Consider the following 57,671-nt stretch of genomic DNA (forward strand, 5'->3'; position numbering starts at 1 on the left):
GCTTCGTTCGACTTGGCGTCTCACGTCAGCGGGAGGCGAATTCTACAGCGTTACAACCTGCTGTCAACTGCCTTTTTCACCGCTGTCGATTCAAGCATCTGAACCGAAGCATTCCTCGCTGCTTACTTCGTCCAACCCTTTGATTATCAAGGAGTTTTCCGTTTCGTCTGCGCCGGAAGTGGGGCGAATTATAGACAGATCCAGAGGGGCGTCAAGCACTTATTTGAACTTTATTCCGAACGAAGTGTAATCCGGCCGAACGCCTTCTTGCCGGCCTGACATACATGGGTCGCGCCCAGCCTGAATACAAACCCGCGATCCACAACTTCACCATCTATACGCACGCCGCCAGATGCCAACAGGTCGCGAGCGACCGCAGCGTTCTTAACCAGCCCCGCCTTATTAAGGACGGCAGCAATCGGCATGTCTTCGACTGCAGCGACATCAATCTCCGGGAGATCCTCCGGAAGCTCTCCATCCTTCATACGGTTTCCAGCAGAACGATGGGCAGAAGCCGCAGCTTCCTCACCGTGGAAGCGCGCAACAATCTCTTCGGCCAGCTTGATCTTGATGTCACGTGGATTGGCGCCCGCTTCGCAATCCGCTTTAAAAGCAGCGATCTCTTCCATGGAGCGGAAGCTCAGCAGCTCAAAGTAACGCCACATCAGCGCATCAGGGATGGAGACGAGCTTGCTGTACATAATGCCGGGCGCTTCTTGGATACCTACGTAGTTACCCAACGACTTGGACATCTTCTTGACGCCGTCCAATCCTTCCAGCAATGGCATCGTGAGAACACACTGAGCCTCCTGACCATATGCACGCTGCAGCTCGCGCCCCATCAGCAAGTTGAATTTCTGATCGGTCCCGCCCAGCTCAACGTCGGCGCGCAAAGCAACCGAGTCGTAACCCTGGACCAGCGGATAAAGGAATTCGTGGATGGCGATGGACTGGTTCGACTTGTAACGCTTGTCGAAGTCATCACGCTCCAGCATGCGCGCTACGGTGTACTGGGAAGAGAGTCGGATGAAGTCTGCAGGACTGAGTTGATCCATCCAGGTGGAATTGAACGCCACCTCGGTTTTGGCCGGATCAAGAATCTTGAACACCTGAGCCTTGTAGGTCTCGGCGTAGTCGAGCACTTGCTCGCGGGTAAGCGGGGGACGGGTGGCACTCTTGCCACTCGGATCACCAATCATGCCGGTGAAGTCGCCGATCAGGAAAATCACCTGATGACCAAGATCCTGGAATTGACGCAGCTTATTAATAAGCACCGTGTGCCCGAGGTGAAGGTCGGGCGCGGTCGGATCAAAACCGGCCTTGATGCGAAGTGGCTGCCCACGCTTGAGCTTTGTGACCAGCTCGGCCTCGACCAGGAGTTCATCTGCACCACGCTTGATCAGCGCTAGCTGCTCTTCAACCGACTTCATAACCGCCCCGTAATGCCGTATTTCAAAGGGAAACAACCATACAAGATCAGCGCCCAAATACAAGTTCTGACAATAGGAGCGCGACGAATCGCGGAGCGAGCCGATCGCAAGCTTGCCTCAGGCGAGATTTGGTTATATTTTATACAGTTATTTCATCTTCATCATGTCATTCATCTTTTCCATTTCATCTTTTTCAAAGTCAAAATTACCTATGACCGACACTCCGCCTAAAGCGCCACCGCTTTATCCGAAGAGCCACCTGCTCGCAGCCAGCGGCATCGCCGCACTGCTTAGCCTGGCTCTCCTCGTATTCCCATCCAGCGACGTCGAAGCCAAACGAACCAACCTTGCTCTGGAACTGGACACACCTGCCGACCAGATCAACCAAGAACAAGACGCTCAAGAACAGACTCAAGCCACAGAGGCACCCGTAGATTCTCCCTTCGCCCAGATCGAAGGTGATGCGGCTGAACCGGCTGATGCCGCGAAGACAGCAAGTGACACCAAGGCCGCTCCGAAAGAGGTTGCTACTGCCAAAGGCCCGACCCACCGGGAAGTGGTGGTCTCAAAGGGCGATACGCTGTCGACGTTGTTCAGCAAAGTCGGCCTGCCTGCGACGGCGGTGCACGACGTTATTGCCAGCGACAAACAAGCCAAGCAGTTCAGTCAGCTGAAAAATGGCCAGGTGCTACAATTCGAGCTCTCGCCTGAGGGCAATCTCAAGCAGTTGCACAGCAAGCTGAGCGAGACAGAAAGCATCAGTTTGTCTCGCACGGACAAGGGCTATACGTTTACCCGTGACGTGAGCAAACCTAATGTACGCACGGCCTATGTGCATGGCACGATCAACAACTCACTGTCGCAATCCGCCCAGCGCGCAGGCCTCAGCCATACGATGACAATGGAGATGGCAAACATCTTCGGGTACGACGTCGACTTCACCCAGGATATCCGCAAGGGCGACGAATTCGATGTGATTTACGAGCAGAAGGTTGTCAACGGCAAGACGGTCAGTACAGGGAATATCCTTTCGGCTCGCTTCGTAAACCGTGGCAAAACCTACACCGCTGTGCGGTATACGAACAAACAGGGCAACACCAACTATTACACTGCGGACGGCAACAGCATGCGTAAGGCGTTCATCCGTACGCCGGTCGAATTCGCCCGCATCAGCTCACTGTTCTCATCCGGTCGCAAACACCCGATCCTGAACAAGATTCGCGCCCACCAAGGCATCGACTACGCTGCACCTCGTGGCACCCCAATCAAGGCCACTGGCGATGGTAAAGTCATCCTTGCCGGTCGGCGCGGCGGTTACGGCAACACTGTGATCATTCAGCACGGTGAAACCTACCGGACGCTGTACGGCCACATGCAGGGTTTTGCCAAGGGCATTCAGTCCGGATCCAGCGTCAAGCAGGGCCAGGTCATTGGCTATATTGGAACCACCGGCCTGTCCACGGGTCCTCATGTTCATTACGAGTTCCAGGTAAATGGCGTTCATGTCGACCCGCTGGGGCAGAAGCTGCCGATGGCTGATCCGATCGCCAAGTCCGAAAAACAGCGGTTCATGCAGGAGAGCCAACCTTTGATGGCTCGCATGGACCAGGAAAAGGCCACCATGCTGGCCTCGAGTAAGCGCTGACCCATGACTTTATATGTAGGTGTAATGTCCGGAAGCAGTCTGGACGGACTCGACTTCGCGCTGGTAGAACAGGATGACCGACCACGTTTGCTCGGCACCTACTACATTCCCATGCCGGACGACCTTCGCGCCGAACTGCTGGGGCTCTGCGCCAGCGGCCCGGACGAGTTGGCCCGTGCCGGCATCGCCGAGCAGAAATGGGTTCGTCTCGCTGCTCAAGGCGTGCTGGCCCTGCTGGACCAGCAGAGCGTGTCAGCCGGTGAAATCCGCGCGATCGGCAGCCACGGCCAGACGATTCGTCATGAACCGGCCCGCGGCTTCACCATCCAGATTGGCAACCCTGCCCTGCTCGCCGAGCTAACGGGCATTACCGTGGTCAGCGACTTCCGCAAGCGCGATATCGCTGCGGGTGGCCAGGGGGCGCCGCTGGTTCCCGCCTTCCATGAAGCGTTGTTCGACGATAACAAAGACTACCGCGCCGTGCTCAATGTCGGTGGTTTCAGCAACCTCAGCCTGATCGAAATCGACAAACCGGTTTCCGGCTTCGACTCAGGGCCAGGCAATGTGCTGCTGGACGCCTGGATTCAGGCACAGCGGGGCGTGAGCTATGACCGCGATGGCGCGTGGGGCGCGAGCGGGACAGTCAATGATGCGCTGCTGAAGTCCATGCTCAGTGATCAGTTCTTTCAAACGAAGGGGCCTAAGAGCACGGGTCGTGAAGTATTCAACCTTGGCTGGGTTCACCACCATCTGTTCCAGATGCCAACGCTGAGACCCGAAGATGTGCAAGCAACACTGCTCGAAGTCACCGCATTGAGCATTACCGAGTCCCTGCAATCGGCACAGGCGCAGACCAAAGAACTGCTGGTCTGCGGCGGCGGCGCTCACAACAAGGCGTTGATGGATCGGCTGGCGGCGCTACTGCCGGCAACAAAGGTTTCTAGCACTGCAGAGTTCGGCGTTGATCCTGATTGGGTCGAAGCGATGGCGTTTGCCTGGCTTGCCCATTGCGCGCTGGAGAGCGTACCCGCCAACCGTCCAAGCGTGACGGGGGCCAAAGGCCTGCGAGTGCTGGGCGCGATCTACCCGGCCTGACCCAACGCCCACCATGCAAAACGCCGCGCAAATGCGCGGCGTTTTTGTGTGTATCGCCTGGATCAGATCGAGAACGAAGAGCCACAGCCACAGGTAGTCGCGGCATTGGGGTTCTTGATCACGAAGCGAGAGCCTTCCAGCCCCTCCTGATAATCCACCTCCGCACCTGCCAGGTACTGGAAGCTCATAGGGTCGACCACCAGACTGACGCCCTCGCGCTCGACAATGGTGTCATCATCGGCGACGTCTTCGTCAAAGGTGAAGCCGTACTGGAAACCGGAACAACCGCCACCGGTCACGAAGACACGGAGCTTCAGGCGATCATTACCCTCTTCATCGACCAGAGTTTTCACCTTGTGCGCGGCACCGTGGGTGAATTCCAAAGCCACTGGGGTAAAGGATTCAACGCTCATGTTCAAAATCTCCCGGCGCTAAGCCGTCATAATGCGTAATGACGCGCATTATCCGCTTCTCCTAGAAAATTGGTCAACTATTGTGACGGCAGCCACAGGTCGCAAGCGACAAGCCGCAAAAAACAGCCGCTATCACCAGCGAGTTGAGACTTGCCGCTTGAGGCCTGAAGCCGCTATTACGGCAACATCCCCGCATGGGACAGGCCTAGGCGTTCATCAAGGCCAAACATGATGTTCATGTTCTGCACGGCCTGGCCCGAAGCGCCTTTGACCAGATTGTCGATGACCGACAGCACCACCACCAAATCCCCGTCCTGAGGCCGATGCACGGCCATGCGGCACACATTGGCGCCACGTACGCTCCGGGTTTCCGGATGGCTTCCGGCGGGCATCACGTCGACGAAAGGCTCATTGGCATAGCGCTTTTCGAACAACGCCTGCAGATCGACCGACTTGTCCACGACGGTTGCGTACAACGTGGCGTGAATCCCACGGATCATCGGCGTCAGGTGCGGCACGAACGTCAGCCCGATATCGCCACCTGCAGCACGGCGTAGCCCTTGAGTGATTTCGGGGAGATGGCGATGGCCTTTAACGGCATAGGCCTTGAAGCTCTCGCTGGTTTCGGAATACAGCGAGCCCACACTGGCGCCGCGACCTGCACCACTGACACCCGATTTGCAGTCCGCGATCAGGCGCAATGGATCAGCGAGGCCCGCTTCGAGCAGTGGCAGAAAACCCAACTGAGTGGCGGTCGGATAGCAGCCAGGCACTGCAATCAGGCGCGCGCCCTTGATTTGCTCGCGATTGACTTCCGGCAGGCCGTAAACCGCTTCGTCGAGCAATTCGGGCGCGCCGTGGGGCTGGTTGTACCACTTGGCCCACTCGACCGGGTCTTGCAGACGGAAGTCAGCGGAGAGGTCGATGACCTTGGTGCCCGCGGCGAGCAACTCGCCCGCCAGCGCATGTGCGACACCGTGGGGCGTTGCGAAGAACACCACATCGCACGCGCCCAGCACTTTGACGTCCGGCACGCTGAACGCCAGGCCGTCATAGTGACCACGCAGGTTGGGATACATGTCAGCGACAGGCAAACCTGCTTCGGAGCGCGAGGTGATCGCAACCACTTCAGCCTCTGGGTGTTGCGCCAGAAGACGCAGCAACTCGACGCCGGTGTAACCCGTACCGCCGACGATACCGACCTTGACCATAACCTGCCCCTCAACCAAACCAGTGGAAAGCCGCTGATCATATGGGTCGATTGCCGATGGGACAACCGCGAACGTGACGTACGGGCGCGGAAGCCACTACTATTTGGCACCGTGTCCCTGGAAACAAACCAAAATGCTCTATCTCTGGATTAAAGCGCTGCACATCATTGCAATGGTGTGCTGGTTCGCCGCCCTGTTCTATCTGCCGCGATTGTTCGTCTATCACGCCATGAGCGAAGACTCCGTAAGCCGCGAGCGTTTCTGCACCATGGAACGCAAGTTGTACCGCGGGATCATGATGCCCTCGATGATCGCTACCCTGGTATTCGGTATCTGGCTGATCGTTCTCGCACCGGGTTTCCTGCAGCAAGGCTGGTTGCATGCCAAGCTCACCCTCGTTGTCCTGTTGATTGGTTACCACCACGTGTGCGGCGCGCAGGTCAAACGCTTCGCGCGCGGCGAACCTGGTCGCAGCCATGTGTTCTATCGCTGGTTCAACGAGGTACCCGTGTTGATCTTGCTGGCGGTGGTCATTCTGGTCGTCGTCAAACCGTTCTGACGCGCATTGCTCATATCGTATGAACTCAAGACAAGGAAGCCAGCATGGCGGAGCACTTCAAGATCGTTTTCGAGGGACAGCTGCGAACAGGCGTTGAGCTGGAGACAGCGCGCCAGAACCTGGCGCAGCTGTTCAAGACTGAGGTGTCCGGCGTTGATCGTCTCTTCACCGGCAAACCCGTGACCATCAAGCGAAGCCTGACGCGGGACGACGCGCAGCGTTATCTCGCGGCGTTGAACGATGCAGGTGTCGAGGGCCGTATCGAGCCCGAGGAGCCCGTGTCATTGAGGCTTGAGGACGTGGTCGAAGACACTCCACAGCGTCCGGCTTTCGAACCTGCGGCCTCGCCCTACGCACCGCCGCGCACGCCGGCCAGACAAGACTGGCCCGCCGTGGGCGAATTGAAGGTGTTCTCCATTCAGGGGCGAATCGGCCGTTTGCGCTACCTGGCGTGGAGTCTGGCGCTGGTGGCCGTCGGCCTCCTGGTCGCTGCCGTGTGCGTCGGCGTTCTCAGCGTTTCGCTGGTGGCGGGCGGACTGCTCGGCACCGTTGCCCTCGTCGCGTTCGTGGTTGTCAGCATCCAGATCGGCGCCCAGCGGTTGCACGACGCCGGTTGGTCAGCCTGGTTGCTGTTGCTGAATCTGGTGCCGGTGGTGGGCAGCTTCTTTCCGATCCTGATGATGGCAGTCCCTGGCAACACGGGCCCGAATCGGTATGGTCCGCCGCCGCCCGGCAACACACCGCGCGTCAAGGTCCTCGCCATTCTGTGGCTCGCGGTGCTGGCGCTGGCCTTAGTGGCCGGGATGATGGGTGGTCTGAACACTGTTCAGGAGCAGGTCGAAGCCACCACCAGCGAATACGAGCAAGCGCTGCCTTACGACGATGACGCGGAACAACCGGTCGTTCCCGTTGATCCTGTCGATAGTGGTGACTCGTCCGACAGCAACGACGACCAATAACTATCTGGCAGCAAGGACGCTGTCTCAATACAAGCTGCAAACACTGGAGAATTGCATGACCCGTTATGCCATGGTCACAGGTGCATCCAGCGGTATTGGCCTGGCGATGGCCGAAGCCCTCGCACGCCGGGGTCGCAACCTTATTCTGGTGGCCAGGCACCGGGAGATGCTCGAGAGCATCGCCATCGAGTTCACCCAACGCTTTGGTGTCGAGGTGCTGTTCCGCGCCTGCGATCTGGGTGAGCCGCTGCGCCTCTCGGGCTTTCTGCTTGAACTCGAGGAAGGCTCGCGAAGCATCGACTTGCTGGTTAACTGCGCTGGCATCGGCAACAGCGGGCCCTTTCTCGCTCAAGAGTGGGCGCAAGAGCAAGATCTGCTCGACCTTAATGTGCTCGCGTTGACGCGTCTCTGTCACACGGTTGGCAACCTGATGGCGGTGCAAGGCGGCGGCCAGATCCTCAACGTTGCGTCGATCATGGGCTTTCAGCCGGGACCATGGATGAGCACCTATGCGGCGAGCAAAGCGTACGTCCTGCATTTTTCCGAAGGGCTTCGCGAGGAGCTGCACAAGACCGGCGTGAAGATTTCGGTGTTGTGCCCCGGGCCGACGCGCACAGCGTTTTTCCGCACCGCACAACTGGATGCCGGCAAGTTTACGCACGACGACCACATGACCGCCGAGGAGGTCGCGCTGTACACGGTTCGCGCGCTCGACAAGAACCGTGCGGTGATCATCCCGGGTTGGCGAAACAGGCTACTGACACGCCTGCCGCGCTTTGCCAGTCGCTGGATGACGCGAAAGCTCTGGGGCTCGATGCTCAAATCTCGTACGTCAGTCTGACGGGGCACATCGCAACAAACGTCTGGGCGTGAACCGGGACGCTCAGTACACTGCCTTCATCCCCCTCGAAACGGAGCAAGAAGGCTGTGGATACTTTGTTTACCAAGATCATCAATCGGGAAATCCCGGCGAAGATCATCTACGAAGATGATCAAGTGCTGGCCTTTCACGACATCGCCCCCCAGGCGCCTGTGCATTTTCTGGTTATCCCGAAGAAGCCGATTGCCACCCTCAACGACGTGACTGAAGACGATAAGGGCCTGCTGGGCCACATTCTGTTCACAGCCCAGCGCCTGGCAAAAGAACTGGGTTGCGAGGACGGCTTCCGCGTGGTCATGAACACCAACGAAAAAGGCGGACAGACCGTCTATCACATCCACATGCACGTGCTGGGTCAGCGCCAGATGAACTGGCCGCCGGGCTGAGTCATCCTCTCCGGTCTTCGTAGACCTGCCGGATGCGCGCCAACGCCCCGGCGGGCTGACACCGGACAAGCCCGGTTACACCGTTTGAGGTAGACTGACCGCCGTGGATTTACCCGGAGGCGCCCATGGCTACCGAACGTCACTACTCCCCTATCGACCGTTTCCTGCTTCAAGCCGACGCAGCGATGAAGACGCTGCTGCCCGTCAGCGCGCACGCACATCGTCCTTCGCCTGCCATCGTTCAACCCGACGTCAAGATGAATGAGTCCGACACCCGGCATGTCGCAGGGCTCATGCGCATCAATCACACTGGCGAAGTCTGTGCTCAGGCGTTGTATCAGGGGCAGGCACTCACCGCGAAACTGCCTCAGGTGCGCAAAGCCATGGAGCACGCCGCCGAGGAAGAAATCGACCATCTGGTGTGGTGCGAGCAACGCATTCATCAGTTGGGCAGTCATACCAGTGTGCTCAACCCATTGTTCTACGGTGCTTCGTTTGGCATCGGCGCAGTGGCTGGCTTGATCAGCGATCGAATCAGCCTGGGCTTCGTTGCCGCGACGGAAGATCAGGTGTGCAAACACTTGAATGAGCATTTGGAGCAATTGCCAGTCGAGGATGAGAAGTCGCGGGCGATTCTCAAACAGATGCGCGCCGACGAAGAGCATCACGCAGAAAGCGCGATCGAGGCAGGCGGTTTCCGCTTCCCGGCGCCGGTGAAGTTCGGCATGAGCCTGTTGGCAAAAATCATGACCAAAACCACCTACAGGATCTGATCGAATCTGCGGTCGGCCGGCCTTTATCAGCGAACAAAGCTGCCACGAAAGACCGGAAACAAAGAAGGCGCCTGAACAGGCGCCTTTTTTGTATCACTGAGACCTTAGACCGGCATGTTGCGGCCGTAGAAGATTTCGAGCATCTCGTGCTTCACGCGGCCGGTCACCTGCTCGCGCTGTTCAGCGGAGAGATTGCTGGTGGCGTCGCCGAACAGGTAGTTGTCCAGCTCGAACTGCTTGAGCAGCATTTTGGTGTGGAACAGGTTTTCCTGATACACGTTCACGTCAGTCATCTGGTAGCTGTCGCGCGTGTCGTCGGAAAGGTAATTCTGGATCGAGTTGATCTCGTGGTCGATGAAATGCTTCTTGCCTTCAACGTCACGGGTGAAGCCGCGCACGCGATAGTCGACGGTCACGATGTCGGACTCAAACTTGTGGATCAGGTAATTCAGCGCTTTCAACGGGGAAATCACGCCGCAGGTCGACACATCGATGTCCACACGGAACGTGGCGATGCCGTCAACGGGGTGGATTTCAGGGTAGGTATGAACCGTGATGTGGCTCTTGTCCAGGTGCGCGAGAATGGTTTCCGGCAGCGGACCCGGCGATTCTTCGATCTGGCTGTCAGTCGGCGTGACCGGCTGCTCGGAGATCAGAATGGTCACACTGGCGCCTTGTGGATCGTAGTCCTGACGCGCGATGTTCAGGATGTTCGCGCCAATGATATCGACGACATCGGTGAGAATCCGCGTCAGGCGTTCGGCATCGTACACACTGTTGATGTACTCGACGTAGGCCTGCTGGTCCTGCGGGGTTTCCGCATAGCAGATGTCATAGATGTTGAAGCTCAAGGTCTTGGTCAGGTTATTGAACCCGTGGAGCTTGAGTTTGCTTTTCACCGTTAAAAACTCTCTATATGGGTGCGGCGCTGGCCGCGTGATCAAGCATGCCCGTCAACTGAGCCCGGCTCAGCTGCGTAGGACGGTTAACACCTCTTCGCGTTGGCGATTTTGGTTGTCTGGTCGGAGGCGAGCCGGCTACCCGGCGGTCGCGCCCTGAAAAAGGGGCGCATTATGCAGACGTCAGAAGTCGCATGCCATAGCCTGCACCGCTTTTGTGAAAATTGAGCGTTGCTCAACCCAGTTCGATGATCTCGTAGTCGTGGGTGATTTCGACGCCGGCATTACCCAGCATGATCGACGCCGAGCAGTATTTCTCGGCGGACAGCTCGATCGCACGTTTGACCTGCGTCTCTTTGAGGCCGCGCCCTTTAACCACGAAGTGCAAATGGATCTTGGTGAACACCTTGGGATCTTCGTTGGCGCGCTCGGCTTCCAGGAACGCCTCACAACTCTCGATGGGCTGACGGGCTTTCTTGAGAATGCTGACCACGTCGTAATTGCTGCAGCCACCCAGGCCAATCAGCACCATTTCCATCGGGCGAACACCCAGATTGCGACCGCCGCTTTCTGGCGGGCCATCCATCACAACCACATGGCCGCTGCCGGACTCACCGAGGAACATCGCCTCACCCGCCCATTGAATACGCGCTTTCATCACCGGACTCCAATGCTTGAAAAATGGCGGCCAGCTTAGCACAGGGCCCTGCCGTCGCTGAGTGGACGGGACATGCCCGGCAACGACCGAAATGTAGGAAGTGTCTGAAAAATTGGCTAATTGCCGCTGTTGAACTGCGTCAAATGGCAACTACTGCCGATACCTCTAAGAATGCCTAAGGGCGCAGTTTTTTACGGGATACAGCCATGCTCGCCGTGCAGCCTCCGAACAAGATGAAAATCGCCGACAAACTGCTGCCGCACGCCCAGCGGCGACGATGCCTGGCGAAGACCAATATCCTCTGCGCAGGCGAAGAATCGGATTCGCTGTACCTGCTCATCAAGGGCTCGGTGACGATCCTGATCGAAGACAACGAAGGTCGCGAGATGATCGTGGCCTATCTCAATACAGGGGACTTTTTTGGCGAACTGGGACTTTTCGAGCAGACGGCCGCCGGTGCCCACCGCAGCGCCTGGGTGCGCGCCAAAACCGAATGTGAAGTGGCCGAGATCAGCTACGCCAAGTTCCGCGAACTCAGTCAGCAGGATCCCGAATTGATGTACGCCATCGGTGCGCAAATCGCCGAGCGTCTGCGCAACACCACCCGCAAGGTCGGCGATCTGGCCTTTCTGGACGTCACTGGCCGCGTTGCCCGCAGCCTGCTCGATCTGTGCAAGCAGCCTGACGCGATGACCCACCCCGATGGCATGCAGATCAAAATCACCCGCCAGGAGATTGGCCGTATCGTGGGGTGTTCGCGGGAGATGGTTGGTCGTGTGCTCAAATCGCTCGAAGAGCAAAACCTGGTGCATGTCCGGGGCAAAACCATGGTGGTTTTCGGCACCCGTTAACACACGCACCGGGTATTGGCAGGTGAGTCAGATTCCGGCCAAAAGGCGTATATAGCGCTCACTCAAACGGCCAAGAAAATCCGGCGCGTCGAACAGCTCATGCAGAGCGATATGGCTTTGCGCTTCGCACCGCGCATCGAGTTCACAGGTTTCATTGAAGCGATTGACTGCGTTGACCATCTCAACGCGCTCGTCATCCAGCAGCATCGCGGCATGGGCCAACACCACCGGCCGCTTGCCACCCTGACTCTGCCGCCAGCGCTGCGCAGTACCCACCATCTTGCGAGCGTTGAGGTTGACGTTGAAACGGCCATCGCAGAAGGCCCCTTCGACTTCGCCCAAGGATGCAGCGCCACCCAGCTCACTCAGCGTATCGAGGATCGGCTGACACAGGCGCATGTAGGCGTTCTCGATGCGGTCGCGATCCAGATCGGTGTCCGGCTGCACATACACAAGCGCCACGTTGACCGTCGAGGGCGATTGCGGCACGGGCTCGCCGCCACTTTCACGCAACAGCACAGGCCAGCCACTGTCGGCGAGCGTTTCGCTGGCTTCAGTGAAGCCAGGAAGACGGCTCAACCGCCTTGGCATGACCAGCGCGCGGTCGGTAGGCCGCCAGAACAGCAACCCGCTCTCGGCGTGCCCATCACACACTGACGCCAGCAGATCCTGCTCGGCCTTGAGGCCGGCTTCAACGCACGTTGCCAAGAGCTGAAGGGTCATGCTGCCTCCTGACGTGAGTGGCGACGGCTTTCTGGCCTACACCGGTGGATCAGTCCAAACCGCCGGACTTGATCGCGGTGCCTTTCTCCGGGAAGAACAGTCGCTGCAATTCCACACCCGGCTTCTCGGCGCGCATGAATGCCTCACCCACCAAGAAGGAATAAACGTCGTTGATCTCCATCAGCTCGACATCCGCGCGGTTGAGAATCCCGCTTTCCGTGATGACCAGGCGATCACGAGGGATGCGCGGCAGCAGATCGAGCGTGGTTTCCAGACTGACGTCGAACGTGTGCAGATTGCGGTTGTTGACGCCCACCAGCGGAGTGTCGAGGGTTTTCAATGCCCGCTCCAGCTCGTCGCCATCGTGGACTTCTACCAGCACATCCAGGCCGACACCTTTGGCGACTGAGGCCAGCTCGGCCATCTTCACATCATCCAGCGCCGAAACGATCAGCAGGATGCAGTCGGCCCCCAATGCCCGCGCTTCGACGATCTGATACGGGTCGATCATGAAGTCCTTGCGGATAACCGGCAGCGAACACGTCGCCCGGGCCTGCTTCAAATACTCATCAGCGCCCTGGAAGAAATCGACGTCGGTCAGCACAGAAAGACAGGTGGCCCCGCCTGCTTCGTAGCTAGTGGCAATCTCCGCAGGATGAAAGTTTTCGCGGATCACGCCCTTGCTCGGCGACGCCTTCTTGATCTCTGCAATGACGGCCGGCTGCTTGCGCTTGGCCTGGGCAATCATCGCGGCAGCAAACCCACGCGGTGCATCGGCTGCTTTCGCCAGAGTTTCCAATTCGGCGAGGCTGACACTGGCACGGCGCGCAGCGACTTCCTCGACCTTTCGGGCCAGAATCTTTTCCAAAACCGTCGGCACACTCATTCTTCATTCTCCTGCTTGAATACCGCGGTAAAGGCACCCAGTTCTTCCAGCTTTTCGCGGGCCAGGCCCGTGTGTAATGCGTCGTGGGCCAACGCCACGCCTTCTTTCAATGACGAAGCATGATCAGCCGCGTAAAGCGCGGCGCCGGCGTTCAGCACGATCATTTCGGCGGCTTTCTGGCCGTGCTCGGACTTGCGCCGACCCAGCGCGTCACGAATCAATTCCAGCGACTGCGCCGGGCTGTCGACCACCAGACCGAACAGGCTCTGGCTTTTCATGCCCAGATCTTCCGGCTGTACCCAGTATTCGGTCACTTCGCCGTTCTTCAGTTCCGCGACAAAGGTCGGCGCGGCGATGCTGAATTCGTCCAGGCCGTCCTGGGAATGCACCACCAGCACGTGTTTGCTGCCCATGCGCAGCAGCACCTCGGCCAATGGCCGGCACAGCGCCTGACTGAATACGCCGACCACCTGGTGCTTGACGCCGGCCGGGTTAGTCAGTGGACCGAGCATGTTGAACAGTGTACGCAGGCCCAGTTCCTTGCGTGGCCCTGCGGCGTGTTTCATCGCGCCGTGGTGGGTTTGCGCGAACATAAAACCGATGCCGACGCTGTCAATGCAGCGCGCCACTTGCACCGGGGTCAGGTTCAGGTAGACGCCTGCGGCTTCCAGCAGATCGGCGCTGCCACTCTTGCCGGAGACCGCGCGATTGCCGTGCTTGGCGACTGTGCAACCGGCCGCCGCGATCACGAACGAGGCAGCGGTCGAGACATTGAATATGTTGGCACCATCGCCACCGGTACCGACGATGTCGACCACGCCGTCGAGGGTTTTGAGTTGAACCTGATCCGCCAGCTCACGCATGACCGACACTGCACCAACGATCTCGTCAATGCTTTCGCTTTTCATGCGCATGCCCATCAGAAATGCGCCGATCTGCGCCTGGGTGCACTGGCCTGTCATGATTTCGCGCATGACCTCGCGCATTTCATCGGTGCTCAGGTCCAGTTGATTCACAACCCGGCCCAGCGCCGTTTTGATATCCATTGCCATGTCGATGTGTCCTTAACCCTGACGGGTGCCGCCGGTCTGCTTGAGGAAGTTGGCGAACAGCTCGTGGCCCTGCTCGGAAAGAATCGACTCAGGGTGAAACTGTACGCCCTCGACGTTAAGGGTTTTGTGACGCAGGCCCATGATTTCATCAACGGAGCCATCTTCGCGCTGGGTCCAGGCGGTCAACTCCAGGCACTCCGGGAGTGTTTCGCGCTTGACCACCAGCGAGTGATAGCGGGTCACGGTCAGCGGATGCTTGAGGCCTTCGAACACGCCTTTGTCTTCGTGGATCAGCTCGCTGGTCTTGCCGTGCATGACCTGGCGCGCACGCACCACGTCGCCGCCAAACGCCTGGCCAATCGACTGATGACCCAGGCAGACGCCGAGCACGGGCAGCTTGCCAGCGAAGTGTTTGATCACGTCGATGGACACACCTGCTTCGTTCGGCGTGCACGGGCCGGGGGAAACGACGATACGTTCGGGGTTCAGGGCTTCGATTTCGGCGATGGTCATTTCGTCGTTGCGAATCACTTTGACGTCGGCACCCAGCTCGCCCAGGTACTGCACGACGTTGTAGGTGAAGGAGTCGTAGTTATCGATCATCAGCAGCATGGTGCTCAACCTTTTGAATGACTGACTTTTAACGTGGCCTTCCGTTTTCTGACCGCAGTTGCGCGCAGAGGGTCGCGGGAGGGATTCCGGCGAGTCACTGCAAAACCGAGGCATCAGAAGGCATATCAATGCAGATCCGGCGGAGCCGGCGGGGGAAATAGTCAGGCGCGCCAACGCCAACGGGCGTGGCCCTTGATAACGCGCATCAAGAAGCTGCTGACAATCGACACAGGAAAGGTCTCGTTCATACGTTGCCGCACAGTAGCGTACCGCCGCAGGGCGCGCAATATCGCAGTGCCCGGATGGCGCGGGGCAGCGGCCGATTGGCAGGATTTGAATGCCCGCAAGGTGCAGATCGCAGCCTGAAGGCCGGTACAGAATATTTGCCGTGAATGCCACGGCATCGTGGGCGATTTGTGTCGCGGCTGCTACCTTCTCGTACAGCACTAAAACAATAAGGGATGCCCCCATGATCAAAGCCACACTGCGCTGGCCGTTCGCGGCTTGCCTGCTCTCGCTCGCCTGTTCCTCGGCCCTGGCCGCCTCCTCCCCCTATTCAACGATGATCGTGTTTGGCGACAGCCTCGCCGACGCCGGGCAGTTTCCCGATGCCGGCGGACCACCCGGCGCCACCTTGCGTTTCACTAACCGCACCGGCCCGACATACCTGAACGGCAGCGGCGAGGCATTCGGTCTGAACTCATCGACGCTGCTGGGCGAAATGCTTGGCGTGGCGCCCGGGGATTTGCAGGCATCGACCTCCCCCGTCCGCGCGGCGCAAGGGTTGCCGGATGGCAACAACTGGGCTGTGGGTGGCGACCGGACCGATCAGATTCTCGCGGCGATCACCACCCAATCTCAGATTGCCAATACTGACGCCTCGACCGGCGTGACAACGGTGTTCCGGACGCGACCCGGTTATCTGGTTGAAAACAGCTCGCGGGCTGACCCCAACGCCCTTTACTACCTGACCGGGGGCGGCAATGACTTCCTTCAGGGCCGGGTGCTGAGTGCGGGACAGGCCGTCAATGCGGCGAACAACCTGGCGAACGGCGCACAAATCCTGTCCCAGAGCGGCGCGCGTTACATCATGGTCTGGCTGCTGCCTGACATCGGCCGCACACCCGCTGTATTCGGCACGCCATTGCAGGGGCCATCGTCGTTGCTGAGCGGGGTGTTCAACCAGCAGTTGGTCAATCGGCTGGGGCAAATCGATGCCGAGGTCATTCCGCTCAATGTGCCGGGGCTCATACGTGATGTCCTGACCGACCCGGCGCGCTACGGGCTGGCGGCCGATCAGAACCTGGTCGGCACCTGTTTCAACGGCAACAACTGCACCGCCAACAGCGTTTACGGGATTGGCGGCCTGACGCCTGATCCGACCAAACTGCTGTTCAACGACGGCGTGCACCCGACCGTCGCGGGTCAGCGTCTGATCGCTGACTACGGGTATTCGATTCTGTCCGCACCGTGGGAAATCACGCTGCTGCCGGAAATGGCCAACGGAACGTTGCGCGCGCAGCAGGATGAACTGCGCAGTCAGTGGCTGGCGGATTGGGGCAATTGGCAGAACGTCGGTGAATGGCGCGCCATCGTCGCCGGTGGCGGTCAGAAACTGGATTTCGACGCGCAAGGCAATTCCGCCAGCGGGGACGGTCACGGCTACAACCTCACGGTGGGCGGCAGCTATCGCTTCGCTGAAGACTGGAGAGCCGGGCTGGTTGCAGGTGCTTACCGGCAAACACTCGAAGCCGGCGCCAAGGATTCGGACTACAAACTCAACAGCTATATCGCGACCGCATTCGTGCAGTATCAGGCGCAGCACTGGTGGGCAGACCTGGCGGCCTCAGGCGGAAAACTCGACTACGACAACCTCAAGCGCAAGTTCGCGCTGGGCATCAGCGAAGGCGCGGAGAAAGGCGACACCGACGGCGACCTGTGGGCGGTCAGTGGGCGCGTGGGCTTCGACCTGGCCGAACAGAGCAGTCGCTGGCATTTCTCGCCGTTCATCAGCGCCGACTATTCCCACGTCAACGTCGATGGCTACTCGGAGGACAGTGCTCGCGCGACCGCACTCAATTACGACGACCAGACGCGCAAGTCAAAGCGGCTAGGCGCGGGGCTTCAAGGGAAGTTGGACGTCACGCCGCAGACCCAGGTGTTTGGCGAAGTGGCCCATGAGCGGGAGTTCGAGACTGACCAGCAGGACGTGACCATCGCGCTGAACAGCGTGCCCGGCCTGGATTTTGATCTGAAAGGCTATGACCCCCAGCGCAGTTTGAATCGCGCAAGCGTGGGCCTGAGCCAGAAGCTGGCGCCCGACCTCACACTTCGTGCCGGCTATAACTGGCGCAAGAATGATGACGTGACCCAGCAAGGGGTGAATCTGGCGGTGAGTCTGGATTTCTGAAGCTACCAGGCATGTGGGAGCGACCGGGGTGGCGCTCCCACAGGGACGTCTAAATCTTCAAGCCTCTGGCGTCTGCTGCGCCAGCGCCACGGCGCGGAACATCGCGCGGCGCTTGTTGAGGGTTTCTTCCCACTCCAGCGCCGGCACAGAATCCGCGACAATGCCGCCACCAGCCTGCACGTGCAGCTCGCCGTTCTTGATCACCGCGGTACGAATAGCGATCGCGGTGTCCATGTTGCCGTTCCAGGCAAAGTAGCCCACTGCGCCGCCGTACACACCGCGCTTGACCGGCTCCAGTTCGTCGATGATTTCCATCGCACGAATCTTCGGCGCGCCCGACAAAGTGCCCGCCGGCAGGATGGCCCGCAGCGCATCCATCGCCGTCAGACCACTCTTCAGTTGACCGGTGACGTTCGACACGATGTGCATGACGTTTGAATAACGCTCGATGACCATCTTCTCGGTGAGCTTCACCGAACCGACCTCCGAAACCCGCCCGGTGTCGTTGCGTCCCAGATCGATGAGCATCAGGTGCTCGGCGATCTCTTTGTCGTCAGACAGCAAATCGACTTCCAGCGCGTAGTCTTCTTCCTCGGTGGCGCCGCGAGGACGCGTCCCGGCAATCGGGCGTACGGTGATCAAGTTATCTTCGACCCGTACCAGCACTTCCGGCGAACTGCCGACGACGTGGAAGTCGCCGAAGTTGAAGAAGTACATATAAGGCGTCGGATTGAAACACCGCAACGCGCGGTACAGGTCGATCGGTGCGGCCTTGAAGTCGATGGACATGCGCTGCGACGGCACGACCTGCATGCAGTCGCCCGCGAGGATGTATTCCTTGATCGTGTCGACGGCTTTTTCATAATCCGACTGGGTGAAGCTTGAACGGAACACCGGGTCCGCCGCCTGCGGACGGGTCAGGTCCAGACCACGGCGGGGCGTGATCGGCTGACGCAGTTTCTCCATCAACGCTTCGAGTCGCGCCAGGCCATCTTCATAGGCTTCAGGCTGAGCCGGATCGACCAGCACGATCGCGTGCATCTTGCCGGCCAGGTTATCGAACACCACGACGGCATCCGACACCATCAACAGAATATCCGGCACGCCCAGTGGATCAGGATTCGGGCATGCGCCCAGACGCGGCTCTACATAACGCACGCAGTCATAACCGAAATACCCCACCAGACCGCCGTTGAAGCGTGGCAGACCGGCGATGGTCGGGACGTTGTAGCGGGCCTTGAAGCTCTCGACGAAGTCCAGCGGGTCTTCAGCTTCCAGGCGCTCGATCTCGACACCGTCGTGGGTCACGCTGACGGTGTGGTCATGCACACGCATGACCGTGCGGCACGGCAGTCCGATGATCGAGTAACGCCCCCACTTCTCCCCGCCCTGCACCGACTCAAGCAGGTAGGAATTGGGCTCGTCAGCAAGCTTCAGATAGATCGACAGCGGCGTGTCGAAGTCAGCCAGGGTTTCGTAGGCAAGGGGAATGCGGTTGTAGCCTTCAGCGGCCAAACGCAAGAATTCTTCGCGGGTCATATCAGCCTCGTGGTCTGAGGTAAAACGGTCAGGGATGCAAACGCGCCGGGGCTCCGGCCAGGTTCAAGTCAGGCGCGCCAACGCCAGCGGGCCAGGGCCTTGATGACTTTCATCCAGAGTTTGCGAGTGACCACCACGATGGATTCTCTAAAGGAGGGAGACTTGATGTCGGGCAACGTTATCTCAGCGCCCTGCGCTAAGCAACCGGCAGAACTGCCCGGAATCAGCATGCGCAAATCATCGATCACCAGCGCCGGTGACTCTTCTGCGATAGGACGGCCGTGGTTGTAGCCGTAACTCAATGCCACACAGGCGACACCCGCCGCTTTGGCCGCCAGCACGTCGTTGCGCGAGTCACCCACGAACAGCGACTGAGACCCCGGTATACCGGCCATTTTCATGACAAAAAACAGCGCGGCCGGGTCGGGCTTCTGCTGCGGCAGCGTGTCGCCGCCGACGATCCAGCGAAAGAATCGCCCGAGCTTGAGGTCATCCAGCAAGGGGGCAACGAAGCGTTCCGGCTTGTTGGTGATCAGCGCCATCTCGACGCCCATCTTCTGCAGCCATTTCAGGGTTTCGCGCACGCCGGGGTAGACCTTGGTCAGGGCATGGCTGCCGCTGTAGGCCTCCATGAAAATCGCCAGCGCAGCCTCGGTGGACTCTTCGTCCACGGCGGTGTGATCCATGCCGTTCGCCAAGGCGCGGCGAACCAGCACGCGTACGCCGTTGCCGATCCAGTCACGTACCCGTTCGATGCCCGCCGGCGGCCGGCCGAGCTGGATCAGGGTCTTGTCCACCGCTGCGGCCAGATCCGGCACCGAGTCGATCAGTGTGCCGTCGAGGTCGAACATGATCAGCCTGGGCAGACGTCCCGGAAACAGCTGTTCGAAGCCGCTGGTCAACGGGCCAACGCCAGTTCTGCGTGCATCTTCGCAATGACTTCGCGGTAATCAGGCGCATTGAAAATGGCCGAGCCCGCGACGAAGGTGTCAGCACCGGCTGCGGCGATCTCACGGATGTTGTTGACGTTGACGCCGCCGTCGATCTCCAGACGGATGTCGCGACCGGACGCATCGATCAGCGCACGAGCCTCGCGCAGCTTGTTGAGCGTGCCGGGGATGAATTTCTGGCCACCGAAGCCTGGGTTGACGCTCATGAGCAGGATCATGTCGACCTTGTCCATGACGTATTCGAGCAGGTTCAGCGGGGTCGCCGGGTTGAACACCAGACCTGCCTTGCAGCCGCCTTCGCGGATCAGTTGCAGGGAGCGGTCGATGTGCTGGGTCGCTTCCGGGTGGAAGGTGATGTAAGTGGCGCCGGCTTCGATGAAGTCGCCGATGATGCGATCCACCGGGCTGACCATCAGGTGAACGTCGATAGGCGCGGTGATGCCGTATTTGCGCAACGCCGCGCAGACCATCGGTCCGATCGTCAGGTTGGGGACGTAGTGGTTGTCCATGACGTCGAAGTGGACGATGTCGGCGCCAGCGGCCAGGACGTTGTCGACTTCCTCTCCCAGGCGGGCGAAATCGGCGGACAGAATGGAAGGAGCAATAGCGAAGGGCTGCATGACGCACCTTTTATGAGCGAAATCACGGTGGCGCGCATTGTACTCCAAGAGTTTGAAACGTGCGTTGGGTCGCAAGCGTGTTGGTCGAGAGGCTCGATTCCGGTGGCGTGAACGGCGCCGTTAAAGGCACAACGCCCGGTGCCACAGAATTGCGCACCGGGCCTTGGCTTGGTTCAGCGGTTGAGAATCGGCAACGCCAGCCGATTGCTGCCCCCTTAAACGGTCTCGAGCAGCAGACGAGGACGTGAGCTCAGGGCGTACCGAGCCAGACCAAAGCTCAACGCAGCACCGATGATCAGCATGAAGAACGTGCCCCACGCCGCTTTGGAGACCTGTTTGGCCGCGACATCCGCCGCTTCACGGGCTTGTTGCTCAGCCTGCGCCTTCAGCTCTGCGACTTTCGCAGCTGCTTGCTGATAGGCCTGGGCATAGTTGTCGACGATCTGCTGCGCCTCAGCTTTGCTCTTACCGGTGCGGGCCGCCACAATGTTGACCAGCGCGTCTTTGTCGGCGGCATTCAAGGCCGGTTCGCCCGCTTTCTGGACGCGATCAAACCATTGCTTCAACTGATCGCCGGCCTGGGTTGGATCGGTGGAGGCCTGCTCTGCCGTTTGCCTGGCATCGGCGCCCGCCACGTCAGCTTTCTGATCCAGCTTCGAGGGATCCAGCTCTGGCTTGCCGGACTGCTTCAGGGTGGTGTCCAGCTGTGATTTCAGGCTGTCCCAATCCAGGCTGATGCCGTTCTTATCCAGCTGTTGCTTGATGCTCTGACCCACACCCGGTGCGGCAGCGGCCACGCCATCGGCCGCCAGGGAAAGGCCCTTGCCTGCGATGTTGCCGGCAGTGCCGACCAGCGATCCCGCCAGCGACGCGATGAGCCAGGTGGTCAGCAACGTGCTGACCGTCCAGCTGAGCAAACCATGCAGACCGCCGCGGTCCGGCGCGGTGCGCCCCGACACCCAGGCACCGGCGGCAATGGCCACCAGGGTACTGATGAACAACCAGGCGCCGGCGCCCCTGCCGAAGCCGCTCAGCGGGTTGCCCTGGGCCATCGGATCCAGCGCGCCCGCGCCGATCGCCGTGCCAAGCACGCTCAGCACCAGGTAGGTCACCAACGTGATTGCCGCACCGGCAAACACCGATCCCCACGACACACGGAATGGCGAAGCGTTGCCCAATGCGGCAGATGTTGCGTAGGTCGAAGCCATGAAAATTTCCTCTGGTGCAGGGGATGCAGATCAAGCGTGCAATCGAGGTGTCAGTGCAAATGCACCACCTGCGTTGATAAGGGCGAGCCTGCGAGGGCTGACTCGCCGCGTCTCATGCGACGTGGCATCAGTTTGATCAGCGCGCGAAGGGCTGTGATGGCGCATTTGCACCGCTTCATCTGGTGCATTCGCACCGACCCTCGCCGACACGGCTGCACTAAGCTGCAGCACTAAGCTTTTGCCAGCCGGTCGGATAGCGTGGAGCGCCCGGCTGACCGAAGCCCGACCGCATTGAGACGTCAGGAGAGCAAGCATGTCAGAGGCCATCCTCGCCAGAGAAACCAACCGCCGCCAGTTGCAGCAGATCATCTCGGGTCTGTCGGATGGGGTGATGCTGGTGGAGGTCGATCAGACCATCATCTGGGCCAACGAAGCGGCGCTGCTGATGCACGGCGTCGAAGAGATCAGCGATCTGGGCGCCAACGGCGAGGCCTATCGCGAAAAGTTTTCCCTGCGTTATCGCAACAATCATCCGCTGGACGTTGACCAATATCCGATCAGCCGCGTGGCGGCAGGCGAGGTGTTCAGCGACGTGCTCATCGAGGTCAGCAAGATCGGTGAAGAAGAGGAGCGCAGCTGGGTCCATCGCGTCCGCAGCATGGTGCTCGAAGACAGCACCGGCACGCCCGAATCGCTGGTGCTGATCCTCGCTGACGCAACGGAGTGGGCCGGCGCCGAGCAGCGTTTCGAGAAGACCTTCAATGCCAATCCCGCTCCCGCCGTCATCTGCCGCCTGAGCGACCTGCGCTTCATCAAGGTCAATCAGGGCTTTCTGGAAATGACCGGGCACTCGCGGGAGGACGTCATTGGCCGCTCGGTCTACGAGGTGGACGTGCTGGAAAACGCCGAGCGCAAGGACCTCGCCATCGAGCGACTGAATCAGGGCGCGACCATCCCGCAGATGCAGGCCGAGCTGAAGCTGCCGGAGGGCGGTACCAAACTGGTCATCGTCGCCGGGCAGCCACTGGACATGAACGAAGAAGATTGCATGCTGTTCTCGTTCACTGACCTTGAGCCCAGACGCAAAGCCGAAACCGCACTGCGCCAGAGCGAAGAGCGGTTTGCCAAGGCATTCAGGCTGACACCGGTGCCCACGCTGGTGTGCACGGCGGATCGGCAACAGATCGTCGAAGCCAACGAGGCTTTCTTCAGCACCTTGGGCTACACACCCCAGGAGCTGATCGGCCGGACAGTCGCCGAGCTGGGCTTCATCGAAGATGGCGCTGTGATGGACGGGCTGTTCAACGTTCTGGAAACCAACGGTCGCGTCGACGGGCTCGATCTGAAGGTCCGCAAGAAAGGCAGCGAGTCGATGGATTGCGTGCTGGCCGCTGACACCGTGACGATTCAAGACAATGCCTGCTACCTCTTCGTGCTGATGGACATCACCGAGCGCAAGCGATCCGAGCTTGAGCTGGTCGAGGCCATTGAGACGGTGATGCAGGACGCCTCGTGGTTCAGTCAGACGCTGATCGAAAAGCTGGCCAATGCCAAGCGCGTCAATACCCGGCATCTGCCCAGCGCCTCGTTCACCGACCTCACCGCTCGCGAGCGGGATGTACTGGGGCTGATCTGTGAAGGGCTGGCGGACAAGGAAATCGCGGCGCGATTGAACCTGGCGCTCAACACCATTCGTAACCACGTCGCGACGGTGTATTCAAAGCTCGACGTGCACAGCCGGGCGGAAGCCATCGTCTGGGCGAGGGAGCGAAACCTGTTCGCCAGTCAGGGCAACAGCAAACGCTGAGTGGTGCAAATGCGCCAGTGGGGCGGGTGCGTAGTCACCTTCATGGGTGACGGCCGGGTTTTACGCTAGGGGTGTGGCTGACCCATACGGCTCAGCGAGAATCACTGAAACTCATCCCTAGGGGCAAGAGAGGTTCATGGCCTGACCAGCCTGATCAATACGCCGCGCGATAGATTTTCTCGATGTCGGCGGCGGTCAGCTTCCGTGGATTGTTGCGCATCAGGCGTTCGATCCTGCTGGCCTCCTCGGCCATCGCGGGAATGGCGTCTTCGGGCACGTTGAAGCTGCGCAGCCCGGACGGGATTTCCACCGCGGCGCACAAGTCGGCCATTGCTTTGACTGCCAGGTCTGCGGCGTCCCTGTCGCTCAAGTGCGCGACGCGGACGCCCATCGCATCGGCGATGTCGCGCATCCGTTCGACGCAGGCCAGCTTGTTCCACTCCATCACATAAGGCAGCAACAGCGCGTTGCTCACGCCATGAGCGATGTTGAACCGCCCTCCCAATGGATACGCCAACGCATGCACTGCGCCAACCCCGGCATTGCCGAACGCCATGCCGGCCATGAGGCTGGCGGTGGCCATGTCTTCTCGCGCTTGCAGGCTTGAAGGATTGGCGTAGGCCTTGGGCAACGCCTTGACGATCAGTTTGATGGCGCCCAACGCGATGGCGTCGGTGATCGGCGAGGCATTGACTGAAAGGTAGGCTTCGATGGCATGAACCAGGGCGTCCACCCCACTGGCAGCCGTGACGCTGCGCGGACAGGTCAGGGTCATCAATGGGCTGACCAGCGCAACGTCGGGTAACAGGTAATCGCTGACGATGCCTTTTTTCAGCTGTGCCTGCTTGTCTGAAAAGATCGCCACGTTGGTGACTTCCGAACCGGTGCCTGCGGTGGTCGGGATGGCAATCAGCGGGGGGCCTTTGCGCTTAACCAGATCAACGCCGAACAACTCGGCCAGAGGCCCTTCGTGACTCGCGAACGCCGCGACGCCTTTGGCGATGTCGATGGCACTGCCGCCGCCCACGCCGATCAGGCCATCGTGACCGCCCTCTCGGTAGGCCCGGGTGCAGTCCTCGACGATAGAGATTTCGGGCTCGGGTTTGACCTGATCAAACAGGCCATACCGACGGCCGCCCAATTGCGCCAGTGCGAGGTCGACCGTTCCGGACTTAACCAGTATCGCGTCGGTGACGATGAGCGGGTTTTGGACGTTGAGCCGGGTCAGCTCGGCGGACAACTGCTCAATCGCGGCGGGGCCGGTGATCAGTTTGTTGGCGATCTTGAAAGCAGAAACACTCATCGGGCTCGTCCTTTATGTTGCTGTTGGAGCCGTGGCTCTTTTACAAGGCAGGATTGGCATGCGCTGAGTCAAACATAGACCGGATCGTGCGGGGCGTCAGTATTGTGGTGCGGGAAGAGCCCTTGTGTGCGCTATCAATTTTGCGGTGTGCCACCTGACGCCTTCCCGGCTAAAGCCGGTCCTACCATTCTCGTTTCAGCCAGTTCATCCGGTGGGCTTCGATCACTCCACCGCCGTGCGCAGTTTCTCGCTCCGGCCGCGCAGCCATTCGAGCACCAGCAGGAGCACCACGGAGAATCCGATGAGCAGGGTTGCCGCGGCGGCGATGGTCGGGCTGAGGTTTTCACGGATGCCGCTGAACATCTGCCGGGGCAAGGTCGCCTGGCCTGGGCCGGCGAGAAACAGCGTGACGACCACTTCATCGAACGAGGTCGCGAAAGCAAACAGAGCCCCGGAGATCACCCCCGGCGCAATCAGCGGCAGGGTCACACGCCGAAACGCCGTCGTCGGCGAAGCACCCAGGCTGGCCGCTGCGCGCACCAGGTTGTAATTGAAGCCCTGCAACGTGGCAGACACGGTGATGATCACAAACGGCACACCCAATACGGCGTGCACCAGGATCAGCGAGATATAGCTATTGCCCAGACCCAGCGGGGCAAAAAACAGGTAACTCGCCACCCCGACAATCACCACCGGGACCACCATCGGCGAAATCACCAGCGCCATCACCAGCGCCTTGCCAGGGAAGTTACTGCGCGTCAGCCCGATGGCCGCCAACGTCCCGAAACCCATCGCCAGCACCGTGGCAGCCGGAGCGACAATCAGGCTGTTTTTCAGCGCGCGCATCCACTCGGCCGAGCCAAAAAAGTCCTGATACCAGTGCAGCGAAAAGCCCTGCAGCGGGTAGACCAGAAAACTCCCGGAGTTGAACGACAGCGGCACGATCACCAGCACCGGCAGCACCAGAAACAACAAAATCAACCCGCATAACGTGCGCAGCGTGTAATGCCAGACCCGCTCGATCGGCGAGGAATAAGGGCTCAACATGGTCGTTCTCCTCAGCTCAGACGCAGGCGGCTGGCGCCGACCAGCCAGTTGTAGATCAGGTACAGCACAACGGTCGCCAGCAGCAGCAACCCGCCCAGCGCCGTCGCCATGCCCCAGTTGATGCTGGTATTGGTGTAGAACGCCACGAAATAACTGACCATCTGATCGTTCGGGCTGCCGAGCAGCGCCGGGGTGATGTAGTAGCCGATGGCAAGGATGAACACCAACAGACAGCCCGCGCCCACACCGGCGTAGGTCTGCGGGAAGTACACGCGCCAGAAACTGGCGAACGGGTTGCAGCCCAGGGAGATCGCCGCGCGCATGTAGGTCGGCGAGATGCCTTTCATCACGCTGTAGATAGGCAGGATCATGAACGGCAGCATGATGTGCACCATCGAGATGTAAACACCGACCCGGTTGAACACCAGTTCCAGCGGTTTATCGATGATGCCCATGGCCATCAGCGCGCCATTGATCAGGCCGCTCGATTGCAGCAACACGATCCAGGCGGCGACGCGCACCAGGATCGACGTCCAGAACGGCAGCAGGACCAGAATCATCAACAGGTTGCTCTGGCGTGCGGGCAGGTTGGCCAACAGGTACGCCAGCGGATAGGCCAGCAGCAGACAGATCACGGTGATCACTAGGCCCATCCAGAAGGTGCGGGCAAAGATGTCGATGTAAATCGCCTGATCGGGTGTGGCCGGAGCCAGTTCACCGAGGTCATCGATGCGGTGGTCGACAGCGGCCAGCAGGTAATAGGGGGTGAAACTTGAGGTGTTGCGACGGATCGCCTGCCAATACGCGGGATCGCCCCAGCGTTCATCGATGGCTTCCAGGGCCTCTTTATAAGAAGCCGGCTCTTCCTTGAATGGCATTGCGCGAGCCGTTTTCGCCAACAGGCTGCGGTAGCCCGCCAACTCCTGGTTCAAGCGTTTGGACAGATCGCCCAGTGTCTGATTCTTGCGTGCTTCGGACAGGTCCTGGCTCGCGGCTTTGTACACCGCTTCAGGCGGCAGCCCCTTACCGTCCCATTTCGCCACTTCCACCACAGTGAGCGGCATGCCACCCACCACTTCCGGGTTGCTGACGCTTTTGTAGAGCAGCGCCGCAATCGGCACGAGAAACACCAGCAGCAGGAAGATCACCAATGGCGCGATCAACGCCTGAGCCTTCCAGCGATTGACGCGCTCGGCACGGGCCAGGCGTTGCTTCAGGGTCGGGCTGGCGCCTTCAGTCAGGGGCACGGCGGTGGCCATAGTGAACTCCGAAATCTCTCAACAAAGAGCGCGTCCCCTGCTCTGCTTTCAGACAGTTCAGACGACGCACCCGGATCTAACTCACAACCAAGTGCTTACTGGGCAGTGCGCTTATTTGGCGGCCCAAGAGTTGAAGCGCTGTTCCAGCGACTCACCGAAGTCGGCCCAGAATTTCACGTCGATCTGCACCTGATCCTTGATGTTCTCAGGGGTGGTCGGCATATTTTTCAGGGTTTCAGCGCTCAGCAACGGGACCGCGCCGGTGTTGGCCGGGCCGTAAGCGATGTTTTCGGAATAGGTTTTTTGCTGCTCTGGCTTGAGGGAGTAAGCGATGAACTTCTTCGCTTCTTCAGCGTTTTTCGCGCCCTTCGGAATGGCCCATGCGTCGAAGTCATACACGCCGCCGGTCCAGACCACTTTCAGGTTGCTCTCTTTCTGCACGGCAGCGATGCGACCGTTGTAGGCCGAGCTCATCACGACGTCGCCCGACTGCAGATACTGAGGCGGCTGTGCGCCTGCTTCCCACCACTGAATGCTTGGCTTGAGCTTGTCGAGCATCTTGAAGGCGCGATCCTGGCCTTCCTTGGTCCCTAGCACCTTGTAGACGTCTTTCGGCGCAACGCCGTCAGCCATGAGCGCGAATTCCAGCGTGTATTTGGCGCCCTTGCGCAGGCCGCGTTTGCCCGGGAATTTCTCGGTGTCCCAGAAATCAGCCCAGCCGGTCGGCGCGGATTTCAGCTTGTCGGCGTTGTAGGCCAGCACGGTGGACCAGACGAAAAAGCCCACGCCGCACTCAGAGATTGCGCCCTTGACGTAGCTGTCCTTGTTGCCGAGATCAACCGAGGCCAGCGACTCGAACATGTCTTCGTCACAGCCGCGGGACAGCTCGGGCGATTCCACTTCCACCAGATCCCAGGTCACGCTCTTGGTGTCGACCATGGCTTTGACCTTGGCCATCTCACCGTTGTACTCGCCCGCGATGATCTTGCCGTTGCCGGCCTTTTCCCACGGCGCGTAGAAGGCCTTTTCCTGGGCCGCCTTGTTCGCGCCACCGAAGGAAATGACCGTCAGGTCCGCTGCCATGGCTTGCGCGGCGCACATCATGCCGACCGATAAGGCGGTGAGCTTCAATGTCTTGAGCATCAGTTTTTCTCTCCACGAACAATGTTGGTTAAGCGATGGGGGCGATTGGCTCGCCTCTGGGTTCTTCGGTTGACGCGTACCGCAGGTGTATCAATGTGCATCCAGCAACGGGTCCAGCGCTCGGGCGTGCTCGACCTGCCATCCAATGGGCACGACATCGCCAACGCTCAACGCCGGATCAAGCTCGGCGATGGGCTGCTTGACGAAGAAATCGGTTTTCCCGGCCACTTCCAGACGCACCCGCACGTGGTCGCCCAGGTAGATGAATTCGGCAACGCGGCCGGAGAAGCGGTTGACGCAACTCTCGCTGCGGCCGTTGAGGTTCACGCGCTCGGGACGAATGGAAAGCGTGACCGGGTTCCCGGTGGCACCGACATTGATCGCCAGCGCTTCGACTTTCTCGCCGCGCGCCAGGCCCACCACACAGCGGTCGCCGCTCTGGCTGAGCAAGGTGCCGCTGATGCGGTTGTTCTCGCCGATGAAGTTGGCGACGAAGGTGTTTTTCGGCTCTTCGTAGAGGGTGCGCGGTGGAGCAATCTGCTGGATTTCGCCCTGATGGAACACCGCGACGCGGTCCGACATCGTCAGCGCTTCGCCCTGGTCGTGGGTGACGTAAACGACGGTCACGCCCAGACGCTGGTGCAGGTGCTTGATTTCCATCTGCATGTGTTCGCGCAGCTGTTTGTCGAGTGCCCCGAGGGGTTCGTCCATCAGCACCAGCTGCGGTTCGAAGACCAACGCCCGGGCCAGCGCGACACGTTGCTGCTGACCACCCGACAGCTGCGCGGGGTAACGATGGGCGAAGGTGCCGAGCTGCACCATGTCGAGGGCGCGTTTGACCTTTTCGGCCATGTCGGTCTTGCTCATGCCGCGCACCGACAGCGGAAACGCCAGGTTTTCAGCGACGGTCATGTGCGGGAACAGCGCGTAATTCTGGAACACCATGCCGATGTCGCGCTTGTGCGGCGGCACGTTGTTGATCGAACGGCCGGCCAGCAGGATCTCGCCAGCAGTCGGTGTCTCGAAGCCGGCGAGCATCATCAGGCTGGTGGTTTTGCCGGAACCGGACGGCCCGAGCAGGGTGAGGAATTCGCCTTTGCAAATATCCAGGTTGAGGTCTTTGACGATCAGGGCTTCGCCGTCGTAGCTCTTTTGCACACCGCGAAAGCTGACCAGAACATCACTCGCCCCAGCGCTTGAATCGACGTTGCTCATTGCCCACACCTTTGTTTGATCCACCGTAGGGATCAAGCCTAGATGAGGCTGAAGGCCGCGCAAATCGGGGCGTGAGAGAGAATGGCCTAGGTGGGGTGGAAGGTTTCGGGTAGGGATTGCCCTACAGGGATGGCGGGGATAGGTACGCTGCCTGAAAGTAATTCGGCGCTTGAAATAGCGTCTTCGCGAGCAAGCTCGCTCCTACAAGGGATTGCGGTCATTTTGCCGGAGCGCACCTGGCCACGAGGGCGTTAATAAAGGTCTTCTGACAGGTCGTTTTCAGACCGGTGATCTCAGACCAGCTTGTGCTCCATCGCATACTTCACCAGCTCGGCCAGCGAGTTGATTTTCAGCTTTTGCATCAGGCGCGCCTTGTGGGTACTGATGGTCTTGCTGCTCAGCGCCAGTTGCTGGGCGATGTCGTTGACGTTGGCGCCCTGGGCCAGGCGTTCGAACACTGAAAACTCGCGTTCGGACAACAATGAGTGCAACGGCCGGCTGTCCGTGAGCCCGACTTCAAACACCATGCGATCAGCCAGGTCCGGGTCGATATAGCGCCCGCCTGCGGCCACTCGCCGGATCGCTGTCAGCAGCAACGCGGGGTCGCTGTCTTTGGTGGCGTACCCGGCGGCGCCGACCTTCAGGGCCCGCGCGGCCATTTGCGCCTCATCGTGCATCGACAGCACCAGAATCGCAGGGGGATTGCTCAGCGCGCGGATTCGCGGGATCGCCTCCAGGCCGTTGACCCCTGGCATGGAGATATCCAGCAGCACGACTTCGCACGGGATGTGACGCAACGCCTCCAGCAACTGCTCGCCATTGCCGGCCTCCCCGACCACTTGCAGATCCTTTGCCAGGCCGATCAGCTGTTTGATGCCCTCTCGGACAATCGTGTGATCTTCGGCAACCAATACGCGAATCAATGCACGTGCTCCTCAGCGACCGGGTCCAGCGGAATGTGGATGCGCAAGGTTGTGCCTTCTCCGGGCAAGGTGTCCAGATGCAATTGCCCGCCCATGATCAGAACCCGCTCGCGCATGCCCACCAGTCCGAACGAGGCCGGACGCTCGGCGCCCAGATCGAAGCCCTTGCCGTCATCGGCGATGCGCAGGCACAGCACGCTGTCGCTCAGCGTCAGGCTCAGCTCGACCGTGTGCGCTTCGGCGTGGCGCATGACGTTGGTCAGCGACTCCTGAAGGATGCGGAACAGCCCGATGGCCGTTGCATCCGGAAGGCTCGGCAGATTGTCCGGCACCTGCACCAGGCAGGGGATCTGGGTGCGCGCTTCAAAGCGTCGGGCCTGCCACTCAATGGCCGAGGCAATGCCTGCATCGAGAATCGGTGGTCGCAGCGCGGTCGCCACGTCCCTCACCAACTGGAACAACTGAGCAATCAGGCGCTTCATGCTGTTCAAGCGATCCCGCAGGCCAGGGTCGAGATCAGCGTAGGCCAGTTCACACATGGACGTTTCGAGCTTGAGCACGGTCAGCATCTGACCCAGCTCGTCGTGAACCTCCCTGGCGATGCGCGCCTTTTCTTCTTCGCGCACGGTTTCAAGGTGCGCCGACAGCTCGCGCAACTGCTCGGCCAGCACCTGCAAGCGCGCTTCACTTTCTTGCAGCGCGGCCAGGGAACGGCGCCGTTCGGTCACATCGGTGATGAACACCACCAGATACTCGGAATCGCGAAAGCGCAGAAAGCTCAGCGACACATCGGCAGGCAGGATGCTGCCATCGGCGCGCACGCAATTGCTTTCATAGTTCTGCGGCCCTTCCTCGCTGGAGCGAGCGGTTTTCCACAGATTGAGCCAGCGATCGATGTTCAGCCCCGGCTCGAAATCAATCAGCGGCCGGTCCACCACCCCACCCGGCGCATAACCCAGCATGGTTTCGGCGGCCTGATTGGCGTAGCGCACATGGCTGTCCCAGTTGACCCAGAGAATGCCGACGGTGCTCTGATCGATGGAGAACTGCGCCAGCCGCAATGCCTCCTCCCCTGCCAGTCGCTTGGCAATGTCATCCCGCGCAGTGAGCAGCTGCTTCTCCAGTTGCTGCTGTTGTTTGCGCTGCCAGTAAACAATCGCCGCGCTGGCCAGGAGCAGGACCAACAGCAGCAGCGCGATGTTCTTCCACAGCCCCGGCGATTCACTGATCTGCGGGTATTTGGGCTGCAGCCACTGTGTGTGCAACTGCTCGAGATCCCGGGCCGGAATGGCGCTCAATGCCTGGCTGATGATTTCGGCGAGCTGCGGCGTGTCCCTTCGGGAGGCCACGCGCAGCAACTGCGGAAAGCCGATGTCACCGACCACGGCAAGCCCGGCAAACTCGGCCTCGCGGGACAAACGGCTGAGCTGCGCCTCATCGATGACGGCGTATCGCGCCTGTTGACTGAGCAAGAGCTGCAAAGCCTGACGTTCCAGCGGCACGCCTTGCAGATTGAGGTGAGTGTAATTGCTGCGCAGGTAGTCAGCCGTGGTGCTAGGCATGCGCACGGCAACGCGCACCTGGCTGTCGAGCTTTTCCAGATCCACCGCGCCCGCGCCGTCACGTTCGCCGACGATCAGTTGCGGCACGCGCATGTACGGATCGGAATACAGCCACAGGCGCAAGCCGGCAGGCGTCTGGGTCAGGCCCGGGGCGAAGTCGATCTGCCCATCGGCGAGGGCTTTTTCAAGCTCGGCCTGATCGGCATAGCTGCGCCACAGCAGCTCCACCCGGAGGGTCTTTGCCATGAGATTGATGAGGTCGACGTTGGCGCCGGATAACTGCTGGGCGCGACGATCGAGCTGGGCGTAGGGTGTTTGCAGGACGAGCCCGACGCGCAATGGCCCGCGCTGGGTCAGCCATTCCCGCTGCTCGCGGCTCAAGGGGTCGGCCTGGGTGGGTGAGGCGACGGCATGGTGCGACATCGGCAGCACGATCAGCATCAGGCCGATCAAGAGCGCGCGGGTATCGCCGATAACCCGAAGGCACAGCGCACGGATTCTCAAACTGTCGTCTCCATTTCTCTGAATTCCATGCCGATCATGCGCTGTGCCTGTCGCTCGCTGAAGCGCGGCGATTGCCTGGCCTGACAAACAGCCGTCAACCCATTAGTCTGCCGGAATTGTTTCCGGCCTTTGGAATACTCGATGCCCTACACCCTCCGCGCACTATTTCCTGCGCTGTGCCTGACGCTGATACTACCTTGCTCGCCGCTCGTCATGGCCGCGGACCCGGCGCCGGATAAAGACGCCAAGTCGGCTGAAGCGCCGGTCGAGCGGGCCGCATTGCCGTCGCGCAGCGAAGAAGACACCCTGGCGCTTGAGCGTCAGGTGCCGCAGGTCGAGCAACAGCAATTGCAGGCGGGCGACGAGACCTTTCTGGCGTTGTGGAAACCGGCGAACGTCGATGAGCCCAAAGGCGCAGTGATCATCGTGCCGGGCGCCGATGAGTCAGCGGATTGGCCGATTGCGGTCGCACCGCTGCGTCGCAAGCTGCCGGACGTCGGGTGGTCCAGCCTCAGTCTGAGCATACCGGACGCTCACAACGACGGTATTTTTGCCCGTGCGGCGGATGCCCCGGCAGCGGCGAGTGGCGGCGATAAAGCCAAAGACGCTGCGGTGAAAGCCCCCGACCCTGCGGCCACAGCCGAAGCGGAAGCTGCAGCGGCTGCCGAGCAGGCATCTGCCCAGGCGGAAGTGGCCAAGGCCAACGCCGAGAAAATCTTCGCCAGGATCGACAGCGCCGTGGCGTTCGCCCAGCAGAACAAGGCCCGCAGCATCGTCCTCCTCGGCCATGGCAGCGGCGCTTACTGGGCAGCGCGATACATGAGCGAGCGCCCCTCGCCGGCTATTCAACGCTTGGTCATGGTCACGGCCGTGGACACCGGCAAGGAAACACCAGGGCTGATGGAGCTGCTGCCGACGCTGAAAGTCCCGACAGCAGACTTCGTCAACAAGGATCGTCCGGTGCCACGTCAGCAGGCACAAGACCGACTGGACGTTAGCAAACGAACTAAAAACGCTCGATTTACCCAAGTGGCGTTGAGTGCGATTCCCGGGAATCCGGCGATGGAGCAGGATCAACTGTTTCGCCGCGTCCGGGGTTGGCTGGAAGGGGACGCAGCAAAGTAGCGATTACCGCCTTCGACGCTGCCCGTGGGCGGGGCAGCCTTCAAAAGGAAGCGTCAGCGGAACCCGCGCCGATCGCGAATCACTGCATAGGCATGATGCAGCTCGCGGGTTTTCTCGGTGGCATCACGGACCTGTAGTTGATTGGCGCCACTGCCGGCGATCTTGTCCGGGTGGTGACGACTCAGCAATCGACGGTAGGCGCGCTTGATCTGCGCAGGTTCGGCATCCGCTTTCACCCCCAACAGACGCAACGCGTCCTGAAACTCGCCGCCACTGCTGGCGGGAGCGCCCCTCGAGCGTTGTTCGTCTTCGGTCGATGACAACCCTTCGACTTTGCCCGCAGCCCAGCCCAGCCATTTGCCCCACAGCACGATCAACTCGCGTTCGGTGCGCGACGCCCTGCCATCCGCCCACGCCATGCGCCAACAGGCGCGCAACAAACCTTCTGCCGCGTGGGGCTGGCTTTTCAGGCGCGTGAGGTGGACGCGCAAATTGTCGCGCCCGTCCTTGCCCCGATTGAACGCCTGAATCGCCCGCCGTTGCGCCGCCTCGCTGAGGTCCAGTCGGCGCATTTCAACGCGCGCCTGCTGTATATGCCCGTCGACCACCCGACCTTCGCTCTTCGCCAGACGACCCAGCAGAATGAAAATGAGCTCGTCATCGCGCGGTACGTTGCGGCCGCTGGCACGCTCGCGCATCTCCGCCCAGCTCCGGAAATGCAGCCGCCGATCAAGCGCCTGTCCCAGAAGTGCACCGAGCATGGCACCGGGAATGCTGGCAATCAGATACCCGACGCCACCGCCGACCACCGTGAATGGCCACAGCATCTAGGGCTTCACCGCGAGCATCTGCTCGACTTCGGCCAGTCGTTCATGGGTACCGACATCCACCCAGCGGCCGGCAAAACGTTCGCCGGTCACCAGGCTTTTCTCCATGGCGTCACGCAATAAGGGCGCCAGCTTGAATGCGCCCCCGCTGCAGCCCGCGAAGAGTTGCGGGTGCAGGACCGCGATGCCGCTGTAGGTCAGGCGCGGCCGAGCTGCGTCGTCGTGCACCTGCCCGTCGACCAGCGCGAAATCGCCCGCGGGGTGATGCGGCGGATTGTCCACCAGCACCAGATGGGCAAGCCCCTTGAGCGGTTTCGTCAACGAACTGAAATCGAAGTCGACCCAGATGTCACCGTTGACGAGGATAAAAGGCTCGTCGCCCAGCAGCGGCAGCGCACGGAAGATCCCGCCGCCCGTCTCAAGGGGCTCGCCCTCAGGGGAGTAGCGGATATTCAAACCCCACAGGCGACCGTCGCCGAGATGATCTTCGATCTGCTGGCCCAACCACGCATGGTTGATCACAACGTCTTCAACGCCGGCCGCTTTGATCGCGCGCAAGTGGTATTCAATCAGTGGAACGCCGCCGGCTCGCACCAGCGGTTTGGGCGTGTGCAGGGTCAACGGGCGCAGGCGCTCGCCTTTGCCCGCCGCCAGAATCATCGCTTTCATGCGGCCCTCATCAAGACAATCTTCACGTGCAGTCCCTCTTCAATGGCAGTCCATCCCATTACCCGACAGATGCTGGTTTTGCCTGTGTCGGTTTTGTATGGCCAAGGCTGGTCAACAGATTACTCAACTCAACCAACTCCGGGCGTCGCGCCAACACCGCTTCTATATAGGAGAAGAAGCGCGGCACATCGGCTAGGTAGCGTGGTTTGCCGTCACGGTGGCAGATCCGGGCGAAAATACCGATCACTTTCAAATGCCGCTGCACGCCCATCAAATCACTGGCACGACGGAATTCATCGAATTCGTCCTGCACCGGGATGCCCGCCGCGACGGCCTTGTTCCAATACAGCTCAAGCCAGCCGGCTACGCGCGCCTCCGGCCAGCTCAGGAATGCATCCTTGAACAGGCAGGTGATGTCGTAGGTAACCGGGCCGTACACCGCGTCCTGAAAATCCAGCACGCCAGGGTTCGGTTCGCTGAGCATCAAGTTGCGCGGCATGTAATCGCGGTGCACCAGCACCTTCGGCTGGGCCAGCGCGCTCTCGATCAGCAGATCGCTGACGGCCTGCCAACTGGCCTGCTGCGCCTGATCGAACTCCACGCCCAGATGACGCTTCACGTACCACTCGGGGAACAGTTCCAGCTCGCGGCGCAGAAGTGCCACGTCGTAACTCGGCAACGGCGCGTCCATCGGCAGTTGCTGGTAGGCGAGCAGTGCGTCGATTGCGTCAATGAACAGCTGATCGGCGTTTCGCTCGTCGATGACATCCAGGTAGGTCTGACGACCCAGGTCATTCAACAAAAGGAAGCCCTGACTCAGGTCTTCGGCATAAATTTTCGGAACATTAATGCCCGACCCGCTCAATAAATGAGCGATATCCACGAAGGGTTTGCAGTTTTCCTGGGGGGGCGGCGCGTCCATGACAATAAAAGTGCGGCCCTCCCCCTCCCAGCGGAAGTAGCGCCGGAAACTGGCATCGCTACTGGCGGCAGTCAACGTGGCCGGGGGTATTGGCCCCCAGCCCTGGGCCTCAAATAAACGCGGGAGCTGCTCATCGAGCCAAACTTTCAGGTGTTGCAGGCGTACATCTTGATCTGGCATTGCAAGGGTCTCCGACGGCGCTAGCCGTCAAGCGGGTCATGCTTTATTATCCGACATCTTTTTCAGCCCATCGAGAGGCGTGCGGCCCCCCCGCGGGCAGATGGCGCGCAGGAAGCCCGGACTAATAAGATGGCATTGAAATCCCCCGCGTTTCGTAAAAAATTTCCGTTGCTCGTAACCGGCAGTTTGCTGGCGATGCAACCCCTGGCCGTCCCGTACGTGGTTGCCGCCGAACAGTATGACTGCTCGGTGTCTGCAACAGGTGCATGGGATTGCTCTCCGAAAACCAACGCAGCCCAGTTGCCTCCGCGCCCCGTGCACGACGCCAACAGTGTTTCGTCCAACAGCAGCACGGCAGATGGCGCTCAGACGACCACCACTTCCGACGGCGAAGTCGTGCCCAAAACGATGCTGGTCACCGAGGCCAAGGGCCGTGGCCTGAAATCGCGCAGCGCCGATTACAGCCACCTGGACTGGGTTCCGCGCGAGAAACTGACCGCAGCCCAACTGGCTGAGACCGGTCCGTACTGCTCGGGCGCCTACATCGAACCGATCCGTCCGGGCATGGACGACAAGACGCCGAAGAGCGACGCACCGACGTTCATCGGCGCCAAGGCTTCGCGTTATCAGCAGGAAGAGCAAGTTGCGACCCTGGCCGGTGACGTCGTCATGCGCCAGGGCAGCATGCAGGTCGAGGCTGACGAAGCCAGCCTTCACCAGGCCGAGAACCGTGGCGAGCTGAACGGCGATGTCCGTCTGCGCGACAACGGCGCCCTGATCGTTGGCGATCACGCTGAAGTCCAGCTCGACACCGGCGAAGCCAAAGTCGACAACGCCGAGTACGTGCTGCACAAAAACAACGTTCGCGGTAACGCCCTGTACGCTCGTCGTGCCGAGAACGCGATCATCCGCTTGAAGGACGGCACGTACACCACGTGCGAACCGAACAGCAACGCGTGGACCGTGAAGGGCAACAACATCACCCTGAACCCGGCCACCGGTTTCGGTACTGCCACCAACGCCACACTGCGCGTTCATGACATTCCGATCCTGTACACGCCTTACATCTATTTCCCGATCGACGACCGTCGCCAGTCCGGCTTCCTGCCACCGACCATCGGTACCGGCACCGACACCGGCTTCTCGTTGCTCACCCCGTACTATTTCAACCTGGCGCCGAACTATGACGCCACGTTGTACCCGACCTACATGGCCAAGCGTGGCATGTTGCTGGAAGGCGAGTTCCGTTACCTGACCAAGACCAGCGAAGGTCAGTTCGGTGCGGCTTACCTGAACGACGACAACGACGATCGCAAGCTGCAGTCGGATTACAAGGACACCCGCTGGTTGGTCAACTGGCAGGATCGCAGTGGTCTGGATTCGCGCCTGACCAGCAAGATCGATTACACGAAGGTGAGTGATCCGTACTACTTCAAGGACCTGAAAAGCGGTCAGGAAGGCGTAAGCACTCACGACTATCTGAACCAGCAGGGTGCGGTCTACTACCGTGGTGACAACTACACCGCGACGTTGAATGCCCAGCAGTATCAGCTGACCACCGTGACTCAGATCACGCCTTATGGCCGCTTGCCTCAGCTCACGCTGAACGGCTCGCTGCCGTATCGCCCTGAAGGCTTCAAGTTCGATTACGAGACTGAGCTGGTTCGCTTTGATCGTGATCTGCGCACTGGCCAGTACAGCGACGAAGACGGCATTTTCAGCAATCGACTGGATACGAACGTCACGGGTCTGGCTCGCGCGAACGGCGACCGCTTGAACCTCGCGCCGTCGATCAGCCTGCCGCTGACTGCCAGCTACGGTTTTGTGACCCCGAAACTGAAGTACGTTTACACCAAGTACGATCTGGATCTGGACGGGCAAGGCAAGGCCTACCTGGATTCGGCTGCCAATCTGAACTCGACTACTCGTGAGAACTTCGACAGCGGTGTTGACCGCGCGGTGCCGATCTTCAGCGTCGACAGCGGCTTGTACTTTGATCGCAACACCAACTGGTTCGGTAAAAACTACCGCCAGACTCTGGAACCTCGTGCGTACTACCTCTACGTTCCAGAGAAAGATCAGAGCGACATTCCGATCTTCGACAGTGGCGAAACCACGTTCAACTACGCCTCGCTGTTTCGCGACAACCGCTTCGTCGGTTCCGACCGCATTGGCGACGAAAACAAACTGTCGCTGGGCGTGACCAACCGCTGGATCGAAGACAACGGCTTCGAACGTCAGCGCGTCAGTGTCGGTCAGGCGGTGTACTTCGCCGACCGCAAGGTACAACTGCCAGGTATTGCCTTCGAAGACCGCAAAGATGCTCAGTCCGACGTGTCGCCGTATGCGCTCGAATACGAATACCGCTTCAACCGCGACTGGCGTGCCACGTCGGACTTCAACTGGGACCCGGACAGCCGCAGCACACGCTCCGGCAGCGCAATGTTCCACTACCAGCCTGAAGACGAGCCGGGCAAGGTCATCAACGCCGGGTATCGCTATCGCAACGACCAGGTCCGTTACGACCAGACTACAGGTCGCTGGAGCGTAGGCGGGGGTGATTACACCTACCCGGATGGCAGGGTCATCAAGGACTACTACAAGATTCAGCAACATGACTTCTCGGTCATCTGGCCTGTGGTTCCGCAGTGGAGCGCAATCGCCCGCTGGCAGTACGACTACAACCGTGACCGTACCCTCGAAGCCTTTGGTGGTTTTGAATATGACAACTGCTGCTGGAAGCTGCGTCTGATCAACCGGTACTGGGTCGACTATGACGAGTCCACCCAAGAGATACCGCAGAACGAGAAAGGCGACCGCGGCGTCTTCCTACAAATCGTGTTGAAGGGACTTGGCGGCGTCGTTGGCCAAAAAGTTGAAAGCTTCCTCGACAAAGGCATCCAAGGTTATCGTGAACGTGAAGACCAAGCTTTCTGATTGTCTGCGCCCGCTGATGCTGGGCGCGCTGCTTATCGGTACTGTTGCGCACGCTGAAGTGCGCACCATCGACAAGGTAGTTGCCATCGTCGACAACGACGTGGTCATGCAAAGCCAGCTCGACCAGCGCACCCGTGAGGTTCAGCAAACCATCGCCAAGCGCGGGCAAGGTGTTCCGCCTGCCAGCGCACTGGAGTCTCAGGTCCTGGATCGTCTGATCCTGGAAAACCTGCAGATCCAGATCGGCGAACGCTCCGGCATTCGCATCAGCGATGAAGAGCTGAACCAGGCAGTTGCCACCATCGCTCAACGCAACAACATGAGTGTTGACCAGTTCAAGGCTGCACTGACCCACGACGGGCTGTCCTATACCAGCGCACGTGAGCAGATCCGCCGGGAAATGATCATCAGCCGTGTGCGTCAGCGCCGGGTTGCCGAACGCATCCAGGTCTCGGAGCAGGAAGTGAAGAACTTTCTGGCCTCCGATCTGGGCAAAGCTCAGTTTTCCGAAGAGTTCCACCTGGCCAACATCTTGATCCCGACGCCGGACAGCGCGACGTCGGATCAGATTCAGGCCGCTGCAGCCAAAGCCAAGGACCTCTACGGCAAGCTGCAACAAGGCGCGAACTTCGAGCAGATGGCGATCGCGTCTTCGGCCAGTGAAAGTGCTCTGGACGGTGGTGACATGGGCTGGCGTAAAGCCGCTCAGCTGCCGCCTCCGTTCGGCGACATGCTGTCGTCGATGCGTCCGGGCGAGGTTACCCCTCCTGCGCGTACACCGGGCGGCTTCATCATTCTCAAACTGGTGGAAAAACGCGGCGGCGAGACTCAGACCCAGATGCGCGACGAGGTTCACGTTCGTCACATCCTGATCAAGCCAAGCGAAATCCGCAGCCCGGCTGAAACCAAGTTGCTGGCTCAACGTATCTACGACCGCATCCAGAATGGCGAAGACTTCGGCGAACTGGCGAAGGCCTTCTCCGAAGACCCGGGTTCGGCGCTTAACGGCGGCGACATGAACTGGGTTGACCCGCGCTCGCTGGTTCCGGAGTTCCGCGACGTCATGGACGAGACCGCTCAGGGTGTCGTGTCCAAGCCGTTCGAGACCCAATTCGGCTGGCACGTTCTGGAAGTCCTCGGCCGTCGCTCGACTGACAGTACCAGTCAGGCGCGTGAGCAACAGGCGATGACCGTGCTGCGTAACCGCAAGTACGACGAAGAACTGCAAACCTGGTTGCGTCAGATCCGTGATGAAGCCTACGTCGAGATCAAGCTCCCCGGAGCTGATCAGGCGGCCAAGTGAAACCACAGCGTTTCGCCCTGACACCCGGCGAGCCGGCCGGCATAGGCCCTGACCTTTGCCTGCTCCTCGCCGCGCAGTCCCAGCCCCATCCCCTGATTGCCATTACCAGCTGCGACCTGCTCACCGAGCGGGCCGCCCAGCTGGGCGTGGCTGTCAGCCTGATCCCCGTCACACCCGCCGCATGGCCTGATGCCCCCGCCCCCGCTGGCAGTCTGTATGTCTGGGACACGCCGATTCAGGCGCCAGTCGTGGCCGGCCAGCTCGACAAGGCCAACGGTGGTTTCGTGCTCGAAACCCTGATCCGAGCAGGCCAGGGCTGCATCGATGGCCACTTCGCGGGCATGATCACAGCGCCGGTGCACAAGGGCGTGATCAACGACAGTGGCATCCCGTTCTCCGGCCACACTGAATTCCTTGCCGAGCTGACCCACACCGAACAGGTGGTGATGATGCTGGCGACCGGAGATCTGCGCGTGGCGCTGGTGACCACTCACCTGCCCCTGCGTGACGTTGCCGATGCGATCACTGCTGAACGGCTTGAGCGTGTGACGCGCATCCTGCACGCGGATCTGGTCAACAAGTTCGGCATCGCCCACCCGCGGATTCTGGTCTGTGGCCTCAACCCCCATGCCGGCGAAAGCGGGCATCTGGGCCGCGAAGAAATCGACATCATCGAACCTACTCTGGCGCTTCTGCGCAGCGAGGGCCTGGATCTATATGGCCCGCTGCCCGCCGACACGCTCTTTACCCCCAAATATCTGGAGCACTGCGACGCAGTGCTGGCGATGTACCACGACCAGGGCCTGCCCGTGCTGAAGTACAAAGGCTTCGGCGCCGCCGTCAACATCACGCTGGGCCTGCCGATCATTCGCACCTCCGTGGATCACGGCACGGCGCTGGATCTGGCGGGCACCGGCAAGATTGACACCGGCAGCCTCAGGGTCGCTCTGGAAACCGCCTATCAGATGGCCGAGACCCATTCATGAACGAGCAATACCAACACAAGGCGCGCAAGCGTTTTGGCCAGAACTTCCTGCATGACGCTGGCGTGATCGACAAGATCCTGCGCTCCATCCGGGCCAAGGCTGAAGACCGCATGCTGGAAATCGGCCCGGGGCAAGGCGCTCTGACCCAAGGCCTGCTGAACAGCGGCGCGCAACTGGACGTCGTCGAGCTCGACAAAGACCTCGTGCCGATCCTCATGCATCAGTTCGGCAGCAAGCCAAATTTCAGCCTGCATCAGGGTGACGCGCTGAAATTCGACTTCACCAGCCTGAATGCCGCACCCAACAGCCTGCGCGTCGTCGGCAACCTGCCATACAACATCTCGACGCCGCTGATTTTCCATCTGCTGCAGAACGCCCACCTGATCCGCGACATGCATTTTATGCTGCAGAAAGAAGTGGTCGAGCGTCTCGCGGCAGGTCCTGGCGGCGGGGATTGGGGTCGCCTGTCGATCATGGTTCAGTACCACTGCCGCGTGGAGCATCTGTTCAACGTCGGCCCGGGCGCGTTCAATCCGCCGCCGAAAGTGGATTCGGCCATCGTTCGTCTTGTGCCGCACGAAACCCTGCCGCACCCGGCCAAGGATCACCGCGTCCTTGAGCGGGTCGTCCGCGAAGCGTTCAACCAGCGCCGCAAGACCCTGCGCAACACGTTGAAGGCCCTGCTGACCAGCGAGGAAATCACTGAAGCCGGCGTCGATGGCAGCTTGCGTCCAGAACAGCTGGACCTGGCGGCGTTTGTTCGCCTGGCCGACACGCTCAGCGAAAAGCCTGTCGTCGCCTGACCTTCTGGGGACATGTCCGGTCAAAGCCTGAGTACTTGCTTATCCGCGACATGTCCTAGACTGATTTCCAACCTGGCCACTTCCGGCTTTCTCCGCTTTCGCTTTTAAGGCCTCTTGCATGTCTGATTCTCGTTACCAGGTCGACGTCAGCGTCGAGACCCGTTTCCTGGCGGAACAATCGCAGCCTGAGCACAACCGCTTCGCCTTCGCCTACACCATCACCGTGCACAACAACGGCGAACTGCCAGCCAAGCTGCTGTCACGCCATTGGGTGATCACCGACGGTGACGGTCAGGTTGAAGAGGTTCGCGGCGACGGCGTCGTGGGCCAGCAACCGCTGATCCAGCCAGGACAAAGCCACACCTACACCAGCGGCACCGTGATGACCACCAAGGTGGGCAACATGCAGGGCACTTATCAAATGCTCGGAGAAGACGGCAAGCGCTTCGACGCTGTCATCGCTCCCTTCCGTCTGGCCGTACCGGGGGCGCTTCACTGATGGCGGTTTACGCAGTCGGTGACCTGCAAGGCTGCCTTGAACCGCTGAAGTGCCTGCTCGAGCGCGTTGCATTCGAGCCCGGCAAAGACACGCTCTGGCTGGTCGGCGACCTCGTCAACCGAGGCCCGCAGTCACTGGAAACCCTGCGTTATCTCTATGCCATGCGCGACTCGGTCGTCTGCGTGCTGGGTAATCATGACCTGCACCTGCTGGCTGCCGGCCGCAATATAGAGCGCCTGAAGAAAGGCGACACGCTGCGGGAGATTCTGGAAGCGCCGGACGCCGTCGTGCTGCTCGACTGGCTGCGCCAACAGAAGCTGATGCATTACGACGCCGAACGCGATATCGCACTGGTGCATGCCGGAATCCCGCCGCAATGGACGCTGAAAAAAGCGCTGCGCTGCGCCGAAGAAGTCGAGCAGGCGCTGCGCGATGACAATCGCTTCGAGCCTTTTCTCGACGGCATGTATGGCAATGAACCTGCGAAGTGGGACAAGGATTTGCAGGGCGTCACCCGGCTGCGGGTCATTACCAACTACTTCACGCGCATGCGTTTTTGCACCAGCGACGGCAACCTTGATCTCAAAAGCAAGGAAGGTCTCGACAGTGCGCCGGCGGGCTACGCGCCGTGGTTCAAGCACAAAGAGCGCAAGACCAAAGGCGTGGGTATCATTTTCGGCCACTGGGCCGCACTTGAAGGCCAATGTGACGAGCCCGGGGTGTATGCGCTGGACACGGGCTGTGTCTGGGGCGGCGCGATGACGCTGCTCAACGTTGATACCCGCGTGCTGATTCGTTGCGAATGCGACGAGCGTGGCAACGCAAAGGCACCCGCTCCTGCGACATCCTCCGTCAACGAGCCAATTCCGCTGCAGCAGTAATTCCCCCTACGTTCTCGACCGTTCGAGGACCCGACGGCCCAGGAGCCCGAGCCATGACTGACTTCAAACGCATTTCACCCGAACAAGTCCATGCCCTGCGCGAACAAGGCGCGGTGCTGGTGGACGTACGGGACGCGCAGACCTACGCGACCCAGCACATTCCGGACTCCCATCACCTCGACAACCATTCCATCGCCGACTTCATCCGTCAGGCCGATCTGGACAAACCGTTGGTCGTCCTCTGCTATCACGGCAATTCCAGCCAGAGCGCAGCAGCCTATCTTGTGGGTCAGGGCTTCTCCGAGGTCTACAGCATGGATGGCGGTTTCGAGTTGTGGAAAACCAAATTTCCCGAAGAAACCGCACAAGGCTGATCGAAAAATATTTTTGCTGGCCGCTATCCCGCGTCCTACGCGGGCTCGCGCCCTCTTCTGACGAACGGGTATGCCCTCTTCATACCCATCGCTTCTTTCTGTGCCCGAATCCGAACTACTCTTAGGCTCAGGCCATCCGAATCAGGGGAGAGCCGGTACACCGGCGCGTGGGTCATCGGTCGCTACTTTTATGGTGTTTGGGGGGTAATGGCAGCCGCGTGATCGGCTGCCATCCAGCATCAACTGACGATCCGCCGCCGGCTCCACGTATCGAGCGAGGTGACGTCATGAGTATTTTTAGCCACTTCCAACAACGCTTTGAATCGACACGGCAGGAAGAGCTCTCGCTACAGGAGTATCTGGAGCTCTGCAAAACCGACCGCAGCGCATACGCTTCCGCCGCAGAACGTCTGCTGATGGCCATCGGTGAGCCTGAGTTGTTCGACACGTCGACCAATTCGAGGCTGTCCAGAATCTTCTCCAACAAGGTCATTCGGCGCTATCCCGCGTTCGAAGAATTCCACGGCATGGAAGACTGCATCGAGCAAATCGTCTCGTACTTCCGCCACGCCGCCCAAGGCCTTGAAGAGAAGAAACAGATCCTTTACCTGCTCGGCCCGGTAGGCGGTGGTAAATCGTCCCTGGCTGAAAAACTCAAATCGCTGGTTGAAAAAGTACCGTTCTACGCCATCAAAGGGTCACCGGTTTTCGAATCCCCTTTGGGCCTGTTCAAACCCACCGAAGACGGGACGATCCTCGAAGAGGACTACGGCATCCCGCGCCGGTACCTGAACACCATCATGTCGCCATGGGCGACCAAACGGCTGGCCGAGTTCGGCGGCGACATCAGTCAATTCAAAGTGGTGAAGCTCTACCCTTCCATCCTTAACCAGATTGCCGTCGCCAAAACCGAGCCCGGTGACGAGAACAACCAGGACATTTCGGCGCTGGTGGGTAAGGTCGATATCCGCAAGCTCGAGGAATACCCGCAGAACGACGCCGACGCTTACAGCTATTCGGGCGCACTGTGCCGGGCCAACCAGGGCCTGATGGAATTCGTGGAAATGTTCAAGGCGCCGATCAAGGTGCTCCACCCGCTGCTGACCGCCACTCAGGAAGGTAACTACAACAGTACCGAAGGCCTGGGCGCGATTCCGTTCACCGGTATTTTGCTGGCCCACTCCAACGAATCGGAATGGCACAGCTTCCGCAACAACAAGAACAACGAAGCGTTCATCGACCGGATTTACATCGTGAAGGTGCCGTACTGCCTGCGCGTTAATGACGAGATCAAGATTTACGACAAGTTGCTGTTCAACAGCTCTCTGGCCAAAGCCCATTGCGCGCCGGACACCCTGAAAATGCTCGCGCAGTTCACCGTGCTGTCGCGGCTTAAGGAGCCTGACAACTCCAACATCTATTCGAAGATGAGGGTGTACGACGGCGAGAACCTCAAGGACACCGACCCGAAAGCCAAGTCGATTCAGGAATACCGCGACAGCGCCGGTGTCGACGAAGGCATGAACGGTCTCTCGACCCGATTCGCGTTCAAGATCCTGTCGAAGGTCTTCAACTTCGATCCTCACGAAATTGCCGCCAACCCGGTTCATTTGCTGTACGTCCTGGAGCAGCAGATTGAGCAGGAGCAGTTTCAGGCCGAAACCCGCGAGCGTTATTTGCGCTTCATCAAGGAATACCTGGCGCCGCGCTACATCGAGTTCATCGGCAAGGAAATCCAGACCGCCTACCTCGAGTCCTACAGCGAATATGGACAGAACATCTTTGACCGCTACGTGCTGTACGCCGACTTCTGGATTCAGGACCAGGAATATCGCGATCCGGAAACCGGCGAGATCCTCAACCGGGTGGCGTTGAACGAGGAACTGGAAAAGATCGAGAAACCGGCAGGTATCAGCAACCCGAAAGACTTCCGCAACGAGATCGTCAACTTCGTGCTGCGCGCCCGCGCCAACAATAACGGCAAGAACCCGACCTGGCTGAGCTACGAGAAGCTGCGGGTGGTGATCGAGAAGAAGATGTTCTCGAATACCGAAGACCTGCTGCCGGTCATCAGCTTCAACGCGAAGGCCAGCAAAGAGGATCAGCAGAAGCACAACGACTTCGTCACACGAATGGTCGAGCGGGGCTACACCGATAAACAGGTAAGGCTTCTTTCCGAATGGTACCTGCGGGTCCGGAAATCGCAGTAAGGCAGCTGCAAGCGTCAAGCGACAAGCTGCAGGAAGAAAGCGCGTCAAATCTGCTACCCGGATAGCCGCTTCTACTTGCAGCTTGCAGCTCACCACTTGAAGCTCCCCGGAGGGGCCTATGAGCTATGTGATCGACCGACGTCTCAATGGCAAGAACAAGAGCACGGTAAATCGGCAGCGGTTTCTGCGTCGTTACCGTGATCACATCAAGAAGGCAGTTGAAGAAGCCGTCAGCCGGCGCTCCATTACTGACATGGAGCACGGCGAACAGATCAGTATCCCGGGGCGGGATATTGACGAGCCGGTGCTTCATCATGGTCGCGGCGGCAAGCAAACGGTGGTTCATCCGGGTAACAAGGAGTTCACCACCGGTGAGCACATCGCACGCCCCCAAGGGGGTGGCGGTGGCAAAGGGCCTGGCAAGGCGGGCAATTCAGGCGAAGGCATGGATGAGTTCGTGTTCCAGATCACCCAGGAAGAGTTTCTCGAATTCATGTTCGAGGACCTGGAGCTGCCCAATCTGGTCAAGCGCAACCTGAGTGGCACTGACACTTTCAAAACCGTTCGCGCAGGCATCAGCAACGAAGGCAACCCTTCACGGATTAACATCATCCGCACGTTGCGCTCGGCACATGCGCGGCGTATCGCGCTGTCCGGCAGCAGCCGGGCCAAGCTGCGGCAGGTGCAGGCCGAACTGGAGCGCCTGAGGATCGAGGAGCCGGATAACTTCGGTGACATTCAGGAACTGGAAATCGAGGCCGCGAAACTTCAGGCACGCATCCGCCGTGTCCCGTACCTGGACACCTTCGACCTCAAATACAACCTGCTGGTCAAACAGCCCAACCCCAGCTCCAAAGCCGTGATGTTCTGTCTAATGGACGTTTCCGGGTCGATGACCCAGGCGACCAAGGACATTGCCAAGCGCTTTTTCATCCTGCTGTACCTGTTCCTCAAACGTAACTACGACAAGATCGAAGTGGTCTTCATCCGCCACCACACGAGCGCGCGGGAAGTCGACGAAGAGGAGTTTTTCTATTCTCGGGAAACCGGCGGCACTATCGTGTCCAGCGCATTGAAGCTGATGCAGGAGATCATGGCCGAGCGCTACCCCACCAACGAATGGAACATTTACGCAGCCCAGGCCTCGGACGGCGACAACTGGAACGATGACTCACCCATTTGCCGCGACATCCTGATCAAACAGATCATGCCGTTCGTGCAGTACTACACCTACGTCGAAATCACCCCGCGCGAACATCAGGCGCTGTGGTTCGAATACGAGCGCATCGGCGAAGCCTTCGCCGACACGTTCGCCCAGCAGCAGCTGGTCTCTGCCGGTGATATCTATCCGGTGTTCCGTGAACTCTTCCAGCGCAGGTTAGTGACATGACCGCTAGAGAGCAGAAGCGCCAACCCCTCTCCACGGGTTCAGAGTGGACGTTCGAACTGATCCAGGCATACGACCGGGAGATCAGCCGCATCGCCGAACGGTACGCGCTGGACACTTACCCAAATCAGATCGAGGTGATCACCGCCGAGCAAATGATGGATGCCTATGCGTCCGTCGGCATGCCGCTGGGTTATCACCATTGGTCCTACGGCAAGCACTTCCTCAGCACGGAGAAATCCTACTCGCGCGGGCAGATGGGTCTGGCTTACGAGATCGTCATCAACTCCGACCCGTGTATCGCCTATCTGATGGAAGAGAACACCATCTGCATGCAGGCGCTGGTGGTGGCCCATGCCTGCTACGGGCATAACAGCTTTTTCAAAGGCAACTACCTGTTCCGCACCTGGACCGACGCCAGCTCGATCATCGATTACCTGGTCTTCGCCAAGCAGTACATCATGCAGTGCGAAGAGCGCCACGGGATCGACGCGGTCGAGGATTTGCTCGATTCCTGCCACGCGCTGATGAACTACGGCGTGGATCGCTACAAGCGGCCCTACCCCATTTCGGCTGAGGAAGAACGGCGCCGCATGAAGGACCGGGAGGAGCACCTGCAGAAACAGATCAACGATCTGTGGCGCACGATTCCGAAAAGCGCGAGCAAGAACGACAAAGAGGATTTCTCGCGTTTCCCCGCCGAACCTCAGGAAAACATCCTTTACTTCATCGAAAAACACGCGCCGTTGCTGGAGCCCTGGCAGCGTGAAGTCGTGCGCATCGTGCGCAAAATCGCCCAGTATTTTTACCCGCAGCGTCAGACCCAGGTGATGAACGAGGGATGGGCGACGTTTTGGCATTACACGCTGATGAATGATCTGTACGACGAAGGGCTGGTGACTGACGGCTTCATGCTGGAATTCCTGACTTCCCACACCAGTGTTGTCTACCAGCCGGGCTTCGACAGTCCTTACTACAGCGGTATCAATCCCTACACGCTGGGGTTTGCGATGTATCAGGACATCCGGCGGATGTGCGAGCACCCGACCGAAGAAGACCGCCACTGGTTTCCTGATCTGGCCGGCACCGACTGGCTGACGGCGGTGAAGTTTGCGATGAGCAGCTTCAAGGACGAGAGCTTCATCCTGCAGTACCTGTCGCCCAAGGTGATTCGTGACCTGAAGCTGTTCAGCATCCTGGACGATGATCAGAAGGACGACCTCCTCGTGCCCGCCATCCACGATGAAACCGGCTACAAGGTGATTCGTGAAACCCTCGCCGCGCAATACAACCTCGGCAACCGCGAACCCAACGTGCAGATCTACAGCATCGACCGTCGCGGCGACCGCTCCCTGACCCTGCGTCATCAACAGCACGACCGCAAACCCCTTGGCGATTCGACGGACGAAGTGCTGAAGCACCTGCACCGGCTGTGGGGTTTTGATATCCATCTGGAGACGCTGCAGGGCGACCAGGTCATGAAAGTCCACCATGTGCCGCCGAGAAGCGAACACGCTGACAGTGAATATCCCCGGCTGGACCTGGCGGTCGTCCACTTATAAACCATGAGCGTTTCCAGCCTCCGCGATCGCGACTTAAGGTTTATCCTGTCGCCCTCACGGAGGCTTTTTTATGCAGATTTATAAAGTTGGCGGCGCAGTACGCGATCGCCTGCTTGGCAAACCGGTCACTGACATCGACTGGGTGGTAGTGGGTGCATCGACTGAAGAGATGCTGGTAAAGGGCTACCGCCCGGTGGGAACGGATTTTCCCGTCTTCCTGCATCCGCTCACCGGTGAGGAATACGCGCTGGCTCGCACCGAGCGCAAGACCGGCAAGGGATACGGCGGCTTTGTTTTTCACGCCCACCCGGACGTCACGCTGGAGCAAGATCTGATCCGCCGCGACCTGACCATCAATGCTATTGCCGAAGACAAGAACGGCCAGCTGACTGATCCCTATCATGGCCAGCAGGACCTCGAAGCCCGAGTGTTGCGTCACGTTTCCCCCGCGTTCGCCGAAGATCCCTTGCGCGTCCTGCGTGTGGCCCGTTTTGCCGCGCGCTATGCCCCCGACGGTTTCACCATTGCTCCGGAAACCCTCGAGCTCATGGGTCAGCTGAGCGGTTCGGGTGAACTGGAAGCGCTGACACCGGAACGCAGCTGGAAGGAAATTTCCCGCGCGCTGATGGAAAAAGAGCCTCAGGTGTTCATCGAGGTCCTGCGTGAATGTGGCGCCCTGAAAATACTCATGCCAGAAGTCGACGCGCTGTTTGGCGTGCCTCAGCCTGAAGCCCATCACCCTGAAATCGATACGGGCTTGCACGTCCTCAGCGTGTTGCATCAGTCCGCCCTGCACCGCCAGCCGCTAAGCGTGCGCTGGGCGTGCTTGCTGCACGATTTGGGCAAGGGACTCACGCCGCAAGAGGAATGGCCCCGCCACATCGCCCATGAGCACAAAGGGCTCAAAGCGATCAAGGCAATGAACCAGCGTTTTAAGGTGCCAAGGGACTGTCAGGAACTGGCGCTGCTGGTGGGCGAATACCACACCCACGGCCATCGCGCGCTGGAATTGAAGCCGTCGACATTGCTGGACTTGCTGCAGAGCTTTGACGTGTATCGCCGACCGCAGCGTTTCGAGGAATTCATCGCCGCCTGCGAAATGGACGCCCGAGGCCGCAAGGGGTTTGAGGAGCGCACGTACCCGCAAGCCGAATATCTGCGCGGCGCGGCTGAGGCGGCCCGGCAAGTGGCGGTTCAGCCGCTATTGGAGAAAGGTTTTCAGGGCCAACAACTGGGCGAAGCGCTCAAGCGGGAGCGGCTGGATACGCTGAAGGTGTACAAGGCGTCTTATCAGCGCTAAGCCGCTGAGTTGGCTGCGGCTCAGTCGGCGCCCTCTCAGCCGCCTGTTTACACCGCAGCCAGCAGGAGGGCCGGGGTGAGTGGCTCGCCACGCCATTCGAAGGCAACCGGCCAGAGTTTCTGATCGATGTTCGCGTCGGCCCAAAGCTGGGCAAACGAGACGCCGGCCTCAGGGTGCAGGCGTTGCGGCGCGATCAGCGACAACGGCCACAGCACGAACGCATTTTTGAGGATTTCGGCGCGGGGCAGAATCAGGCCGTCGAAGTTGCCGACCTGCTCGCCATACAGCAGGACATCAATATCCAGCGGCAAACCTTTGCGATCAGGGGCATAACGCCCGTTATCGGCTTCGATGAATTTGAGGCGGCGGTCCAGTTCAGTCAGCGGCAGATCCGTCAGTGCCGAAACCACCAGATTGAAAAACGGCCCGCTCTTGATCCCCACCGGATGACTTTCGAACACCGGCGAGCAGGTCATCTCGGTGAGGAAGCCGGCAAGCGCGTCGAGGCCGGCGCACAGATGGCGCTCCCGCTCGATATTGCTGCCCAGTCCCAGAAAAATCCGTGTCAGCGACATCCGCGCTCGATCTCCACCCCAACGCCCTTCGCCGCTGGCACGGCTCCCGGCTTGGTCAATTTGAGGTGCAGCCAGGGAATGTTGAACTCACTCATGAGCACTTCGGCCAGACGCTCGGCAAAGGTTTCAACCAGTTGGAATTGAGAGACTTCGGCGAACGCCTGAATCCGCGCGGACACACTGGCGTAATCGAGCGCTTTGCTCAGGTCATCGCCTGCGGCTGCAGGCCGATTGTCCCAGGCAAAACTCAGGTCCAGACGCAGGCACTGGCGAATGCCACGCTCCCAGTCGTAGGCGCCGATGACGGTATCGACCTCCAGACCTTCAATGAAAACTCTGTCCAAGCCTATCTCTCCGCTGCACGACAAGGGCGCAATGCGCCGTTAGAATCAAGGCAACCTCGCCCGGAATGGTTAGCATGTTTTGGTTACTGGCGGTCCTCGCCTACCTGCTCGGCTCACTGTCCTTCGCCATCCTGATCAGCCGCATAACCGGTCGCCCGGACCCGCGCGCCAGTGGGTCGGGCAACGCCGGCGCCACCAACATGCTGCGCGTGGCCGGCAAGAAGCTCGCGGTGCTGACCTTGGTTGGCGACGTCTGCAAAGGCATGATCCCGGTGCTGATCGCCAGAGCTCTGAGCCTCGACCCACGCCTGCAAGCCTGGATCGGTCTGTGCGCCGTCCTGGGGCATCTGTTCCCGCTTTACTTTCGTTTCCGCGGCGGCAAGGGCGTGGCCACGGCCGCCGGCATGTTGCTGGCCTTGTATCCGCCAGCTGCCCTGCTCGCCATCGGCGCCTGGCTGCTGACGTTCTACCTCACTCGCACCAGCTCACTGGCGTCGTTGATCGCCACGCCGCTGACGCTGCCGCTGCTTGCCTGGCAGGAACCCCACGCCTTGCTGCCGATGAGCGTACTGACGCTGCTCATCGTCTGGCGCCATCGGGGCAATCTACGCGACCTGTTTGCGGGGCGCGAACGGCATTTCTGAAACGACACCTGTCAGAGGCCCAACCCGTGGCTTGCGCTGCCTTGCCATTAAAGACCTGGCAGCTGCTCCATTGGCCAGCGCGCCTGCACGGTAATGCTCAGACTTTCCCTCTGCCCTGCCTGCAATCGCTGGCAGCCGGCAAAGGCGATCATCGCGCCGTTGTCGGTGCAGAACTCGGGCCTCGCGTAATAGACATTTCCGCCCAGGCCTTCGAGCATCTGTTCCAGCGACAGGCGCAACGCCTTGTTTGCGCTCACGCCGCCGGCAATGACCAGACGTTTCAACCCGGTCTGCTTCAGCGCGCGTTTGCACTTGATGGTCAAAGTGTCCACCACCGCCTGCTGGAAGGCCAGTGAGATGTCGCAACGGGTTTGCTCGCTGTCGTCCCCGGCGCTCTGGCACTGCTGCCAGGTGTTCAGGGAGAAGGTTTTCAGGCCGCTGAAGCTGAAATCCAGCCCGGGACGATCCGTCATCGGACGCGGAAAGACAAAACGCCCGGCCACACCGGATTGCGCCAGACGGGAAATCTCCGGACCGCCAGGGTAATTCAGGCCCATCATTTTCGCGGTTTTGTCGAAGGCTTCGCCGGCGGCGTCGTCCAGGGTCTCACCCAGCAGCTCATAAAGACCAATGCCATCGACGCGAACCAGCTGCGTATGGCCGCCGGAAACCAACAAAGCGACGAACGGAAACTCAGGAGGATTTTCCTCCAGCATCGGTGCGAGCAAATGCCCTTCCATGTGGTGAACACCCAGTGCCGGGATGTCCCACGCGAACGCCAGAGCCTGTGCGCACGAGGCACCCACCAGCAGGGCCCCGACCAGCCCGGGGCCAGCGGTGTAGGCAATGGCATCGATCTCGGTCACGGCGCAGTCGGCCTCGGCCAACACCTGACGAATCAAGGGCAGCATGCGTTTTACATGGTCACGCGAGGCAAGCTCCGGGACCACGCCGCCATAGACGCGGTGCAGGTCAATCTGGCTGAATAATGCATCGGCAAGCAGCCCGCGTTCGCTGTCGTACAGCGCGACACCGGTCTCATCGCAGGAAGTTTCCATTCCCAGTACTAGCATGGGGTACGCCTTGTGGAGGCTGAATTCGAAGGCGCGCATAATAGTCACCGCTCATGCCTGCGACCAGTGCTTTTCGATCAGAGGCTTTGCATTCCGCGAAGCAAGGGGTTAACATCCGCAACCCTTAAAAACCGACGTACTTAGTGCAAGCGTTGCAATAAGCGTTGACCCCGGTAATGAATGAAGGTAGCTCTGGATGCCAGCCGTCAAAGTTAAAGAGAACGAACCCTTCGACGTAGCTCTGCGTCGTTTCAAGCGCTCCTGCGAAAAAGCCGGTGTTCTGGCTGAAGTTCGTAGCCGCGAATTTTACGAGAAGCCGACTTCTGAGCGTAAGCGTAAAGCAGCAGCTGCTGTTAAGCGTCACGCCAAGAAAGTACAGCGCGAACAGCGCCGCGCCGTTCGTCTGTATTAATACAGACGTCTGACGCAAGCTTCTGCCTTGCCCGGCCTTCAAAGCCGGGCTGTCGGCAGTTGCAGTTCTAGCCTCAAGCAACACTGTTCAAGCAACACAAGACAGAGGCTGTTGACGCCGCAGATGCGACCGAGACAAACCCCGTCGATTTCTTCCAGCCTGATTCAGGCCGCGTTGACCCGTCTACACTGACCAAGCAACCGTCGTTACGGTTTGGATTCGCCACGATCTTTCTGGCGGGGCGCCTGATGATGAGAACGCCATGGCCGGACTGATTCCCCAAGGTTTTATTGACGACCTCCTGAACCGCACCGACATCGTCGATGTTGTCAGCTCACGCGTTCAATTAAAAAAGACCGGCAAGAACTTCAGCGCCTGTTGTCCTTTCCATAAAGAGAAGACACCGTCGTTCAGCGTCAGCCCGGACAAACAGTTTTATTACTGCTTCGGTTGTGGCGCGGGTGGCAATGCCCTCGGCTTCATCATGGACCACGACAACCTGGATTTCCCCCAGGCCGTCGAAGACCTGGCCAAAGCCGCCGGGATGGAAGTTCCTCGCGAACAAGGCGTAAAAGGGCAAAAGCCCCGCCAGCCTACTGATTCGCCGCTTTACCCTCTGCTAACCGCCGCCGCCGACTTTTACCGGGCTGCGCTGAAAAGCCATCCAACGCGAAAATCCGCGGTGGAATACCTGAAAGGCCGTGGCCTGTCAGGCGAGATCGCCCGCGACTTCGGACTGGGCTTCGCCCCTCCTGGCTGGGATAACCTCTACAAGCACTTAAGCAGCGACACCCTTCAGCAGAAGGCGATGATCGACGCTGGCTTGCTGATCGAAAACGCCGAAACCGGCAAACGCTACGACCGCTTTCGCGACCGGGTGATGTTCCCCATTCGCGACAGCCGCGGCCGTGTGATCGCATTTGGCGGGCGGGTACTGGGCGACGACAAGCCTAAATACCTGAACTCTCCTGAAACCCCGGTGTTTCATAAGGGTCAGGAGTTGTACGGTTTATTCGAAGCTCGCAAATTTAACCGTAACCTGGACGAGATTATCGTCGTCGAAGGTTACATGGACGTCATTGCACTGGCCCAACAAGGCTTGCGCAATGCCGTTGCGACACTGGGTACGGCGACCAGTGAAGAGCATTTGAAGCGGCTGTTTCGTGTGGTACCGAACGTGCTGTTCTGCTTCGACGGCGACCAGGCTGGCCGAAATGCCGCCTGGCGTGCACTGGAAGCAACGATTCCCGGCTTGCAGGATGGCCGGCGCGCGAGGTTTCTGTTTCTGCCCGAAGGGGAAGATCCCGACACCTTGGTGCGCGCCGAAGGCACTGACGCGTTCAAGGCGCGAATCAACCAGCACGCACAACCGCTGGCCGACTATTTTTTCGAGCAACTGACCAAGGAGGCCGATCCGCGCTCCCTGGAAGGCAAGGCGCATATGGTGACGCTGGCCGCGCCGCTGATCGAAAAAGTGCCGGGCGCCAATTTGCGCGAATTGATGCGTCGGCGCCTGAAAGAAATCACCGGGCTGGACACCGCTGCGGTCAACCAGTTGATGCAGTCTGCGCCGGCGGAAGCTCAGCCCAGCTACGATCCCGGCTTCGATTACGAGGCCGTGCCGGATTACGGCGATTACCAGCAGCACGACTATCAGGCGCAGCAGGAATGGACACCGAACGCGCCGGGCGGTCAGCAGAAGAAATGGGACAAGAAGCCGTGGGACAAAGGCAAGAAATGGGACAAGAACGGCAAGCGTCCTGATTTCGAACCTCGCGGTCCACGCACACCGGCGACGGTAGAGCCACCGGCGCTGACAGCACTCAGAACGCTACTGCACCACCCTGAGCTGTCGGCACAGGTCGCCAACGCCAGTACGTTCGCCGATGAAGAAAACGTTTATTCGCAGCTTCTCGTGGCACTGATTGACGCTACACAGAAAAACCCGAAGCTGCGCACGATGCAGTTGATTGCCCGCTGGCATGGCACCGATCAAGGACGATTATTGCGTCAACTGGCGGAAAAGGAATGGCTGATATCGGCCGATAACCTTGAACAACAGTTTTTCGACACTATAACTAGCTTGTCTGCCCGCCAACGCGAGCGACATCTGGAGCAATTGATCAGGAAGGAACGGCAGTCAGGCCTGAGCGCAGAAGAAAAAGTTCAGCTGCTCAACCTGTTAAATCGCAAAGTTCCTGCACAAACCCCGACCTCAACTGGCGTGTGAGGTCATAGCTCGGGTATAATCCCCGGCTTGTTTTTTGCCCGCCAAGACCTTCAGTGGATAGGGTGTTATGTCCGGAAAAGCGCAACAGCAGTCTCGTATCAAAGAGTTGATCACCCTGGGTCGTGAGCAGAAGTATCTGACTTACGCAGAGGTCAACGACCACCTGCCTGAGGATATTTCAGATCCTGAGCAGGTGGAAGACATCATCCGCATGATCAACGACATGGGGATCCCCGTACACGAGAGTGCTCCGGATGCGGACGCCCTTATGTTGGCCGACGCCGACACTGACGAGGCAGCCGCTGAAGAAGCCGCTGCAGCGTTGGCTGCGGTCGAGACCGACATCGGTCGCACGACTGACCCAGTGCGCATGTACATGCGTGAAATGGGTACGGTCGAGCTTCTGACGCGTGAAGGCGAAATCGAAATCGCCAAGCGTATCGAAGAAGGCATCCGTGAAGTGATGGGCGCGATCGCGCACTTCCCTGGCACGGTTGAGCACATTCTCTCCGAGTACACTCGCGTTACTACCGAAGGCGGTCGTCTGTCCGACGTCCTGAGCGGCTATATCGACCCGGACGACGGCATCGCGCCGCCAGCCGAAGTCCCGCCACCAGTCGACCCGAAGGCCGAGAAAGCCGAAGGTGCTGACGACGAAGAAGAAGACGCTTCCGACGATGAAGAGGACGAGGTCGAAAGTGGACCGGACCCAGTCATCGCCGCCCAGCGCTTCGGTGCCGTTTCAGACCAGATGGCCATTGCCCTCAAGGCCCTGAAAAAGCACGGCCGCGGCAGCAAGCAGGCCAACGCTGAACTGCTGGCCCTGGCCGAGCTGTTCATGCCGATCAAGCTGGTTCCGAAACAGTTTGAAGGTCTGGTTGAGCGTGTTCGCGGTGCCCTTGAGCGTCTGCGTGCGCAAGAACGCGCCATCATGCAGCTGTGTGTTCGTGATGCACGCATGCCGCGCGCCGACTTCCTTCGCCAGTTCCCGGGCAATGAAGTTGACCAGAGCTGGACAGACGGGCTGGCCAAAGGCAAAAGCAAATACGCTGAAGCCATTGGTCGGCTTCAGGCCGACATTCAACGTTGCCAGCAAAAGCTGACCGCGCTGGAAGAAGAAACCGGCCTGACCATCCTGGAAATCAAGGACATCAACCGTCGGATGTCGATCGGTGAGGCCAAGGCCCGCCGCGCGAAGAAAGAAATGGTTGAAGCCAACCTGCGTCTGGTGATCTCGATCGCCAAGAAGTACACCAACCGTGGCCTGCAATTCCTCGATCTGATCCAGGAAGGCAACATCGGTCTGATGAAGGCGGTGGACAAGTTCGAATACCGTCGCGGTTACAAGTTCTCGACGTACGCCACCTGGTGGATTCGTCAGGCAATCACTCGCTCGATCGCTGACCAGGCACGCACCATCCGTATCCCGGTGCACATGATCGAGACGATCAACAAGCTCAACCGCATTTCCCGTCAGATGTTGCAGGAAATGGGTCGCGAACCGACGCCGGAAGAGCTGGGCGAACGCATGGAAATGCCCGAGGACAAGATCCGCAAGGTATTGAAGATCGCTAAAGAGCCGATCTCCATGGAAACCCCGATCGGTGACGACGAAGACTCGCACCTGGGTGACTTCATCGAAGACTCGACCATGCAGTCGCCAATCGATGTCGCCACGGTAGAGAGCTTGAAAGAAGCGACGCGCGAAGTGCTGTCGGGCCTCACCGCTCGTGAAGCCAAGGTCCTGCGTATGCGTTTCGGTATCGACATGAACACCGACCACACCCTCGAGGAAGTCGGTAAGCAGTTCGATGTTACCCGTGAACGTATCCGTCAGATAGAAGCCAAGGCGTTGCGCAAGCTGCGTCACCCGACGCGAAGCGAACACCTGCGCTCGTTCCTCGAC

At 59.9% G+C, this 57,671-nt stretch carries 52 protein-coding genes (1 of these 52 running past the window's edge); 26 read left to right on the top strand and 26 right to left on the bottom strand.

Annotation, left to right across the window (positions count from 1 at the left end; genetic code table 11):
• Positions 1-230: 230 nt before the first annotated feature.
• Positions 231-1,430 carry a tyrosine--tRNA ligase gene (tyrS, locus tag SLW75_RS19260; protein ID WP_410935192.1) on the bottom strand — a complete coding sequence of 400 codons (1,200 nt, stop codon included), beginning with the start codon at positions 1,428-1,430 and terminating at the stop codon, positions 231-233.
• 211 nt (positions 1,431-1,641) lie between these two features.
• Here tyrS and SLW75_RS19265 point away from each other — a divergent pair, with 211 nt between their 5' ends.
• Both SLW75_RS19265 and SLW75_RS19270 read left to right on the top strand, forming a co-directional pair.
• Positions 1,642-3,075: a peptidoglycan DD-metalloendopeptidase family protein gene (locus tag SLW75_RS19265; RefSeq protein ID WP_410935355.1), complete on the top strand. Its 1,434-nt coding sequence runs from the start codon at positions 1,642-1,644 to the stop codon at positions 3,073-3,075.
• Positions 3,076-3,078: 3 nt separating this feature from the next.
• The gene (locus SLW75_RS19270; RefSeq protein ID WP_065991367.1) at positions 3,079-4,170 is read left to right on the top strand and encodes an anhydro-N-acetylmuramic acid kinase; all 1,092 of its coding nucleotides are present in this window, start codon (positions 3,079-3,081) and stop codon (positions 4,168-4,170) included.
• Between the two features lie 62 nt (positions 4,171-4,232).
• Here SLW75_RS19270 and erpA read toward each other — a convergent pair whose 3' ends face one another.
• On the bottom strand, positions 4,233-4,583 hold the full coding sequence (gene erpA, locus SLW75_RS19275) for an iron-sulfur cluster insertion protein ErpA (protein WP_065991366.1): 351 nt from the start codon (positions 4,581-4,583) through the stop codon (positions 4,233-4,235).
• A gap of 176 nt (positions 4,584-4,759) precedes the next feature.
• On the bottom strand, positions 4,760-5,794 hold the full coding sequence (argC, locus tag SLW75_RS19280; protein WP_410935193.1) for an N-acetyl-gamma-glutamyl-phosphate reductase: 1,035 nt from the start codon (positions 5,792-5,794) through the stop codon (positions 4,760-4,762).
• 133 nt (positions 5,795-5,927) lie between these two features.
• Here argC and hemJ point away from each other — a divergent pair, with 133 nt between their 5' ends.
• The 5 genes from hemJ to coq7 all read left to right on the top strand — a co-directional run bounded on the left by hemJ (position 5,928) and on the right by coq7 (position 9,351).
• Entirely contained in the window at positions 5,928-6,353 is a 426-nt protein-coding gene (gene hemJ / locus SLW75_RS19285) for a protoporphyrinogen oxidase HemJ (protein WP_065991364.1), read from the top strand.
• Positions 6,354-6,397: 44 nt separating this feature from the next.
• Positions 6,398-7,312, top strand: coding sequence for a DUF805 domain-containing protein (locus SLW75_RS19290; RefSeq protein ID WP_410935194.1), 915 nt, complete (start codon positions 6,398-6,400; stop codon positions 7,310-7,312).
• Positions 7,313-7,367: 55 nt separating this feature from the next.
• The gene (locus tag SLW75_RS19295) at positions 7,368-8,153 is read left to right on the top strand and encodes an SDR family NAD(P)-dependent oxidoreductase (protein ID WP_065991362.1); all 786 of its coding nucleotides are present in this window, start codon (positions 7,368-7,370) and stop codon (positions 8,151-8,153) included.
• 86 nt (positions 8,154-8,239) lie between these two features.
• Positions 8,240-8,578 carry a histidine triad nucleotide-binding protein gene (locus SLW75_RS19300; protein WP_065991361.1) on the top strand — a complete coding sequence of 113 codons (339 nt, stop codon included), beginning with the start codon at positions 8,240-8,242 and terminating at the stop codon, positions 8,576-8,578.
• A gap of 125 nt (positions 8,579-8,703) precedes the next feature.
• A complete protein-coding gene (gene coq7 / locus SLW75_RS19305) occupies positions 8,704-9,351 on the top strand; it encodes a 2-polyprenyl-3-methyl-6-methoxy-1,4-benzoquinone monooxygenase (RefSeq protein ID WP_369319139.1) in 648 nt (215 codons plus the stop codon).
• Between the two features lie 104 nt (positions 9,352-9,455).
• On the opposite strand, the gene speD is transcribed toward coq7, so the two are convergent.
• Positions 9,456-10,250: an adenosylmethionine decarboxylase gene (speD, locus tag SLW75_RS19310; RefSeq protein ID WP_037019204.1), complete on the bottom strand. Its 795-nt coding sequence runs from the start codon at positions 10,248-10,250 to the stop codon at positions 9,456-9,458.
• Positions 10,251-10,485: 235 nt separating this feature from the next.
• Positions 10,486-10,908: an OsmC family protein gene (locus tag SLW75_RS19315; RefSeq protein ID WP_037019202.1), complete on the bottom strand. Its 423-nt coding sequence runs from the start codon at positions 10,906-10,908 to the stop codon at positions 10,486-10,488.
• A 206-nt stretch (positions 10,909-11,114) separates the two neighbouring features.
• Here SLW75_RS19315 and crp point away from each other — a divergent pair, with 206 nt between their 5' ends.
• The gene (gene crp / locus SLW75_RS19320) at positions 11,115-11,759 is read left to right on the top strand and encodes a cAMP-activated global transcriptional regulator CRP (protein ID WP_065991358.1); all 645 of its coding nucleotides are present in this window, start codon (positions 11,115-11,117) and stop codon (positions 11,757-11,759) included.
• A gap of 27 nt (positions 11,760-11,786) precedes the next feature.
• On the opposite strand, the gene SLW75_RS19325 is transcribed toward crp, so the two are convergent.
• Genes SLW75_RS19325 through SLW75_RS19340 form a run of 4 tightly spaced genes read right to left on the bottom strand, consistent with a single transcriptional unit; the run spans position 11,787 to position 15,032 of the window.
• Positions 11,787-12,482, bottom strand: a complete 696-nt coding sequence (locus SLW75_RS19325; protein WP_410935195.1) for a biotin/lipoate A/B protein ligase family protein — start codon at positions 12,480-12,482, stop codon at positions 11,787-11,789.
• A 49-nt stretch (positions 12,483-12,531) separates the two neighbouring features.
• A complete protein-coding gene (gene trpC / locus SLW75_RS19330) occupies positions 12,532-13,368 on the bottom strand; it encodes an indole-3-glycerol phosphate synthase TrpC (protein WP_065991356.1) in 837 nt (278 codons plus the stop codon).
• Complete coding sequence (trpD, locus tag SLW75_RS19335; protein WP_192135072.1) at positions 13,365-14,414, bottom strand: anthranilate phosphoribosyltransferase; 1,050 nt, start codon at positions 14,412-14,414, stop codon at positions 13,365-13,367. The genes trpC and trpD overlap by 4 nt, the downstream gene beginning before the upstream one ends.
• A gap of 18 nt (positions 14,415-14,432) precedes the next feature.
• Positions 14,433-15,032, bottom strand: coding sequence for an aminodeoxychorismate/anthranilate synthase component II (locus SLW75_RS19340; protein WP_065991355.1), 600 nt, complete (start codon positions 15,030-15,032; stop codon positions 14,433-14,435).
• A gap of 469 nt (positions 15,033-15,501) precedes the next feature.
• Between SLW75_RS19340 and estP the strand changes: the two genes are divergently transcribed.
• Positions 15,502-17,442, top strand: a complete 1,941-nt coding sequence (gene estP / locus SLW75_RS19345) for an esterase EstP (RefSeq protein ID WP_410935196.1) — start codon at positions 15,502-15,504, stop codon at positions 17,440-17,442.
• Between the two features lie 57 nt (positions 17,443-17,499).
• Here the strand turns inward: estP and trpE are convergent, their stop codons facing one another.
• The 4 genes from trpE to SLW75_RS19365 form a co-directional block, all read right to left on the bottom strand.
• The gene (gene trpE, locus SLW75_RS19350; RefSeq protein ID WP_410935197.1) at positions 17,500-18,981 is read right to left on the bottom strand and encodes an anthranilate synthase component I; all 1,482 of its coding nucleotides are present in this window, start codon (positions 18,979-18,981) and stop codon (positions 17,500-17,502) included.
• A gap of 68 nt (positions 18,982-19,049) precedes the next feature.
• Complete coding sequence (locus SLW75_RS19355) at positions 19,050-19,832, bottom strand: phosphoglycolate phosphatase (protein ID WP_065991385.1); 783 nt, start codon at positions 19,830-19,832, stop codon at positions 19,050-19,052.
• Between the two features lie 47 nt (positions 19,833-19,879).
• The gene (gene rpe / locus SLW75_RS19360) at positions 19,880-20,551 is read right to left on the bottom strand and encodes a ribulose-phosphate 3-epimerase (RefSeq protein WP_192134865.1); all 672 of its coding nucleotides are present in this window, start codon (positions 20,549-20,551) and stop codon (positions 19,880-19,882) included.
• A 215-nt stretch (positions 20,552-20,766) separates the two neighbouring features.
• Entirely contained in the window at positions 20,767-21,759 is a 993-nt protein-coding gene (locus SLW75_RS19365; RefSeq protein ID WP_410935198.1) for a hypothetical protein, read from the bottom strand.
• A 313-nt stretch (positions 21,760-22,072) separates the two neighbouring features.
• Between SLW75_RS19365 and SLW75_RS19370 the strand changes: the two genes are divergently transcribed.
• Positions 22,073-23,566 (top strand): helix-turn-helix transcriptional regulator, encoded by a 1,494-nt coding sequence (locus SLW75_RS19370; RefSeq protein ID WP_410935199.1) that lies wholly within the window; start codon positions 22,073-22,075, stop codon positions 23,564-23,566.
• A gap of 154 nt (positions 23,567-23,720) precedes the next feature.
• On the opposite strand, the gene SLW75_RS19375 is transcribed toward SLW75_RS19370, so the two are convergent.
• From SLW75_RS19375 to SLW75_RS19405, 7 genes are all read right to left on the bottom strand, one after another.
• Entirely contained in the window at positions 23,721-24,869 is a 1,149-nt protein-coding gene (locus tag SLW75_RS19375) for an iron-containing alcohol dehydrogenase (RefSeq protein ID WP_410935200.1), read from the bottom strand.
• Between the two features lie 222 nt (positions 24,870-25,091).
• Positions 25,092-25,916 (bottom strand): ABC transporter permease, encoded by an 825-nt coding sequence (locus tag SLW75_RS19380; protein WP_065991348.1) that lies wholly within the window; start codon positions 25,914-25,916, stop codon positions 25,092-25,094.
• Positions 25,917-25,927: 11 nt separating this feature from the next.
• A complete protein-coding gene (locus SLW75_RS19385) occupies positions 25,928-27,175 on the bottom strand; it encodes an ABC transporter permease (RefSeq protein WP_369319144.1) in 1,248 nt (415 codons plus the stop codon).
• A 111-nt stretch (positions 27,176-27,286) separates the two neighbouring features.
• Positions 27,287-28,318 carry a polyamine ABC transporter substrate-binding protein gene (locus SLW75_RS19390; RefSeq protein ID WP_237251511.1) on the bottom strand — a complete coding sequence of 344 codons (1,032 nt, stop codon included), beginning with the start codon at positions 28,316-28,318 and terminating at the stop codon, positions 27,287-27,289.
• A gap of 90 nt (positions 28,319-28,408) precedes the next feature.
• Positions 28,409-29,533, bottom strand: coding sequence for an ABC transporter ATP-binding protein (locus tag SLW75_RS19395; protein ID WP_410935201.1), 1,125 nt, complete (start codon positions 29,531-29,533; stop codon positions 28,409-28,411).
• Positions 29,534-29,826: 293 nt separating this feature from the next.
• Complete coding sequence (locus SLW75_RS19400; RefSeq protein ID WP_065991344.1) at positions 29,827-30,456, bottom strand: response regulator transcription factor; 630 nt, start codon at positions 30,454-30,456, stop codon at positions 29,827-29,829.
• A complete protein-coding gene (locus SLW75_RS19405) occupies positions 30,453-32,441 on the bottom strand; it encodes a histidine kinase (RefSeq protein WP_410935356.1) in 1,989 nt (662 codons plus the stop codon). The genes SLW75_RS19400 and SLW75_RS19405 overlap by 4 nt, the downstream gene beginning before the upstream one ends.
• A gap of 222 nt (positions 32,442-32,663) precedes the next feature.
• Between SLW75_RS19405 and SLW75_RS19410 the strand changes: the two genes are divergently transcribed.
• The gene (locus SLW75_RS19410; RefSeq protein ID WP_410935202.1) at positions 32,664-33,647 is read left to right on the top strand and encodes an alpha/beta hydrolase family protein; all 984 of its coding nucleotides are present in this window, start codon (positions 32,664-32,666) and stop codon (positions 33,645-33,647) included.
• Between the two features lie 53 nt (positions 33,648-33,700).
• Here the strand turns inward: SLW75_RS19410 and SLW75_RS19415 are convergent, their stop codons facing one another.
• The 3 genes from SLW75_RS19415 to SLW75_RS19425 are packed head-to-tail and all read right to left on the bottom strand — an operon-like array spanning position 33,701 to position 36,245.
• On the bottom strand, positions 33,701-34,474 hold the full coding sequence (locus tag SLW75_RS19415) for a DnaJ domain-containing protein (RefSeq protein ID WP_410935203.1): 774 nt from the start codon (positions 34,472-34,474) through the stop codon (positions 33,701-33,703).
• Positions 34,475-35,143, bottom strand: coding sequence for an N-acetylmuramate alpha-1-phosphate uridylyltransferase MurU (gene murU / locus SLW75_RS19420; protein WP_410935204.1), 669 nt, complete (start codon positions 35,141-35,143; stop codon positions 34,475-34,477).
• A gap of 58 nt (positions 35,144-35,201) precedes the next feature.
• Entirely contained in the window at positions 35,202-36,245 is a 1,044-nt protein-coding gene (locus tag SLW75_RS19425) for an aminoglycoside phosphotransferase family protein (RefSeq protein ID WP_065991339.1), read from the bottom strand.
• 129 nt (positions 36,246-36,374) lie between these two features.
• Between SLW75_RS19425 and SLW75_RS19430 the strand changes: the two genes are divergently transcribed.
• From SLW75_RS19430 to SLW75_RS19480, 11 genes are all read left to right on the top strand, one after another.
• Complete coding sequence (locus SLW75_RS19430; protein WP_410935205.1) at positions 36,375-39,182, top strand: LPS-assembly protein LptD; 2,808 nt, start codon at positions 36,375-36,377, stop codon at positions 39,180-39,182.
• Positions 39,163-40,485: a peptidylprolyl isomerase gene (locus tag SLW75_RS19435; RefSeq protein ID WP_410935206.1), complete on the top strand. Its 1,323-nt coding sequence runs from the start codon at positions 39,163-39,165 to the stop codon at positions 40,483-40,485. The genes SLW75_RS19430 and SLW75_RS19435 overlap by 20 nt, the downstream gene beginning before the upstream one ends.
• The gene (gene pdxA / locus SLW75_RS19440; RefSeq protein ID WP_410929885.1) at positions 40,482-41,471 is read left to right on the top strand and encodes a 4-hydroxythreonine-4-phosphate dehydrogenase PdxA; all 990 of its coding nucleotides are present in this window, start codon (positions 40,482-40,484) and stop codon (positions 41,469-41,471) included. Before SLW75_RS19435 ends, pdxA begins: the two co-directional genes overlap by 4 nt.
• Positions 41,468-42,274: a 16S rRNA (adenine(1518)-N(6)/adenine(1519)-N(6))-dimethyltransferase RsmA gene (gene rsmA, locus SLW75_RS19445; RefSeq protein ID WP_065991336.1), complete on the top strand. Its 807-nt coding sequence runs from the start codon at positions 41,468-41,470 to the stop codon at positions 42,272-42,274. The genes pdxA and rsmA overlap by 4 nt, the downstream gene beginning before the upstream one ends.
• Before the next feature lie 118 nt (positions 42,275-42,392).
• Positions 42,393-42,773, top strand: a complete 381-nt coding sequence (gene apaG, locus SLW75_RS19450; protein WP_065991335.1) for a Co2+/Mg2+ efflux protein ApaG — start codon at positions 42,393-42,395, stop codon at positions 42,771-42,773.
• On the top strand, positions 42,773-43,654 hold the full coding sequence (locus SLW75_RS19455) for a symmetrical bis(5'-nucleosyl)-tetraphosphatase (protein ID WP_410935207.1): 882 nt from the start codon (positions 42,773-42,775) through the stop codon (positions 43,652-43,654). Before apaG ends, SLW75_RS19455 begins: the two co-directional genes overlap by 1 nt.
• Before the next feature lie 53 nt (positions 43,655-43,707).
• Entirely contained in the window at positions 43,708-44,028 is a 321-nt protein-coding gene (gene glpE, locus SLW75_RS19460; RefSeq protein WP_065991333.1) for a thiosulfate sulfurtransferase GlpE, read from the top strand.
• A 287-nt stretch (positions 44,029-44,315) separates the two neighbouring features.
• Positions 44,316-46,238 carry a PrkA family serine protein kinase gene (locus tag SLW75_RS19465; protein WP_065991332.1) on the top strand — a complete coding sequence of 641 codons (1,923 nt, stop codon included), beginning with the start codon at positions 44,316-44,318 and terminating at the stop codon, positions 46,236-46,238.
• 118 nt (positions 46,239-46,356) lie between these two features.
• Positions 46,357-47,628, top strand: a complete 1,272-nt coding sequence (locus SLW75_RS19470; protein WP_074886967.1) for a YeaH/YhbH family protein — start codon at positions 46,357-46,359, stop codon at positions 47,626-47,628.
• Positions 47,625-49,187 carry a SpoVR family protein gene (locus SLW75_RS19475; RefSeq protein ID WP_133775468.1) on the top strand — a complete coding sequence of 521 codons (1,563 nt, stop codon included), beginning with the start codon at positions 47,625-47,627 and terminating at the stop codon, positions 49,185-49,187. The genes SLW75_RS19470 and SLW75_RS19475 overlap by 4 nt, the downstream gene beginning before the upstream one ends.
• Before the next feature lie 70 nt (positions 49,188-49,257).
• Positions 49,258-50,487 (top strand): multifunctional CCA addition/repair protein, encoded by a 1,230-nt coding sequence (locus SLW75_RS19480; protein ID WP_410935208.1) that lies wholly within the window; start codon positions 49,258-49,260, stop codon positions 50,485-50,487.
• Between the two features lie 47 nt (positions 50,488-50,534).
• On the opposite strand, the gene folK is transcribed toward SLW75_RS19480, so the two are convergent.
• The gene (gene folK / locus SLW75_RS19485) at positions 50,535-51,062 is read right to left on the bottom strand and encodes a 2-amino-4-hydroxy-6-hydroxymethyldihydropteridine diphosphokinase (protein ID WP_296309170.1); all 528 of its coding nucleotides are present in this window, start codon (positions 51,060-51,062) and stop codon (positions 50,535-50,537) included.
• On the bottom strand, positions 51,053-51,406 hold the full coding sequence (folB, locus tag SLW75_RS19490) for a dihydroneopterin aldolase (RefSeq protein WP_065991327.1): 354 nt from the start codon (positions 51,404-51,406) through the stop codon (positions 51,053-51,055). The genes folK and folB overlap by 10 nt, the downstream gene beginning before the upstream one ends.
• A 74-nt stretch (positions 51,407-51,480) precedes the next feature.
• Between folB and plsY the strand changes: the two genes are divergently transcribed.
• A complete protein-coding gene (gene plsY / locus SLW75_RS19495) occupies positions 51,481-52,050 on the top strand; it encodes a glycerol-3-phosphate 1-O-acyltransferase PlsY (RefSeq protein ID WP_065991326.1) in 570 nt (189 codons plus the stop codon).
• Between the two features lie 47 nt (positions 52,051-52,097).
• On the opposite strand, the gene tsaD is transcribed toward plsY, so the two are convergent.
• Complete coding sequence (gene tsaD, locus SLW75_RS19500) at positions 52,098-53,123, bottom strand: tRNA (adenosine(37)-N6)-threonylcarbamoyltransferase complex transferase subunit TsaD (RefSeq protein WP_065991383.1); 1,026 nt, start codon at positions 53,121-53,123, stop codon at positions 52,098-52,100.
• Between the two features lie 196 nt (positions 53,124-53,319).
• Here tsaD and rpsU point away from each other — a divergent pair, with 196 nt between their 5' ends.
• The 3 genes from rpsU to rpoD form a co-directional block, all read left to right on the top strand.
• Positions 53,320-53,535, top strand: coding sequence for a 30S ribosomal protein S21 (gene rpsU / locus SLW75_RS19505; protein WP_002551877.1), 216 nt, complete (start codon positions 53,320-53,322; stop codon positions 53,533-53,535).
• 262 nt (positions 53,536-53,797) lie between these two features.
• On the top strand, positions 53,798-55,765 hold the full coding sequence (gene dnaG / locus SLW75_RS19510) for a DNA primase (RefSeq protein WP_065991325.1): 1,968 nt from the start codon (positions 53,798-53,800) through the stop codon (positions 55,763-55,765).
• Positions 55,766-55,832: 67 nt separating this feature from the next.
• Positions 55,833-57,671, top strand: the 5' portion of a protein-coding gene (gene rpoD / locus SLW75_RS19515; protein ID WP_065991324.1) for an RNA polymerase sigma factor RpoD. Its footprint extends 6 nt past the window's final position; the window shows 1,839 of its 1,845 coding nt (coding positions 1-1,839); its start codon is at positions 55,833-55,835; its stop codon lies beyond the right edge, outside the window.

It is taken from the genome of Pseudomonas sp. W5-01, assembly GCF_046540435.1.
GTDB classification, from domain to species: domain Bacteria; phylum Pseudomonadota; class Gammaproteobacteria; order Pseudomonadales; family Pseudomonadaceae; genus Aquipseudomonas; species Aquipseudomonas graminis_B.

Bases quoted from the DNA above. Each gene is read 5' to 3' on its own strand.
- tyrS (WP_410935192.1), bottom strand. From the start codon at position 1,430: ATGAAGTCGGTTGAAGAGCAGCTAGCGCTGATCAAGCGTGGTGCAGAT.
- SLW75_RS19265 (WP_410935355.1), top strand. From the start codon at position 1,642: ATGACCGACACTCCGCCTAAAGCGCCACCGCTTTATCCGAAGAGCCAC.
- SLW75_RS19270 (WP_065991367.1), top strand. From the start codon at position 3,079: ATGACTTTATATGTAGGTGTAATGTCCGGAAGCAGTCTGGACGGACTC.
- erpA (WP_065991366.1), bottom strand. From the start codon at position 4,583: ATGAGCGTTGAATCCTTTACCCCAGTGGCTTTGGAATTCACCCACGGT.
- argC (WP_410935193.1), bottom strand. From the start codon at position 5,794: ATGGTCAAGGTCGGTATCGTCGGCGGTACGGGTTACACCGGCGTCGAG.
- hemJ (WP_065991364.1), top strand. From the start codon at position 5,928: ATGCTCTATCTCTGGATTAAAGCGCTGCACATCATTGCAATGGTGTGC.
- SLW75_RS19290 (WP_410935194.1), top strand. From the start codon at position 6,398: ATGGCGGAGCACTTCAAGATCGTTTTCGAGGGACAGCTGCGAACAGGC.
- SLW75_RS19295 (WP_065991362.1), top strand. From the start codon at position 7,368: ATGACCCGTTATGCCATGGTCACAGGTGCATCCAGCGGTATTGGCCTG.
- coq7 (WP_369319139.1), top strand. From the start codon at position 8,704: ATGGCTACCGAACGTCACTACTCCCCTATCGACCGTTTCCTGCTTCAA.
- SLW75_RS19315 (WP_037019202.1), bottom strand. From the start codon at position 10,908: ATGAAAGCGCGTATTCAATGGGCGGGTGAGGCGATGTTCCTCGGTGAG.
- crp (WP_065991358.1), top strand. From the start codon at position 11,115: ATGCTCGCCGTGCAGCCTCCGAACAAGATGAAAATCGCCGACAAACTG.
- SLW75_RS19325 (WP_410935195.1), bottom strand. From the start codon at position 12,482: ATGACCCTTCAGCTCTTGGCAACGTGCGTTGAAGCCGGCCTCAAGGCC.
- trpC (WP_065991356.1), bottom strand. From the start codon at position 13,368: ATGAGTGTGCCGACGGTTTTGGAAAAGATTCTGGCCCGAAAGGTCGAG.
- trpD (WP_192135072.1), bottom strand. From the start codon at position 14,414: ATGGATATCAAAACGGCGCTGGGCCGGGTTGTGAATCAACTGGACCTG.
- SLW75_RS19340 (WP_065991355.1), bottom strand. From the start codon at position 15,032: ATGCTGCTGATGATCGATAACTACGACTCCTTCACCTACAACGTCGTG.
- estP (WP_410935196.1), top strand. From the start codon at position 15,502: ATGATCAAAGCCACACTGCGCTGGCCGTTCGCGGCTTGCCTGCTCTCG.
- trpE (WP_410935197.1), bottom strand. From the start codon at position 18,981: ATGACCCGCGAAGAATTCTTGCGTTTGGCCGCTGAAGGCTACAACCGC.
- SLW75_RS19355 (WP_065991385.1), bottom strand. From the start codon at position 19,832: ATGTTCGACCTCGACGGCACACTGATCGACTCGGTGCCGGATCTGGCC.
- rpe (WP_192134865.1), bottom strand. From the start codon at position 20,551: ATGCAGCCCTTCGCTATTGCTCCTTCCATTCTGTCCGCCGATTTCGCC.
- SLW75_RS19365 (WP_410935198.1), bottom strand. From the start codon at position 21,759: ATGGCTTCGACCTACGCAACATCTGCCGCATTGGGCAACGCTTCGCCA.
- SLW75_RS19370 (WP_410935199.1), top strand. From the start codon at position 22,073: ATGTCAGAGGCCATCCTCGCCAGAGAAACCAACCGCCGCCAGTTGCAG.
- SLW75_RS19375 (WP_410935200.1), bottom strand. From the start codon at position 24,869: ATGAGTGTTTCTGCTTTCAAGATCGCCAACAAACTGATCACCGGCCCC.
- SLW75_RS19380 (WP_065991348.1), bottom strand. From the start codon at position 25,916: ATGTTGAGCCCTTATTCCTCGCCGATCGAGCGGGTCTGGCATTACACG.
- SLW75_RS19385 (WP_369319144.1), bottom strand. From the start codon at position 27,175: ATGGCCACCGCCGTGCCCCTGACTGAAGGCGCCAGCCCGACCCTGAAG.
- SLW75_RS19390 (WP_237251511.1), bottom strand. From the start codon at position 28,318: ATGCTCAAGACATTGAAGCTCACCGCCTTATCGGTCGGCATGATGTGC.
- SLW75_RS19395 (WP_410935201.1), bottom strand. From the start codon at position 29,533: ATGAGCAACGTCGATTCAAGCGCTGGGGCGAGTGATGTTCTGGTCAGC.
- SLW75_RS19405 (WP_410935356.1), bottom strand. From the start codon at position 32,441: ATGTCGCACCATGCCGTCGCCTCACCCACCCAGGCCGACCCCTTGAGC.
- SLW75_RS19410 (WP_410935202.1), top strand. From the start codon at position 32,664: ATGCCCTACACCCTCCGCGCACTATTTCCTGCGCTGTGCCTGACGCTG.
- SLW75_RS19415 (WP_410935203.1), bottom strand. From the start codon at position 34,474: ATGCTGTGGCCATTCACGGTGGTCGGCGGTGGCGTCGGGTATCTGATT.
- murU (WP_410935204.1), bottom strand. From the start codon at position 35,143: ATGAAAGCGATGATTCTGGCGGCGGGCAAAGGCGAGCGCCTGCGCCCG.
- SLW75_RS19425 (WP_065991339.1), bottom strand. From the start codon at position 36,245: ATGCCAGATCAAGATGTACGCCTGCAACACCTGAAAGTTTGGCTCGAT.
- SLW75_RS19430 (WP_410935205.1), top strand. From the start codon at position 36,375: ATGGCATTGAAATCCCCCGCGTTTCGTAAAAAATTTCCGTTGCTCGTA.
- rsmA (WP_065991336.1), top strand. From the start codon at position 41,468: ATGAACGAGCAATACCAACACAAGGCGCGCAAGCGTTTTGGCCAGAAC.
- apaG (WP_065991335.1), top strand. From the start codon at position 42,393: ATGTCTGATTCTCGTTACCAGGTCGACGTCAGCGTCGAGACCCGTTTC.
- SLW75_RS19455 (WP_410935207.1), top strand. From the start codon at position 42,773: ATGGCGGTTTACGCAGTCGGTGACCTGCAAGGCTGCCTTGAACCGCTG.
- glpE (WP_065991333.1), top strand. From the start codon at position 43,708: ATGACTGACTTCAAACGCATTTCACCCGAACAAGTCCATGCCCTGCGC.
- SLW75_RS19465 (WP_065991332.1), top strand. From the start codon at position 44,316: ATGAGTATTTTTAGCCACTTCCAACAACGCTTTGAATCGACACGGCAG.
- SLW75_RS19470 (WP_074886967.1), top strand. From the start codon at position 46,357: ATGAGCTATGTGATCGACCGACGTCTCAATGGCAAGAACAAGAGCACG.
- SLW75_RS19475 (WP_133775468.1), top strand. From the start codon at position 47,625: ATGACCGCTAGAGAGCAGAAGCGCCAACCCCTCTCCACGGGTTCAGAG.
- SLW75_RS19480 (WP_410935208.1), top strand. From the start codon at position 49,258: ATGCAGATTTATAAAGTTGGCGGCGCAGTACGCGATCGCCTGCTTGGC.
- folK (WP_296309170.1), bottom strand. From the start codon at position 51,062: ATGTCGCTGACACGGATTTTTCTGGGACTGGGCAGCAATATCGAGCGG.
- plsY (WP_065991326.1), top strand. From the start codon at position 51,481: ATGTTTTGGTTACTGGCGGTCCTCGCCTACCTGCTCGGCTCACTGTCC.
- tsaD (WP_065991383.1), bottom strand. From the start codon at position 53,123: ATGCTAGTACTGGGAATGGAAACTTCCTGCGATGAGACCGGTGTCGCG.
- rpsU (WP_002551877.1), top strand. From the start codon at position 53,320: ATGCCAGCCGTCAAAGTTAAAGAGAACGAACCCTTCGACGTAGCTCTG.
- dnaG (WP_065991325.1), top strand. From the start codon at position 53,798: ATGGCCGGACTGATTCCCCAAGGTTTTATTGACGACCTCCTGAACCGC.